The following is a 55,699-nucleotide window of genomic DNA, read 5'->3' as shown; positions in this document are numbered from 1 at the left end:
GTACATGTGCTATTTTGGGGGGATAACTGCTTTGGGGGTGGCCCAGATCGCAGTTAGCCCGCGAAACGCAGGTCCTACGGGGTCTTGCGGACCGGTGAGGTGGCCGGCCGGTTGCGGCGGACCGAGTGCACGACGAACAGCGTGACGAGCAGCGCCACCAGGCCCCCGCCGGTTCCGGCGAGCGCGACGATCATCGGGGCCGGGTCTCGGTCGTTCGCGGGTGGCAGGTTCGCTGGCAGCTGGACCGGCTTCGCCTTGTCCGCCTCCGACGGCACGATCGCCGTCAGCGCCGCGATCGGATCGATGACACCGAAGCCGACGAAGTTGTCCCGCCCGCCCGGAGCCGCTGGGTGCTGCGCCGTCGCCTTGATCCGCGTCATCACTTCACGGGCCGTCAGCTCCGGGAACTTCGCGCGCACAAGCGCGGCCACGCCGGCGACGTACGGGGCGGCGAAGCTGGTCCCCTGGATGGGACCTGGGTCCTTGCCGCCCTCGATGGTCAGGTTGGCCAGGCTGTTGGACCCCTCCGCCGGGTCCAGCGAGATGATCTTGGTGCCCGGAGCGGCGACGCTGACCCACGGCCCGTGGACGCTGAACTCCGCGACACCGCCGGTGTCGTCGATCGCCGCGACCGAGAGCACGTCATCGGCGAACCACGGCGGTGTGACGATCGTCTTGGGGGCCCTGGGGTCGGGCTGGTCGTTCTGCGGGCATTTGTCACCGACGTTGCCCGCCGCCGCCACGACGACCACGTTCCGCTCGACGGCGTAGTTCACCGCCGCTTGGAGTTCCTGCTCGCCCTTGGTGATGCTGCCGCTGGCCGCGCGGCAGTTGTCGACCGACATGTTGATGACATGGGAGCCCTGATCGACGGCGCGGACCACCGCTTGCGCGAGCGTGGTCAGCGTGCCCGCGGTCTTGCCCTGCTCCTGCGTACGTCCGCCCTTGTCCTGGCCCGGTACGGTCCCGCCGACGGCGCCGTTACCCTGCGACGACGGCGGAAGCTGCGAACCCGGATTGTTCGACGAAGGCGGCGGAGCCGAATTGGACGCGGGTGGCGGCTCGGACTTCTTTTCGGCTTCTTCGTAGTTCTGGCTCGACTGGCGGATCGACAGGATCGTGGCGTTCGGCGCGACCCCGCGGAAGCCGATGCTCGCGTCGGGCGGGTTGGCGGCGATGATGCCCGCCACCTCGGTGCCGTGGCCGTCACAGTCCTCGAGTCCAGGTGCCTTGCCGCCGCCGGGAGTCGCGACGTAGTCACCGCCCGATTCGACACGGCCTTCGAAGTACGGGTGCGCGGAGACGCCGGTGTCGATCACGGCGACCTTGATGCCCCCGCCGACCGATTTGGTGGCACCCCGCATGAGCTGGTGCACCTTCTCGATCTGCAGGTACTCCTGGCCCCAAGGCCGGTTCTTGATGTCGACCTGGTCGCCGCCGAGCTTGCTGCGCTGGACGCACTCGGTCTTCTTCTCGTAGGTCTTGTCCGGCTTCCCCGGGTCGTTCGGCTTCTTGGACTTGTCGACCGGGGGCGGGGTCGCGTAGTAGCCGCCGGCGTCCGGCGCGACGCTGCTTTGCTGCGCCCACGCGGGGAGAGCCACCGACGCCGGCGAGAGAACACCGATCCCGGCCGCCAGCAGCACCGTTCCGGTACGTCCGGCGAGGCCGAGGTGGCGGACGCGCGTCCCCCTGGACTTCCGCGCTACGGCCATCAGAACATCATCCGATCGGGTCGTCACTTGAAGTTGAGGTGGCGCAGCGTCGTGTAGAGATCCATGACGCCGAGCGCCAGCGGGAGCACCGTCGCGATGAAGACGGCCTCGAAGATCTCCACCGTCCGCCGCAGCGGCGGCGAGAAGCGCTGGTTCGGGAAGATCACGCCGACCACGAGCGCGGCGGCGCCGATCAGCAGCAGCGCGCCGAACACGAACAGGACGCGGTTCAGCGGGCTTGCCGACCACATCCAGCCGAGCAGGATGCCCGCGCCGGACACCATGCCGGTGGTCAGCAAGGCGATGGCCTGCGCGCCGTTCGCGTACGCCCGCGCCCTGAGGAGCAGGACCAGCGTGGCGATCACGCCGAGGATCGGGCCGAAGACCGTCGGCGAAGACGAGGCGATGATCGCGAACAGTGCCGTGGCCGCGCCGCAGCCGGTCAGCAGGCCGGTCATGTACTCGTGGGCGACCGCGGTGCGGCGTTCGATGGCGCGGTAGTCCGGGAATCCCGAGTCTTCCTTGAGCTCTTCGGCGCTGCCGGGAACGTGCGGCGTCGGCAGGGCCGCGAGCTTGATCGTCGCGCGCGGCAGGATCGAGATGCAGGCCAGCGAGAACGCGGTGGCACCGGCGGCGATCCCGGCGATCGGGGTGTCGATGAGCGTCGCGGCCAGGAACGTCAGCGCCGAGATCGTGGCCGTCGTCGCGGCCGCGATGAACGTGGTGATCCCGTGCCCGATGACGAGGATGCAGACCGCCGCCACGATGATCACGAGAGCGCTCGCGAGCAGCAGGTTCGCCCACACGGACAGCCCCGGCACGATGTAGAACCCGCTGACGAACGCCAGCGGAAGACCACCGGCGGCGGCGATCAGGACACCGGTCGCCTCCGCCTGGTAGGCCTTGGCCAGTGTCGCGCCGATCGCGACGCACGCGATCGCGCCGACACCGCCGGCGATCGCGGCGGCGAGCGCGTTGCCGCCGTACAAAGAGCCACTGGTGAAGAGCGCGAGGGCCGCGAAGAACAGTGCCAGGCCACCCGCGATGTGCCCGAAACGGCGTGCCGTCTCCTTGGTCCACGGACGGAAGCTGTCCGGGGACGACTCGGCGATCGCGTCGACGACGTCGTCGTACAGCGGGGGCGGTGGGTTCTCGTTGCGCTTGCGCAGCTGCAGCAGCTCGCCGTCGACCACGCCGAGGGACGCGAGGGTCCGGCTCGGGTCGAGCGGTGCGTCGCCGAGCTTCGCCAGCGCCCAGCCGCCGTGGCGGGCGCCGCCGTCCGGCGTCGCCTCCTTCGCCATCTCCAACAGCATGGGCAGCAGGTCCGCCACCGCGACGTCAGCCGGCAAAGCCACGTCGATCCGGGTGCGTGGTGCGACCACCGTCACCCTGCTGAATACCGTCGTGCCCGTTGCCACTGCCTTCCCCCTGCCCTGAGAGTCTGCTCCCGGGGGAACCTATACCGAACCCGGGTGCCCACATCATCGACTGTCGGAAAAAGACCGGCAAAAGTAGGAGAGGCGACCTCCGAGCCCCTCGGATCAGCTGCGGGCGCGTCGACTTTAGCGGGCTAATCGTGACGCGCCGGAGCCCTGGGCGCCTGAGTGAGCCCCGGCCGCCAGATCGCGATTAGGGGGCTAAACGCACGTCGGGCGTCTGGGCCGCCGGATCGCAGTTAGGCCGCTAAACGCACGTCGGCGGAGCCGGAGCCCTACACTCCCGACATGCGTACGGCCCCGGCCGGGGCCGTTCTCGGCGTTGTCCGGATTTCGTCGGTCACGTTCGATAGGTTGTCTCGCGCACCAGTACGCGCACCAACGGTGGCCGCCATCGTCGAGTTTGAAGAGGGGTCCTTCGATGAGCACGCTGCAGTTCAAGAAGTCACCGCGTCTGGCGGCGCCGCGGCCGCCGGGCGGCGAGGTGCATCTCGAACCGCCGCCTGAGGTGCCGCGCACCATCCCGGGCAACATCGTCATGAAGCTGCTTCCCGCGGTGATGATCGTCGCCTCCATCGGCATGATGATCTTCATGTTCACCACCGGTGGACGCAATCCCATGATGATGATGATGGGCGGCATGATGGTGCTCAGCACCGTCGGCATGATGGCAGGCGGCGCGGGCAAGGGCGGCGGCGCCAAAAAGGCCGAGATGGACGAGGACCGCAAGGACTACCTGCGCTACCTCGGCCAGATGCGCGACAGGGCCCGCGAGGCCATGGTCGACCAGCGCGCCGCTCTCGAATGGGTCCACCCCGACCCGCAGACCCTGTGGTCGTTGGCCGCGAGCCGCCGCATGTGGGAACGCCGTCAGAACGACCAGGACTTCCTCCACCTCCGCGTCGGCCGCAGCTCGCACCGCCTCGCGACGCGGCTGGTGCCGCCGCAGACCGGCCCGGTCGACGAGCTGGAGCCGATCGCCACGCTCGCCCTGCGCCGGTTCGTCCGCGCGCACTCGATCGTCCCGGACCTGCCGACCCAGATCACCCTCCGCGGGTTCGCCGCGGTGAGCATGCAGGGCGACCGCGGCCTCACCCGCGGCCTCACCCGGGCGATGCTCGCCCAGCTGGTCACCTTCCACAGCCCCGACGACGTCCTCATCGCGGTCGCCACGGCCGGCCGCGCCAAGGAGGAGTGGGAGTGGGCGAAATGGCTGCCGCACGCCCAGCATCCGGCGCTCGCCGACGGTATCGGCCAGCTGCGGATGATGGCGGGCTCCCTCGCGCAGATCGAGCAGTGGCTCGACGAGGAACTCCGTGACCGCCAGCGGTTCTCCCGTAACGCGACGCCCGCCCCGGACCAGCCGCACGTCGTCATCATCGTCGACGACGCCGAGGTCACCCGCGAGGAGCAGATCATCCTCGAAGAGGGTCTGGTCGGCGTCACCCTGATCGACCTTTCCGATTCCATCGGCAACCTCGCCGCCCGTCGTGGCCTGCGGCTGGTCGTCGAGGAAGATCGCCTCGGCGCGCGCAGCGCCGGCGGCGTCGAATGGTTCGGCCGTCCGGACACGCTCAGTGTGGTCGAGGCCGAAGCACTGGCCCGGCTTCTCGCCCCGTACCGCGTCGGCACCGCCGCGCAGGACGCCGCCGAGGAAGAGCCGCTGCTGTCCAACCCCGGTCTGCTGGAGCTGCTGGGCATCCCCGGCGACCCGATGACCTTCGACGTCCAGCAGGCCTGGCGGCCGCGTCCGGTGCGAGACCGCTACCGCGTCCCGTTCGGCGTCGGCGAGTACGGCCAGCCGGTCGAGCTGGACATCAAGGAAGCCGCGATGGAGGGCATGGGCCCGCACGGCCTGTGCATCGGGGCGACCGGTTCCGGTAAGTCGGAGTTCCTCCGCACCCTGGTGCTGGGCATGCTCGCCACGCACTCGTCGAGCACGCTGAACTTCGTCCTCGTCGACTTCAAGGGTGGTGCGACGTTCCTCGGTTTGGACGCCGCGCCGCACGTCTCCGCGGTCATCACCAACCTCGCGGACGAGGTCACCCTGGTCGACCGCATGAAGGACGCGCTGGCGGGCGAGATGAACAGGCGCCAGGAGGCGCTGAAGAACGGCGGTAACTTCAAGAACGTCTGGGAGTACGAGAAGGCCCGCGAGAACGGCGCCGACCTCGACCCGCTGCCCGCGCTCTTCATCGTCTGTGACGAGTTCTCCGAGCTGCTGGCCGCGAAGCCGGACTTCATCGATCTGTTCGTCGCCATCGGCCGTCTCGGCCGGTCGCTCCAGATGCACATGCTCCTCGCGTCGCAGCGGCTGGAAGAGGGCAAGCTGCGCGGTCTCGACTCGCACCTTTCCTACCGCATCGGTCTGAAGACCTTCTCCGCCGCGGAATCCCGCGCCGCGATCGGCGTGCCCGACGCGTTCGAGCTGCCGTCCGTGCCCGGTGGCGGTTACCTCAAGTACGACACCTCGACGCTGGTCCGCTTCAAGGCCTCCTATGTCTCGGGCCCGTACCGGCCCGCGGGCATCAAGGCCGCCGGCCCGGTCGCGACCGTGGTCCGCGCGGACAAGCGCCCGCAGCTGTTCGTCCCGGACTTCGTCGAACTGCCGAAGGAGCCGGAGCCGCAGCAGATCGAGGCCGCGCCGGTGGAAGAGGCCAAGTCGGAGGAGGCCGTCGAGCCCAGTGAGCTCGACGTGATCGTGTCCCGGCTGATTGGCCAAGGCCCGCCCGCGCACGAGGTCTGGCTGCCGCCGCTCAAGGAGCCGAACTCGCTCGACACCCTGCTGCCGAACCTGAACCCCACCGACGACCGCGGTCTTTCCCCGGTCGGGTTCTTCGGCAACGGACGGCTCCAGGTGCCGATGGGTATCGTCGACCGCCCGTACGAGCAGCGTCGTGACCTGCTGTGGGCCGACTTCTCCGGTGGCGCCGGGCACGGTGTGATCGTCGGCGGTCCGCAGTCGGGCAAGTCGACCATGCTCCGGACGCTGATCATGTCGATGGCGCTGACCCACACCCCCGAGGAAGCGCAGTTCTACGCGCTCGACCTCGGTGGCGGTACGTTGGCCGGTCTCCAGGGCCTGCCGCACGTCGGTGGCGTTGCCGTCGCCCGGCGCGAGCCGGACAAGGCCCGCCGGATCGTGGCCGAGCTGACCACCCTGCTCACCGAGCGGGAAGGCCGGTTCGGTGCGATGGGCATCGACTCGATGAACGAGTTCCGCAACCGCAAGCGGCGGGGCGAGATCAAGCCCGAGGAAGACGCCTTCGGTGACGCCTTCCTGATCGTCGACAACTGGAAGGCGCTGCGGGACGACTTCGACGAGCTGGAGACCTCGATCACCAAGCTCGCCACGCAGGGTCTTTCCTACGGTGTGCACGTCATCATCGCGGCGAACCGGTGGGCGGACATCCGGCCGGCGATCAAGGACATGATCGGTACCCGGTTCGAGCTCCGCCTCGGTGACCCGAGCGAGTCGGACATCGACCGCCGGGTCGCGGTGAACGTCCCGGCCGGACGCCCCGGCCGTGGTCTCACCAGGGACAAGCTCCACCTGCTGACCGGTCTTCCGCGGATCGACGGATCGAGCAACCCGGACGACGTCGCCGCCGGTGTCGCCGACGCGGTCGCGAAGATCAAGGCCGCGTGGAAGGGCCGCCCGGCGCCGCAGGTCCGCCTGCTGCCGGAGATGGTCACCTACGACGAGGTCCTGGCCATCGACACCAAGCGCAACACGAAGCTGGTGCCGATCGGCGTCAACGAGGAAGACCTTCAGCCGATCTACCTGGACTTCGCGGCCGATTCGCACTTCTACGCGTTCGCGGACGGCGAGTCGGGCAAGACGAACCTGCTGCGTCAGATCACCAGGGGCATCACCGAGCGGTACACGACGCAGGAAGCGGTCATCATCCTCGTCGACTACCGGCGCACGATGCTCGGCTTCATCGGCGGGGACCAGCTGCTCGGCTACGCGGTTTCCGCCGCGCAGCTGGAAAGCATGGTCAAGGACGTGCACGGGTCGATGACCCGGCGCCTCCCGGGCCCGGACGTCACGCAGGAACAGCTCAAGACCCGGTCCTGGTGGACCGGTCCGGAGCTGTTCGTCATCGTCGACGACTACGACCTGGTCGCCACACAGACGAGCAACCCGCTGAAGCCGCTCGCCGAGTTCCTCGCGCAGGCGAAGGACGTCGGTCTGCACATCGTCGTCGTGCGCCGCAGTGGTGGCGCGAGCCGGGCGATGTTCGACCCGATCCTCGGCAAGCTCAGGGAGATCGCGGCGCCCGGTATGGTCATGAACGGCTCGCGTGACGAAGGCAACCTCGTCGCCAACGTGAAGCCGAGCCAGATGCCGCCGGGCCGAGGAAACCTCGTGACCCGGAAGCACGGCAAGCAGCTCATGCAGGTCTCGTGGATCCAGCCGGACTGACCTCCCACGGAACCAGGTGAGGCAAGGGCCGGGCGTGGGGTGACGACGACGATCTGCGGGAGTGGCTTGTGACAGTGCGGGTAGCGGTGGACTTCGGGACATCGAGCACCTGCGTAGTCGCTTCGATCAACGGCCGCGAGCCGCAGGTCGTCGTGGTGGACGGGCAGCCCTTGATGTCGTCGGCGGTCTACGCCGCGCCGGACGGGACGTTGTTCGTCGGCCAGGAGGCGGAACGGCAGGCGGCGGTCGATCCGTCGCGCTACGAGCCGAATCCGAAGCGCCGGATCGACGAAGGCGACCTGCTGCTGGGCGACAACGTCCTGCGCGTGACCGACGTCGTCCGCGCCGTGCTGAAGCGCGCGGTGACCGAGGCGCGGCGGCTCGCCGGCGACGCCGAGGTCGAACTGCTCGTCCTGACCCACCCCGCCGATTGGGGCGCGACCCGCACCCGCCTGCTCCGGCAGGCGGCGGGCGGGCTCGCGCGCCAGGTCGCGCTCGTGCCGGAGCCGGTCGCCGCGGCGGTCTATCACGCGGCGACGTTCGCGCCGGCCGACCTCAATTCCGAGCGCACCGTCGAGTTCAGCGGCCGTCCGGGCGACGCGCTGGCGGTCCTCGACCTCGGCGGCGGCACCGTCGACGTCTCCGTGGTGCAGCGGATGCCCGGCAGCCCAGCGGATCGCAGTTCGCCCGCTAAACGCGCCGGGTTCCAGGTGCTGGCCACCCGGGGCGACCCGAGCTTCGGGGGAGCGGACGTCGATCAGGCGCTCCTGGAGCACGTGGGTTCGCTGGTGTCGTCGGCCGACCCGCCGGAGTGGCGGAAGCTCGTCGAGGGCCGCGAGCTCACGGATCGACGGCGGCGCCGGGTCCTGAGGCAGGACGTGCGCGGCGCGAAGGAGACGCTCTCGCGGCACGCGTACACCGACGTCCCGATGCCGCCGCCGTTCGCCGACGCGCATGTGACCCGGGAAGACCTGGAGCGGCTTATCGCGGGTCCGCTCGGCCGCGCGGTCGAGCTGACCGTGGCCGCGATCGGCGATTCCGGGCTGCGGCCGAAGCAGCTGACGGCGATCTTCCTCGTGGGCGGGTCGAGCCGGATCCCGATGGTGTCCCGGCTGGTGCACGAGCGGACCGGTGTCGTACCGACGACACTGGACCAGCCGGAGACCGTGGTCGCCCGAGGTGCCCTGCGTGCGGTGCTGATCGACCCGGACCGGACGGGTTCGCTCGCGGGCTCCGCGGTCTCCCGCGCCGGGGGCGGCCCCGCGCCCGCTCCGCCCGACCGGCGTCCCGAGGCCCCGCGCCCCCCGTTCCCGCCCGGCCCACCCCCGCAGAGCGCGTTTAGCCCGCTAAACGCGACGCGGCAGGGGCCGCCGTCGCCTCCGATGGGACAGCAGGGGATACCGGCACCGCCGCCGTGGCGGCCGGGTGAGCCCGCCAGGGAACCCAAGGCCGCCGAGAGCGGCGGGAAGAACAAGAAGCTGCCCTGGATCATCGCCGGGGCCGTGGTGGCCGTCGCGGCGGCCGTGGGAGGCATCCTCTTCGCGGTCAACAGCGGGGAGGCCGAGCCGGAGGGCCGCACCCTCGCCCAGTACGACTACCGCTTCATCGCGCCGCCGGACTGGACACAGACCGACGACCGCGTCGCCAAGCGTCAGGTGGTGATCCACCCCAGCGAATCCCTCACCGGCGACGATCTCGTGGTCGCCCAGGAGAACGTGATGGACTACGACGCGACGGCCGACAGACAGAAGCTCGTCGACGAACTCGCCGCGCTGGCGCGGCAGGAGCCGGACAAGTACAGCGGCTTCAACGGCTCCGCGCAGTACGCCGGGAAGACCGTCATCTACTACCGCGAGACCAAGCCGAGCGCACGCGTCGACTGGTACGTCGTCGTGCAGGGAAAGACTCGCGTCCACATCGGGTGCCAGTACGGCACCGGCTCGCCGCTCGAACAACGCGTGAGCGCGGCCTGCGAGCAGGTCGTCAAGACGATGGTGGTCATCAACTGAAGGGGGAGGCACATGCCACCGGAACCCGAGACCGCCGCCGAACACTTCGCGCGTACAGGGCGCGACGCGGTCACTTATGCGCGGCAGGTCGCCCGCACGGCCAAGGCGCGCTACGAACGCCGCCGGGGTGAGAACGCCGAACTGGCGAAGCAATTCGGCAAGGGACGGCTCGCGGGCGGCGAGACCGCGCCGACCCCCGCGGCCGTCCGGAACGCCGCGAAACGGTTCCGCGTGGGCGCCGGTCTTCCGGTCCCCGCATTGCCCTCGGCTGCGGAATTGGTTCCCCTTCGGCCGGAACCCGCGCCCAGACGGCCACGTGTGGGTGACGACGACGAGGACTTTTCGCAGTCGCGAATCATGAGCCGCGGCGATTGAACGGTCTGTGTGCATTAGCTAAATCGCGTGGTGAGAGCCATTTTCTCCGCGCGGAACGCGCCGCGCGCCCCATGTTTCCCCGTCCGGTTCCCGCCGGGAGCGTTAACGCAAGCAACTACTTGAAACCAACGAGCGACAAGAGGGAACCAGACGTGGCAGTGTCTCCGTCGTAGGTCCGTACCAAACGAACTTCACCAAGTACGGATAACCACGAACGAAGGGGGTAGCTCCCATGGCTGGCGGATTTACCGGGACAGTTGAGCAGTTCACCCAGGCTGAGAAGCGCGTGACCGAGGTTCGCGTTTCGATGGACCAGAACCTGAGCAAGCTTCGCGACAACATCGAGTCCACCCGCGCGGGCTGGACCGGTGACGCTTCGATCGCGTTCAACAACGTGATGAAGCGCTTCGATGAAGCGGGCCGTGGGCTCAACCAGGCCCTCCAGAACATCGGTGACCTGCTCGAGCAGGCCGGTTCGAAGTACAACGCGACCGAGCAGCAGCAGCAGGAGCTCATCAAGTCGGTCAACCAGGGCTTCGGCGTCCTCGGCTGATTCGGCTACACCACACCAAAATCAAGACCTTTTCTGATAACTGGAGGAACCCATGGGCGAGATGAAGGTCGATTACGCCACGATCCACGCGGCGGCCGACGACTGCAAGAACACCGGTGGCGAGCTGGAGGCCCTCTTCGGGCAGCTGAAGAGCGACCTGTCCCCGCTGGTCAACACCTGGGACGGTGACGCGAAGACCGCGTACATGGCCGCTCAGCAGGAGTGGGACAACAAGTTCGAGGAGCTCAAGCAGCTGCTCGCGCAGGTCGCCGGCGTGCTGCCGCAGCTGGCCGACGGTTACCAGGCCACGGAACAGGGCGTCACCGGCCTGTTCTGAGTCTTCCGGCTCCGAACGAGCAACGGCGGGCAGGCATCTTCGGATGCCGAGCCCGCCGTTTCGTTTGTGTCAAAGGAAAAGCCGCGACGGTGATCGTCGCGGCTTTTCTTGTCCTGTCCGCGGTCAGTGCGGTGCGCCGACCTCGAATTCCGGGCTGGTGTTCAGCACCCGGACGGTGACCTTCTTCTGCTGCCCCGAAAGATCGATCGAGCAGTCGAACGTGGTGCCGTTCTCCACCGGCTGGCCGGAAGGACAGGACACGTTCTTCACGTCCGGCTCCCCGTAGTGCTCGTTGAGCACGCGGACGACACCGTCCTGGACCGACTTCTGGTCGAGTGTGTCGCCCGAGAACGCGCCGAGCAGCCAAGCGCCGACGCCGCCCGCGATCACGACGGCCGCCGCGATCCCGCCGATCAGCAAGGTCTTCTTGGAAGCCTTGGGTTTCTGCGTCTCCGTCCCGAAAGCGCCGAGACCGCCGTATTGCGAAGACTGCGCGGGCTGGAACCCTCCGCCGTACTGTCCCTGCGGGGGAGTGCCCGGAACCTGTTGCTGTGCCTGCCAATCCTGCTGCTGCGGTGCGGGCTGCTGTTGCTGTTGTTGCTGCTGCCACGCCGTCCCTGGCGCGGGAGTGCCGGTTTGCTGCCAGGGCCCGGAAAAAGAGCCGGTGACGCCGGGCTGCTGCTGCCACTGTCCCGTGTAGGAACCAGTGGTCGCCGCGTTCGGGTCGTTCTGCTGCCACTGCCCGGCATGCGGTCCGGTGGCCTGGCCTTCCTGCTGCCAGCCCTGCTGCTGGTTCGCGGGATTCGCGGGCGGCTGCCACCACTGCTGCGGCTGCTGTTCGGGGGGCTGGCTCATCGGTGGTCACCTCGGGACTTCGGGAACTTCACGGCGTCGGGACGAAAGCGGGCCATGCCTCAGACGCCCTTCAACTCGCTGAAGCGGCGGTTGAAGTCGTCCTTGGCCGCCTTGTCCGGCAGCACGGTGATCTGCGAGGCGTCGGGCAGCTTGGGCAGGTCCTGCGCGCTCGCCTTGCCGGTGAAGCGGAAGTCGTAACGCAGCTCGATCTTGTGCCCGCCGCCCTCGATCTTGGCGTCCATCACGATCTGGTTCAGCGTCCCGTCCGAGTTGAGGGAGACGGTGGTGTGCACCGGGGCCTTCTTCATCTCGGCCGTGACCGCACCGCTGATCGACGCCGGCAGGATCTCCACCCGCCGCTCCATGAACTTCCCGAACGGGACGTCGGCGGTCAGCTCGATCCGGTTCTCCGGAAGGCTTTTGGCGCCCTTCACAATCTTCTTGTCCGCGTTGTACGACACGGCGATCGCGTCGGCCATCTTGCAGGCGGTGATGATCCCGACCCAGGCGCACGGGATCGCCAGCCCGGCCTCCGACTTCGGCATCGAGACCCACGGCGTCGGGGCGAGGCTCTTGTAGACGGGGCCGAGGTACACGTACTCGACGGTCCCCTCGGCCGGCGTGTACCAGTCGATGCTGTCGTCCGGGTTCTTCTGCGAGCGCTGACGGCTGACCCTGCCTTCCGGCGAACCGGTGCGGGCCGAGGAGATCGTGCTGCGGATGTACTTCTCGTCGAACCGGAAGTAGGCACCCGACTCGCTGGTGACGTCGCGCTGCTGGCCGATGGTGTCCTGGAGCTTGTTCATCGCCGTCTCGAACTTCGTGCCGACGTAGGTCGCCGCGTCGTCGCCCTTCGGCACGGCGGTGCCCGCCCGCCCCTGGCCGCAGGCGGTGGTGAGCGCCAGCACGGCGCTCAGCACGCACAAGATGGTCGTTGGACGTTTGTTCATCGCCGTTCCCCTGATCGAGTCCCCCGCGCGCGGTGCGCGTCCGGATCGTCTCATCCTCTCCCGCGAAGGACGATGCCGTGGGCGGTTCCGCCACACCGGCGGGGTACAGTTGCGGGGCGCCCGCCGGGCGCCGGTCCTAGTATGGGACCCCGGACCGACCCCCGCTTCGCAGTAGGGTCGGGCGTGGGGGTATCTTCATATGTCGTTGTGCGCTGCGGCGCGTAAGCGCTAGGCCCGCACAGAACCCACACGCAATGTTGACGACGAGGTAGACCCTTGCCCACGTACAGCCCCAAGCCCGGCGACGTCACTCGTGCCTGGCACGTGATCGACGCCGAGGATGTCGTGCTCGGCCGGCTCGCGACCGAGGTCGCCACGCTGCTGCGCGGCAAGCACAAGCCGACCTACGCCCCGCACGTGGACACCGGTGACTTCGTCATCATCGTCAACGCCGAGAAGGTGGCGCTCACCGGTAACAAGCGCGAGCAGAAGTTCGCGTACCGGCACAGCGGTTACCCCGGTGGTCTGCGTAAGCGCTCCTTCGGCGAACTGCTCGACACCAAGCCCGAGCACCTGCTCGAGAAGGTCGTCAAGGGCATGCTCCCGAAGAACAAGCTCGGCCGCGCCCAGGCGAAGAAGCTCAAGGTCTACGCCGGTGCCGAGCACCCGCACGCCGCGCAGCAGCCGCAGGCGCGCGAGATCACCAAGATCGCGCAGGTCGCGCAGTGAGTGAGGAACAGTCTGTGACCAGCACCGAGACCGAGGCCGTCGAGGCTGTCGCGACCACGGAGACCGCTCCGGTCGGCGACGCCGTCGCGACCAGCGAGACCCCCGCCGCCCCGCGCCCGTCGCGTGCCGCCGGTGGCAACGCCCAGACCGTCGGCCGTCGTAAGGAAGCCGTCGTCCGGGTGCGCGTCGTTCCCGGTACCGGTGAGTTCAAGCTCAACGGCCGCACGCTCGAAGAGTACTTCCCGAACAAGGTGCACCAGCAGCTCATCCGTGAGCCGCTGGTGACGGTCGACAAGCCCGACTCGTTCGACATCTTCGCCAACCTGCACGGTGGCGGGATCTCGGGCCAGGCCGGCGCGCTCCGCCTCGCGATCGCCCGTGCGCTCGTCGAGGTCGACGCCGACGACCGCCCGGCCCTGAAGAAGGCCGGCTTCCTGACCCGTGACGCCCGCGCCACGGAGCGGAAGAAGTACGGCCTCAAGAAGGCCCGTAAGGCTCCGCAGTACAGCAAGCGCTGATCGCGCCTCTGGCGCAACCCGCGGAAGCGCCCATCCGTCTCTCGGATGGGCGCTTCCGTGTTTCCGGGGTCCCTCGGTCCCCGCTCGCCCCCAGCCCCACCCGTCACACCCGCCCCATACGCCCCACCCGTGTCACGTTTAGCCCGCTAAAGTCGCGCGCGTCGCGATTAGCCCGCTAAAGGCGAGACGGGGGCGCGGGCGGGCGGGCAGGGGGACTGGCTAGGTTGTCGTGGTGGTTTTTCAAGGAGGTCGACAGATGGCACGTCTATTCGGTACCGACGGCGTACGTGGCCTCGCCAACGAGGAGCTGACCCCGGAGCTGGCGCTCTCGCTCGCCGCCAGCGCCGCCCGCGTCCTCGCCGCCCACGACCGTTCGCACCGCCCGGTCGCGGTCGTCGGCCGTGACCCGCGCGCCAGCGGCGAGATGCTCGAGGCCGCCGTCGTGGCGGGCCTCACGTCTGCGGGCGCCGACGTGCTCCGCCTCGGCGTCCTCCCGACGCCCGCCGTCGCCTACCTGGTGGGCGCGCTCGAAGCGGATCTCGGCGTGATGATCTCCGCCTCCCACAACCCCATGCCCGACAACGGCATCAAGCTCTTCGCGGCGGGTGGCCACAAGCTGCCCGACGGGATCGAGGACGAGATCGAAGCCGGTCTCGCCGCTCCCGTCACCCGCCCGACCGGTATCGGCGTCGGCAGGGTGAAGGACGTCCCCGACGCGGGTGACCGCTACGTCGAGCACTTGCTGTCGGCCACCCCGCACCCCCTCGCGGGCCTGCGCGTCGTCGTCGACTGCGCGAACGGCGCCTCCTCCTTCGCCGCTCCCGAGGTTTACCGCAAGGCCGGCGCCGAGGTCATCGCCATCCACGCCGACCCGGACGGCGTGAACATCAACGAGCACTGTGGGTCGAATCACCCGGAAGCGTTGCGCGCCGCCGTCGTCGAGCACGGCGCCGACCTCGGGATCGCGCACGACGGTGACGCCGACCGCTGTGTCGCCGTCGACGCCGCCGGTGAGCTCGTCGACGGCGACCAGATCATGGCCGTCCTCGCGCTCGCCCTCGCCGAGACCGGCGAGCTGACCAAGAACACCCTGGTCGCGACCGTGATGAGCAACCTCGGGCTCCACCTGGCGATGCGCGCGCACGACATCAACCTCGTCACCACCGCCGTCGGCGACCGCTACGTCCTCGAGGAGCTCCGCGCGAGCGGGTTCGCGCTCGGCGGCGAGCAGTCGGGCCACGTCGTCCTTCCCGCCTACGCGACCACCGGCGACGGCCTCCTCACCGCGCTGCGTGTGATGAGCCGCATGGCGTCGACCGGCAAGTCGCTCGCCGAGCTCGCCGCGGTCATGAACCGCCTGCCGCAGGTGCTGGTGAACGTGCCGGTGGCGGACAAGGCGGCGGTCGCCGTCTCGGCCGCGGTCCGCGACGCCGTCGGCGCCGTCGAGGCCGAACTCGGCGAGGAAGGCCGTGTCCTGCTGCGCCCGTCGGGCACCGAGCAGCTGGTCCGGGTCATGGTCGAGGCTCCCGCGCACGACACCGCACAGGCGGCCGCCGACCGGCTCGCGGGAGTCGTCTCCTCCGCCTCGTAACCCCTCTCACGATCTCTCCAAGTCGCTGCGCCGGTGTTACCGGCCCGGTACATTCCGTGTGCGGATACCTAGGGGAGGGTGACGGTGGCCGGTAAAGGGCACAAGGTCGATCCAGCGCAGCTGAACGAGGCAGCCAAGGTCCTGCAGGACCTGCCCAAGCAGGCCTGCGAAGGGCCGATCGGAGCGGTCGAGCAGATCAACCTGAGCGCGGCGAGTTTCGGCCCGGCGCACGGGGACTGCTTCAGCGGGTACTCCGCGAGCATCCAGCGCCTGGCGAAGTGCGCGCGCAGTTATCTCGCGGCTTCGGACGAGTTCGGCCGCAAGCTCGCGGCGTCCAAGGACCTCTACCAGTCCAATGAGGACTCCAACGCCGCCGAGATGAGGAAGCACTGATGCCTCTCGCGGACGTCGGTGGCGACACCGGGCACGACATTCCCAGCCGGGCCGAAGTCGAGAAGATCCTCAACGACCCGAACATCGATCGCGACACCAAACGCGAGCTCGCCCTCAACTACATCGACTACATCGAGGACGAGACGCCGGAAAGCTGCGGGTTCGCCAGCGAAGCCGAGCGGAACGGCTTCCGGGACCACATCAAGTCGATGAACGGTGACTGGATCACCGAGGGCGACCTCAACGTCAATGACGGTTCCCTGGTAGAGGTCCAGGCGGCTTACAAGACCGCGCACGAGAAGTACGACGCGAACCAGGCCGCGGGGCGGCAGGGTGATCGCGACGCGCTGAACCGGGACGCGGCGAAGACCCAGGAGATCGCCGGGCGCGCCACTGAGACCGACCCGGGCTGCGCGAATTCGAACGACATCATGGTCCCAGGCCTGTCGGGGTTCAAGGTCTACGAGATCTTCCACCCGCTCTACGTCCGCGCGCTGGGCCTGGCGGGCGGCGGAGCGGCGGTTTCCCTCAGCGAGCTTCAGCGGCTGTACCACGAGCAGGACAACATCCCGTTCAACCTCTTCAAGACGAGCGCGGAGGAGCTGACCGCGGTCGGCACGGCCGTCACCGGGTCCGCGCAGGACGTCTCCGGAAAGCTGGGGAATTCGCTCGGCACCTGGGAAGGCGCCGCGGCCGAGCAGGCAAGGGCCTACCAGAAAGCTTATTCGGACAAGACCGGCCAGGTCGCCGAAGCCTTCAAGGCCGCGGGTGACGGACTGCTGCGGACCACCGCCTCGGTGGGCAAGTTCTGCCGCGAGAAGGTCGAGTGGCTGCAGAAGTGGTACACCGACAACATCGACGGTGCGACGGCGCAGGACATCGAGCGGATCATCCGCATCGCCGACGGCTCGTGTAGCCAGAACGACATCATCCACTGCATCAAATTCCTGAGTATCGAAGCCAAGGACGCGTTCAACGACGACGCCGGCGACATCGACCAGAGCACCATCGACGAGGTCCTCAAACCTCAGGCGGTGGCCTGGTTGAAGAACGTCTTCCTCGGCTGGTTCGGCAAGCACATCGAGAACTTCCAGCTGGTGTGCAAGAACACGCGCGACGCGATCAACGGCGCGTGGAAGGCGTACTTCGATTCGCTCGGTCAGGTGGTCGAGAATCCGTTCGCGGATCTGGGCAAGACCCCGGAAACCGGCGGCGAGAAGCCCGTCGAAAAGCCGGTCGAGAAGGGCGGTGGCGGCCCGCCCGCCAGTGGTGGCGGCGGCCCGTCGCCCGGTGCTGGTGGCGGCCCCGGGCGCATGACGCCGAGCAACACCGTGCTCCCGGAGCCGGAAAAGCCCGAAGTTCCGGGCCAGGAGAAGAACCCGGTCACGGACAAGCCGCTCGACGTCGACCCGGCCACCGGCCAGCCGTATCCGATCGATCCCCGCACGGGTGAGGCGATCAAGGACACCGTGCGACCGGAGCCGGTGACGGTCGAGCAGGGCGACCGCAAGATCTCCATGGCCGAGCCCGGCGCCGACGGGAAGATGGGCATCTCCGTCCAGGACGGCACCGGCCAGGCCAAGGACTACGACCTCGACTTCGGCGATGGCAAGGCCACCCCGGACGCGGCGGGCGGACCCGCGCCCCGGGACGGCGCCGAACAGCTTCCACCGGCGACTCCGGGCCCCGACGGCAAGATCCACATCGAGGACGGCGGCCTCAAGATCACCGCGGAACGGCCGAATGGTCCCGACGGGCCGACGCTGGTGACCGTCGACGACGGTTCGGGACAGCCGTCGAAGTACACCTTGGGCGACGACGAATCCGCGGGTGGCCGTCACACGAGCCCGGACGCCACGCCGCAGTCGGGCGGAAGGCACGCCGCGGCGCAGCCTGTGGAAGAGCAGGCTGTTCGCTCGCATGACGGCACGTCCGGTGGGGTCGGCGGCGGAGCACCCGCGCCCGGTCAGCAGGCCGAGCCGGTGACGGCGGCAGGAGACGGTGATTCCGAATCGACGACGGCCCAGTCGCTGAGCGACCCGTTCGAGGGTGAGGACAACGGTCTCGGTGCCACGTCGGATCCGGCCGGAACCGGTGGCGGCGGGTCCGCTCCCTCGACGTCGTCCGGGCTCGGTTCCGCTCCGGGAGGGGGCGCCCAGGATCCGGCCGCGGCCGGTGCGGGGATGATGGGCGGCATGGGCATGATGGGCGGTGGCGCGGCCGGAGGCGGGCAAGGGGCCGGTGAGGACCAGCAGCGCACGTCCAGCGGATACCGGGTCGACGGCGGCCTGTTCGACACCGCGACGGCGACGGGCAGCCGGATCAGCGGCTCGCTCGACGACGACGGCGTCATCGGCTTCCGCTAGGGGGAGGGGTCAGTGAATCCTGAGGAGGATCTCGCCAGACTCCGGCACAAGCTGGCCGGGCTGGAGCGCGAGAACGGCGACCGGATGTACCTGGTCGACAATCGGGCGGCCAAGGCGATCGAGGAGAGCCGGACCGCGGGCGACAAGCTCAAGCAGGAGACGGGCGCGGCGCTCGCGGCCCGAAGCGAGCAGAAGCGGCGCGCGGAGGCCGCGGGCGGCTGGGAGACCGAGGCGACGCTCAGCGAGAAGGTCGAGGACGACGGCGACTTCGGGTTCGAGGAGGACGAAGCCGAGAACGAGCGCCGAGCCGGGTATCGGACGGCCGAGGAGCCGCCGATCGCGTACCGGCCGCCTGCTCCGTCCGCTCCTGCGCCGCCACAGCCCCCGCCGCCTCCGCCGCCTGTGCCGGAGGAGCGTCCGGCCGGGCGGCACCGGCGGGCGGCCGCCGCGCGGGGTGACGACGACGATTTCGCCGACACCGACTGGCTGGCGACCTGAGCGGTCAGGTCCGCAGCGCGACGATGGCCCGCTCGACGCCGTGGAAGACGGCGTGCGGCTTGTACCGGACCTCCTCGGCGACGTGGTCGGGAGTCAGGATCTCGGCGAGGGCGCGAAGCGCGGCTTCGCCCTCGGCGATTGCGACTCGCGAGCCGGGGCAGGTGTGCTTGCCGAGGCCGAAGGCGAGTTCGGCGTCGGGGCCCAGCGGGATGGCCAGTTTGTCTCCGGTCGTGAAGTCCTTGCCCGCCAAGGAGAACGGCGCGGTCACGCGGCGGGCGGCGAAGCGGGTGGGGGCGATTTCGTGGATCAGCCCGCGTACGTCGTCGAGGACGTCTGGACGGCGTAGGAGTTCGAGACCGGCGAGGGCGAGGAAGTTCATGGAGTTCTCGTACGCCGCGTGGGCGAGCATCACCGGCGTGATCATCAGCTCGTCTTCGGTGATCCGGCCCGCTTCGTGTGCTTCGCGGAGCAGCGCCAGCCCGCCGCCTTCGACGGCCGTCGCCTTGAGGAAGAACATCGCGACCCTGAGCGCGGCGGTGTCGGCCCCGGCGGGCCCGCCCGACCAGACGTCCAGATTCGCGGCGGTCTCCGAAAGGTTCGTCAGCAGTTTCCCGCCGAGCGGCTCGACCGTGCCCAGCACCGCCTCCGTCACCCTGGCCGCCACCGGCCTGGCGAAGTCGGCGACCAGGTCGAAGCGCGCACTCGACTTTAGCGGGCTAATCGCGACGCGGAGGTCTGTGAGCAGGGCGTTCGGCAGGGGCTCGACCAGGGCGATGACCTCCTTGACGACCGCGCGGAGCCGCCGGTGGTCTGCGCCGTCCATCAGCAGGAGGTTCGGCGTCTCGGCCGCGGCGCCGCCCGGGTTCGAGCTGAGCTCGCGGTCGCGCAGGGCCTTGACACGATCCGCCGGATCGTCCAGCACGAAGAAGTCGTCCACGTTCGTATGATGCCCATGCGCGGCCGGAGGATGTGCCAGTGTCACCAGAAGTGCCCGAGGAAGTGTTGCGGACGCCGCTCGTGCTCCGCCTGCTCGAACGCGCCGACGTCGATCGGCCGGCGTACACGCACCTCGACTGCTCGAACCGGCACGAGCCCGTCGAAGACACGCTGACCTGGGCCGAACTGCTCGTACACGTCCGAGCTGTCGCGGCGAAGCTGCGTGAGGTGATCCAGCCGGGAGACCGCGTCGCGATCACGGCGCGGCAAGACCTCTCCTACGTCGTCGCCTTCTTCGGCGCGCTGTACGCAGGGGCTGTCGCGGTGCCACTGTCCGCGCCGGACGTCCGCGCCCACCGCGAGCGGCTCGTCGGGGTCCTGAACGACTGCGACGCCGACATCTGGCTCACGTCGGATTCCTTGGTCGAGCGGTTGACCGAGTTCGCCGGGGCCGAGCCGGTGCCGGCGCCCCGCGAGATCATCGCCGTCGACACCCTGCCGCTGGACCCGGCCGACCAGTCGCCGCCGTCGCCGGTCGCGCCCGAAGACCCCGCCTACCTGCAGTACACCTCCGGCACGACGCGATCACCAGCGGGCGTGATCATCACGCATCGGGCGTTGTCGGCCGCCTGCTGGCAGATCTGCGACGCCTACGACGTCGACGAGCGCACCACGTGCGTCGGCTGGATCCCGTTCTTCCACGACATGGGGCTGGCGCAGTTGCTCGCCGGGACGATGCACTCCGGCGGCCGGACGGTGTTCATCGCGCCGCTGGAGTTCATCCGGCGCCCGGAGCGCTGGCTGCTGCTGATGTCGTCGTATCCGAACACGCTCACCGCGGCCCCGAACTTCGCATACGACCTGGTGACCGAGGCCGTGCCCGAGTCGAAGCGCGCCGAGTACGACCTGTCGACGGTGTCGATCGCGCTCAGCGGCAGTGAACCGGTCCGGGCGGCGACCGTCCGGGAGTTCCTCGCCGCTTATGAACCCCACGGCTTCCCGAGGGGTGCGTTCCGGCCGTCCTACGGTCTGGCCGAGGCCACGGTCTACGTCGCCAGCGGCGATTCCGGCGGCCCGGTGGTGACCGAAGTGGACGGCCGGGAAATCGTCGAGATCGGCCGGCCCAGGGGGCAGCGGGTCCGCGTCGTGCCCCCGCCGGATCGCGTTTTGCCCGCTAAAGTCGACATGGGCGAGATCTGGGTCAAGGGGCCCAACGTGGCCGCCGGGTACTGGCGCCGTCCGGAGTCGACCGCCGAGGTGTTCGGCGCCGAACTCGACGGCGAAGGCGGCTGGCTCCGCACCGGCGACCTCGGCATGATCCGCGACGGCAGGCTGTCGGTGACCGGCCGGATCAAGGATCTGATCATCATCGACGGCCGCAATCACAGCCCCCACGACATCGAGGAGACGGTCGCCGCCGCGCACCCACTCCTCGGGCCCGAACGAGTCGCCGCGTTCTCGGTCGACGGCGATGAGGGCGAGGGTGTCGTCGTGGTCGCCGAGCGCGCTCGGAAGGCCCCGGACTTCGACGAAGCCGAGATCGCGCGGGCCGCCACCCGCGCCGTCGCCGAGCGGCACGACGTGCGGCTTCGCGCCTTCTTCCTGGTCAAACCCGGCGGACTGCCGAGGACCTCCAGCGGCAAGGTCGCGCGTTCCGCGGCCAGAACGCGGTACTGGACCGCGGATGGGACAGAATTCCCCCATGGCAGCTGACGCGAGCGAGTACGTCGACGAGATCAAGGCCCTCGTCTGCGAGACCTTCGACGTCGATCCGGACACCATCGACGAGAACACGCCCTTCGCCGAGATGGGTGTCGACTCCCGGCGCAGGGTCCGGCTCCTGGCGACGGTCGAGGTGGAGTTCGGCATCGACATCGATCTCGACGAGCTGGATCGCCTGGTCGACATCCGCGGCGCGGCCACCGTGCTCGCCGAAGCCATCGAAGCGGGCGCGAAACCGCGAAAACGCGGTCTACCAGGCTTCTTGCGCCGAAATCGTTTGAGTTAGCAAAGGTGTGAATGTCCCTGCGGTCCGGATGACCGGTGGGTACATTCTGTGTGCATATGCGATGGCACCTGATGCCGCCGGCGTGCGTCGTAGGTAGGACAACGAGGCGGATACAGCGGGACGAAGGGGGCACCGGTCATGCCGGACGGGGGCTACAAAGCCGATTCAGAGGCGATGCTCACGGCGTCGACGTCGTTGGAGCGCGCAGCTGAGAACACGACGTCCGAGGCGGGGAAGGTGGGGCCGACGCAGGTCCAGCCCGCCGACTTCGGCCGGGTCCACAAGGACTACCAAAAGGGCTACGCCACCGGGATTCTCGCCATTTCCGACGCGATGAAGGGGTACGCGGGCCAGCTCACCCAGCTCGCCGGCGGGGTCAGCACCGCGTCGACCCGCTACACCTCATCCGACCAGGCGAACGCCGCGGCTGCCAACAAGGCGGGGACGCAATGAGCAAGTACACGTGGGAGCAGAAGAAAGCCCTCCTCGACGACCCGTACATCACACAGGGCACGAAGGACAAGCTGCTCTTCGGCGGGGACGAGGCCTACGAGAAGGCCATCGCCGAGCGTGACGCCAACGCGGCGGCGGACAAGAAGCAGGCGGCCGCCACGAAACAGGCCGACAAGGATCTCGACTCCATGTCCCGGCCCGCCGCGGGTGGTTCCACCACCAAATCCGACCAGGTGCTCGACCTCGGGAAGCCGGCGCTGGACTTCTTCTCCGACTGGGCCGAGCAGGTCTGGAACAAGATGCCGGACAAGCCTTACGAGATCAGCTACAAGACCGACATCTGGGACCGGTTCCACGAGAACCGGGAGATCAACTTCCAGAAGATGTTCGACGAGGTCGAAGATCTCGGCGACGCGAAGAAAGCCGTCGAGCAGACCCAGAAGGACGCGTCGGCGGCGCTGACCACGCTCTTCCACGACTGGAAGGGCAAGGGCGCGACGGCCGCGAAGGTCAAGTACGAGCAGCGGATCCAGCCCGACGCGAAAGAACTCATCGCGCAGATGGACGGCGCCATCAAGCTGGTGCCCTCGACCATCGACAAGATCTACAGCGCGCTCAAGCTGAAGGTCGACGAAACACTGAAGCTGCGTGTCGACAAGGTCGCCACCGCGCCGCTGTTCACGGCGAAACAGGTCGTCGAGATCGCGAACGGCAAGGTCGACTCCAAAGAAAAGCTCATGGACGTCGCGTACTGGCTCGACTCCGCGTGTCCGGGCAACAACCTCGCCGAACGGCTGCGTGACGACGACTGCAAGCTGAACGACGAGAACAAGGACTACGCGATCGGGGCCGCGAAGCAGTGGCTGAAGGGCTCGTTCGCCACCGAGTTCGGTGAGCGTTTCGAGAACTTCAAGAAGCTCTGCAAGAACGCGACCGAGACCATCAACACGCAGTATCACGAGCTGTCGCGGTTCATGGAGGACTACACGAACCCGTTCCCCGCGCCCGGGTCGGGGAAGTCGACGCCGCCGGACGACGGTAAGGGCAACGGCAACGACGGTGGGAACAACGGTGGCGGGAACACCGGCGGCGGTACGGGCGGCGGAACCGGTGGTGGAAGCGGGAGCGGCGGTGGCGCCAGCACGCCGCCCGCCGCGTCGGTCCCCGAGACGCCGAAGCCGGAGGACAAGCCCGCCGAGGGCATGAACCCGGTCACCGGCAAGCCGCTCGAGCTGGACCCCGAGACCGGCAAGCCGTACCCGATCGACCCGGCGACGGGCGAGGCGATCAAGGACGGCATCGACGGTCAGGACACCATGACCGTCCAAAAGGGCGACAACAAGATCGAGATGACCGAGCCGGATAAAGACGGCAAAATGGACATCAAGGTCGACGACGGCAAGGGTAACGAGAAGGACTACAAGCTCGACTTCGACGACCCGAAGAGCGAAGAGGGCAAGGACGGCAAGCCCGGCGAAGAGGGCAAGGACGGCGAGTTCGGGCCGAAGGGCACGGTCAAGGAGGGCGAGCCCGGTCCCGACGGCGTCTACCGGCCCGGCCCGGACGGCAAGATCCACATCCAGGACGGCAACCTCAAGATCACCGCCGAGCAGCCGCAGGGACCGAACGGCCCGACCGTGGTGACCGTCGACGACGGCAAGGGCGAGCCGACCACCTACACCCTCGACGAAAAGGGTGAGAAGAAGGAACTCAAGCCCGGCGACACCCTCGAGACCGACGACATCAAGAACGGCCTCGACGACCGGAACCCCGGCAACCCGCAGCCCGGCAAGATCGAAGAAGTTCGTCCCATGCCCGCCCCGGCTGACGGCCTCGCCCCTCCCGGTGGCGGTGGTGGTGGCTTCAGCGCGCCTGGCGGAGTCGAGGTCGGTGTCGGCGCCGAAGGGACCGCTTCGGTGTCCGCGGGGGCCGAAGCCGGCGCGGGCGGCGCATCGGGTTCCAGCGGCGATGGCACCGTGCCGACCGCGGGCGGCGGCGGCAGCTTCGAAGGCGCGATCGGCAACCCTCTCGAAGGTGGTTCGTCGGGGTCGCTGAACGAAGCCGGTTCACTCGAAGCGGGCATGCAGTCCGGAGGCGGCGCGCAGCCGGCCGGGACCGAGGGCGGTCTCGGGATGGCTCCCGGCGGGATGGACCCGGCGCCCGCGAACGCCGGTGCCGCGAGCTCGTCCGCCGGAATGGGCGGCATGATGGGTGGAATGGGTGCCATGGGCGGCGCGGCCGGTGGTGGCGGGGGTGACACGCAGCGCGGGTCGAGCCAGTACCGCGTCGAGGGTGGCATTTTCGAGACCAGTGGCGCGGGCGGCCGGATCAGCGGCTCGCTCGACGACGAGGGTGGCGACCGTTCGATCAGTTACGAGCGATGATCGGTAGCCGGGGAACGAGGGAGGACCGATGAGCGCTGTTGACCGGCTGGCGGCCGCCATGTCCAGGCAGGACGCCGCCATCACGGAGCAGTTGGAGCAGCGCGGGCTGCGGGAGCGGCATCTCGCCGACGCCAAGGCCCAGGCGGCGGAGACCATGCAGAAGGACGCCGCCATCCACGACAAGTACGCCGCGCACATGCAGGAGCTGGGGAAGCGGAGCAAGGAGGCGGGCGGCTGGCTGACCGGCAAGACGACCGCCGACCGCAGCCACACGATCGGCTTCGACATCGAGGACGACGACAAGCCGGACGCCCGGTTCGCCGAGTTCGGTGCCCGTGCCGACGTGTCGCGGCCGGTGCCGCCTCCGCCGCCGCTCCCGGTCGCGCCGGGGGTGCCCGGAATGCCGGCGACGGTGGACGTCCCACCCGCGGCGCCCACGCCCGCTCCCAGTGCCGCGGCGCCCGAAGAGCCTGGCACACCCGCGCGTCGCCGCGGTCGTCACGCCCGTGACGACAAGGGATTCGACGACGACGATTTCTCGAACAACTCGTGGATGGTCGACTGACCGGCTTCACCCCGGATCGCGTTTAGCGGGCTAAACGCGATCCGGGCGTCAGGCGGCGGGTTCGTCCTGGAGCTCGATGGGGGCGCGTTTGACGTCGGCGTCCAGCAGAGGCTGGTACTTCGTCGTCCCCGTCAGGTGAGTGAGAAAGAACGCGGTGAACAGCGCCCGCGTGAGCTGTTGGGTCCCGCGGTGCGGCTTCCCGTGCAGCAACAGCTGGCTCCAGTGCCTGCCCTCGGTGACGCCGAGGTGCGACGACTTCCCGAGCTTCCGAAGCTGCACTGGTCCGCCCCACGCGTCCGCGATCGCCTCGGCATGTCCGACGGGTGGCGCGACCAGGTCTTCGCCCGCCGCGAGGTGCAGGCCGGGCGCGGTCACCGACCGGGCCGACACGGTCGCCGGCGGCAGCGTCTGCGCGGGGGTGATGGTCGCGACCGCGCGGATCTCGGGCCGCTCGTCGTTGTCGGCGGCCTGCGCGGCGGCCAGTACCGCCGAACCGCCGCCGGTCGAATGCCCGGCGAGGCCGAGTTTCGACGGGTCGACGCTGATGCCGTCCGGTCCGAGGCGGACCGTCGTGATCAAGTCGAGTGTCGTGAGCAGGTCACCTGCCAGCAGCCGGTGCGAAGGCAGCGGACCGCGCTGGGTGGCCGGGGCCGCCGCGACGATGCCCCAGCTCGCGAGGTGCCGGAGCAGATGCCGATAGCTCCCGGTCGGCTGCAACCAGCCGTGCCCGAATGCGATCGCGGGCAGACCGAGGCCCGAACGGGGGGTGAACACGACGCCGGGCAGTCCGACCAGGGCGAGGTTGCCGCGCAGAACCTCGTGCGGACCTGGGTGAGACAGCTCCGCGAGCAGCTGCTTGGGCTTGCTGGCCATGCTCGTGACCTTACTGCCCGCGCCCCCGTCCGGCCCGCGCGCCGCCCCGGCGTTCGCCTTTAGCGGGCTAACCGCGCTGCTTAGCGTGCCTAAGCGTCACGTTTAGCCCGCTAAACGCAGGTGCGGGCGCCCGGGCGAAGGGGCCGAATTTCCGTCGTTAGGCTGGTGGCCGTGTGTGGAATCGTGGGATACGTCGGACACCGCCCGGCTCTGGACGTCGTCATCGGCGGGCTTCGCCGGATGGAGTACCGCGGCTATGACTCGGCGGGCGTCGCCGTCCTCGACGGCGTCGGCGCGCTGAACGTCGAGCGCAAAGCGGGCCGCCTGGCCAACCTGGAGACCCAGCTCGACACCGTCGGCAGGGACGCCTTCACCGGCACCGCCGGGATGGGCCACACCCGCTGGGCCACCCACGGCGCCCCGGTCGACCGCAACTCGCACCCGCACCGCGACGCCTCCCAGCGCGTCGCCGTCGTGCACAACGGCATCATCGAGAACTTCGCCGCCCTGCGCGCCGAGCTCGAGGCCGAAGGCGTCGAGATGGCGAGCGACACCGACTCCGAGACCGCCGCCCACCTGATCGCCCGCGCCTACACCGAGGGCGACACGAAGGGCGACTTCCCGGCCAGCGTCGCCGCGGTCTGCCGTCGTCTCGAAGGCGCGTTCACCTTGGTCGTGAGCATCGCCGACCAGCCGGACACCATCGTCGCCGCCCGTCGTTCGTCACCGCTGGTCGTCGGTGTCGGTGAGGGCGAGCACTTCGTCGCTTCCGACGTCGCCGCGTTCATCGAGCACACCCGCGAGGCGGTCGAGCTCGGTCAGGACCAGCTCGTCGTGATCACCCGTGACGGCTACGCGGTCACCGACTTCCACGGTGACGCCGCGCAGGCCAAGCCGTTCACGGTCGACTGGGACCTCTCGGCCGCGGAAAAGGGCGGCCACGAGTACTTCATGCTCAAGGAGATCGAGGAGCAGCCGGAGGCGCTGGCGAACACGCTGCGCGGCCACTTCGACGGCGGCCGGATCATCCTCGACGAGCAGCGCATCTCCGACCAGGACCTGCGTGACGTCGACAAGGTCTTCGTCGTCGCCTGTGGTTCCGCCTACCACTCCGGCCTCGTCGCCAAGTACGCCATCGAGCACTGGTGCCGCCTGCCGGTCGAGGTCGAACTGGCCAGCGAGTTCCGCTACCGCGACCCGGTGCTGGACCGCGCGACGCTGGTCGTCGCCGTCTCCCAGTCGGGCGAGACCGCGGACACCCTCGAAGCCGTCCGCCACGCCCGCGAGCAGAAGGCCCGCGTCCTGGCGGTCTGCAACACCAACGGCGCGCAGATCCCGCGCGAGTCCGACGCCGTCCTCTACACGCACGCCGGTCCGGAGATCGGCGTCGCCTCGACCAAGGCCTTCCTCGCGCAGATCGCGGCCAACTACCTGGTCGGCCTGGCGCTCGCGCAGGCCCGTGGCACCAAGTACCCGGACGAGGTCGCCCGCGAGTTCGCCGAACTCGAGGCCATGCCCGCCGCGGTGCAGAAGGTCCTGTCCACTGTGGACCAGGTCCGCGACCTCGGCCGCCGGATCGCCGACTCGAAGGCCGTGCTGTTCCTCGGCCGTCACGTCGGTTTCCCGGTCGCCCTCGAAGGCGCGCTGAAGCTCAAGGAACTGGCGTACATGCACGCCGAGGGCTTCGCCGCGGGCGAGCTCAAGCACGGCCCGATCGCGCTGATCGAAGGAGGCCTGCCCGTCGTCGTGGTGATGCCGTCGCCTAAGGGACGCGCGGTGCTGCACTCGAAGCTGGTGTCGAACATCAGCGAGATCCAGGCGCGCGGCGCCCGCACGATCGTGATCGCGGAGGAGGGCGACGAGACCGTCCGCCCGTTCGCCGACGAACTGATCGAGATCCCGGCCGTGCCGACGCTGCTGCAGCCGCTGGTCTCCACGGTGCCGCTGCAGGTGCTGGCCGCCGAGATCGCCCGCACGCGCGGGTACGACGTCGACAAGCCGCGTAACCTGGCGAAGTCGGTCACCGTCGAGTAAAGACCGGAGGCGTCGTGCAGGGAATCTGGACCACGGAACGGATTCGCGCGGCGGAGGACCGGTTGCTCGCCGTCACTCCCGACGGCGAGCTCATGCGGCGCGCGGCGTTCGGCCTCGCGGTACACGCCGCCGACATGCTCGGCGAGCACACGGGTTCGGTGTCCGGGCGACGGGTGACGCTGCTCGTCGGCTCGGGTAACAACGGCGGTGACGCCCTGTGGGCGGGCGCCTTCCTGCGTCGCCGCAATGTGGCCGTCTCGGCGATCCTGCTGAAGCCTGAACGTGCGCACGGCCCCGGCTTGGCCGCCTTGAAGCGATCCGGCGGCAAGATCGTGTCCCTTGAGGACGGTCCACAGTGGATCCGGCGAGCCGACCTCGTCGTCGACGGGATCGTCGGTATCTCGGCGCGCGGGCCGCTGCGGCCGGATGCCGCGGCGTTGCTGGAGCACGTGAGTTCGCCGGTGCTCGCGGTCGATCTGCCGAGCGGGGTGGATCCGGACACCGGCGCCGTCGACGGCCCGGCGGTCGTGGCGGATCGGACCGTCACCTTCGGCGCGCTCAAGCCGGTGCACGCCCTCGCGCCCGCGTCGTGCGGTGAGGTGTCCCTGGTGGACATCGGGCTGCGGCTCAGCGACCCCGATCTGCGGCGACTCGACACGGCGGACGTCGCAGCCGCGTGGCCGATGCCCGGCCCGGACGACGACAAGTACAGCCAGGGCGTGGTCGGAGTGGCCGCCGGATCGGCGACCTATCCGGGGGCGGCCGTGCTCGCGGCCGGTGCGGCGGTGCGGGCGACGTCCGGGCTGGTGCGTTACGCCGGTCATGCGGCGGACGTCGTGCGCGGGCAGTGGCCCGAGATCATCGCGACGGGTTCGGTGACCGACGCGGGCCGGGTGCAGGCCTGGGTCGTCGGGCCGGGGATCGGCACCGGGAATGAGGGGCGGGACGTGCTGCGGTTCGTGCTCGGCCGCGGCGTGCCGGTGTGCGCGGACGCCGACGCGACGACGATCATCGCGCGTTCGCCCGACGTGCTCGACGCGCGCGATCCGGACACGCCGCTCGTGCTGACGCCGCACGCGGGGGAGTTCGAGCGGCTCATGGGCGCGCCGCCGGGTGCGGACCGGGTCGCGGCGGCGCGGTCGGCCGCGCGGAAGTACGACGCCGTCGTGCTGTTGAAGGGGCACTGCACGGTGGTCGCGGCGCCGGACGGGCGGGCACTGGTGAACACGCCGCGAGGGTCGTGGCTCGCGACGGCGGGTTCGGGGGACGTGCTGTCCGGTCTGGTCGGCGCGTTGCTCGCTTCGGGGCTGGATCCGTGGCTGGCGGCCGGCGCGGCCGCGCACGTCCATTCCCTAGCCGGCTCCCTCGCCGCCGACGGCGCCCCGACCTCGGCTTCCGGCATCCTCGGCGCCGTCCCGGATGCCATCCGGTCCGTGCGCTCCCTGACCTCCTGACCAGAGCCCCGACCTGCGTTTAGCCCCCTAACCGCGCTCTGCTGGCGGGTGCCCTCAGAGCGCGATTAGGGGGCTAAACGCAGGTCCGGGCGTCGGAGGGGAAGGTGGCAAGAAATGCGAGAGTTATCGAGTTACGTGTTAACTCCGGGCGAATAATCTGGTAAGAAGCAGGTGTGAGCGCCGACACCCACCCCGCCGAGACCGCGATGGTCCGTGTCGTGAACGGTGTCGCCCATGTCTAAGACCAGGCCATCGGACGCCGCCGTCGAGCACCGGCGCCAGGAGATCCTCGACCACGTCATCGCCACCGGCGAGGTCCGCATCGACGACCTCACCGCCCGCTTCGGGGTCAGCCTGATGACGATGCACCGCGACCTCGACGATCTCGCCGACCGTCGCCTCCTCCGCAAACTCCGCGGCAAGGTCGAGGCCTACCCCGCGACGACCATGGAGTCCGCCGCCCGCTTCCGCGACACCTTCAACCAGGCCACGAAGGACGCCCTTGGCGAGGCCGCCGCGGCGCACGTCCACTCCGGCCAGACGGTCTTCGTCGACGACTCGACGACGCTCTTCCCGCTCGTCCGCCGCCTCGGCCAGGTCGAAGACCTCACCGTCATCACCAACTCGCTCGAAGCCGCTCGCATCCTCGGCCCGGCCAAGAGCGTCGAGGTCGTCCTGGCGGGCGGCCGCTACCACCACGAGTTCGACTCGTGCGCCGGCCCGGACGTCGTCGGGTTCCTCGACCGCACACACGCCGACATCGCGTTCGTCTCGGTCGCCGCGGTCGCGGTCGGCCGCCTGTTCCACCCGGTCCAGGACTACGCCGAACTCAAGAAGGCCGCGCTGCGCACCGCGGACCGCAACGTCCTGGTCGTCGACAACTCCAAGTTCGGCCGCACCGCGACTTACGCGTACGGCGACATCGGCGACTACGACCTCCTGATCACCGACGAAGAGGCGCCGACCGAGGAGATCGAGGCGGCGCTGACCGCGGGAACCGCCATCGAGCAGGTCGAGTGCGCACCGGAGGGCCCGGAATATGAGTTCTGACCTCGTCGCCGGAATCGACTCGTCGACCCAGTCGACGAAGGTCGTCGTCTGTGACGCGAACACCGGCGAGATCGTCCGCACCGGCCGCGCCTCGCACCCCGACGGCACGGAGGTCGCCCCCGCCGCGTGGTGGGAGGCGTTCCGCGAAGCCACCGACGGCCTGCTCGACGGCGTCGGCGCCATCGGCATCGGTGGTCAGCAGCACGGCATGGTCGCCCTCGACGAGGCGGGCGAAGTCGTCCGGCCCGCCTTGCTGTGGAACGACACCCGGTCCGCGAAGGCGGCAGAAGACCTCAGCGGCGAGCTCGGTCCGGAAAGCTGGGCGAAGTCCGTCGGCTCGGTGCCGGTCGCCAGCTTCACCATCACGAAGCTGCGCTGGATGGCCGAGAACGAGCCAGAGCTGGCCGATCGCGTCGCCAGTGTCCTGCTCCCGCACGACTGGCTGACCTGGCGGTTGCTGGGCGGCGGCGCCGAGCCGGTCACCGATCGCGGTGACGCTTCCGGCACCGGCTACTTCTCGCCCGCCACCGGCGAGTACCGCCAAGACCTCCTGGCGCACGCGTTCGGCGGCCGCACACCCGAACTGCCCAAGGTCATCGGCCCCGCCGAAGCCGCGGGCCGCACCCCGGACGGGATCCTGGTCTCGGCCGGAACCGGCGACAACATGGCCGCCGCGTTCGGTCTCGAACTCGCCCCCGGCGACGTCGTCGTCTCGCTGGGCACCAGCGGTACCGTCTTCGGCGTCTCCGAAACCGCGAGCGCCGACCCCTCCGGCATCGTCGCGGGATTCGCCGACGCCACCGGCCGCTTCCTCCCGCTGGCCTGCACCCTCAACGCGGCCCGCGTGCTCACGGCCACGTCCGCGATGCTCGGCGTCGAACTCGCGGAGTTCGACAAGCTGGCGCTCGCGGCCGGGCCCGGCTCCGGCGGCCTCACCTTCCTGCCATACCTCGACGGTGAGCGGACGCCGAACCTGCCGGACGCCAACGGCACGCTCTTCGGCCTGACCCGCGCGAACATGATCCCCGAGAATCTCGCCCGCGCGGCTGTCGAAGGCATGCTGTGCGGTCTCGCCGCCGGACTCGACGCGCTGCGCGAGCAGGGACTCGAAGTGCGCCGCGTGCTCCTGATCGGAGGCGGCGCGCAATCGGCTGCCGTCCGCGCGGTCGCGCCGATCGTGTTCGGCGTGCCCGTCGTCATCCCCGAAGTCGCCGAGTACGTCGCGGTCGGTGCCGCGCGGCAGGCGGCCTGGGCCCTCGCTTCCAGCACGGAACCTCCCCGCTGGCAGGAACAGCACGGCTACACCCCACTCGAGCCGACCGAGGCGGACCGCGCCGAGGGGCACCGAATCCAGCAACGGCATCTCGAAGCCCGCGAACTCGGGCACGGCATTTCCGCGAAACCGAAAGAGGACTGAACCGATGGCCACGATCACCTACGACAAGGCGACCCGGCGCTACGCGGGCTCCGAGCGGCCCGCCGTGGACGCACTCGACCTCGAGATCGCCGACGGCGAATTCCTCGTGCTGGTCGGGCCTTCCGGCTGTGGCAAGTCCACCAGCCTCCGGATGCTCGCCGGCCTCGAAGACATCGACGAAGGCGCCGTGTGGATCGGCGATCGCGACGTCACACAGCTGCCGCCGCGTGCCCGCGACATCGCGATGGTGTTCCAGAACTACGCGCTGTACCCGCATATGACCGTGGGCCAGAACATGGGGTTCGCGCTGAAGATCGCGGGCCGCCCGGCGTCGGAGATCAAGCAGAAGGTGCTCGACGCGGCCAAGCTGCTCGACATCGAGCAGTACCTCGACCGCAAGCCGAAAGCGCTCTCCGGTGGTCAGCGCCAGCGTGTCGCGATGGGCCGTGCCATCGTGCGCGAGCCGCAGGTCTTCCTCATGGACGAGCCGCTGTCGAACCTCGACGCGAAGCTGCGTGTCTCCACCCGTACGCAGATCGCCGCGCTGCAGCGCCGCCTCGGCGTCACCACCGTGTACGTCACGCACGACCAGGTCGAGGCCATGACGATGGGTGACCGGGTCGCGGTCCTCTCGGACGGTCTCCTGCAGCAGTGCGACACCCCGCGCGCCCTGTACGACCGGCCCGCAAACGCTTTCGTCGCCGGCTTCATCGGCTCGCCCGCGATGAACCTCGTCACCGCGAAGCTCACCGAAGACGGCGCCGAGCTGGGCGGTGCGCGCGTGCCGCTGACCCGCGAGATCCTCGCCAAGGCCGACGGCGACACGGTCACCCTCGGCTTCCGTCCGGAGTCGCTCGAGGTGACCACCAGCGAGGACGGCACCGTGCCGGTCAAGGTCGACCTCGTCGAGGAGCTCGGCTCGGACGCGTACGTGTACGGCAAGCTGGCCGAGACCGACGCCGAAGGCACGAAGTCGAACGTCGTCACCCGCGTCGACCCGCGCAAGCCGCCGGCCATGGGTGACACGCTGCACCTGCGGATCCGTCCCGACGAGCTGCACGTGTTCTCCGCCACCGACGGGGCGCGCCTGTCCTGAGCCGGTTCGTGGGAAACTGGTGGTCGTTATGACCGCCAGTTTCCCGCGTGCCGAGGTCGTCATCGACCTGTCCGCCATCCGGCACAACGTCGCCCTGCTCGCATCCCGCGCCCCCTCGGCCCAGACCATGGCCGTGGTCAAGGCGGACGGCTACGGGCACGGAGCCATCGAGGTCGCCCGTGCCGCCGTCGAGGGTGGGGCCACCTGGCTGGGCACCTGCTCCCTCGGCGAGGCGCTCGCGCTGCGCCGGGCGGGAATCGGAGTCCGTCTCTTCAGCTGGCTCGACACTCCCGAAGCCGACTTCGCGCCCGCGGTCGCCGAAGACATCGACGTCGCCGTCAGCTCCCTTGACGAGCTGGCCCGCGTGGCCGACGGCGCTCGCCGGGCACGCGACTTTAGCGGGCTAAACGCGATCTGCCGGGTGCACCTCAAGATCGACACCGGGCTGTCCCGAAACGGCTGCCCACCTGCGGAATGGCCGGCGTTGGTCAAGGCCGCGGCGGCCGCGAAGCCGCTCATCGAGGTCGTCGCCATCTGGTCGCACCTCGCCTGCGCCGACGAGCCCGGCCACCCCTCCATCGACGCCCAGGCGAAGCGGTTCGAGGAGGCCTACGACATCGCCCGCGCCGCCGGCCTGGACCCGATGCGGCATATCGCGAACTCCGCCGCCGTGCTGACCAGGCCCGACCTGCACTTCGACCTCGTCCGCCCCGGGATCGCGATCTACGGGCTGAACCCGGTGCCGACCGGCGACGACCTGCGCCCGGCGATGACCTTCAAGTCCTCCGTCGTGCTCACGAAACGGATCCCGGCCGGCGAGTCGGTCTCGTACGGCCACAGCTGGACGGCCGAACGCGACACCACCCTCGCGCTGGTCCCCGTCGGATACGCCGACGGCGTGCCGCGTTCGCTGTCCGGGCGGATGGACGTCCTGCTCGCCGGGAAGCGACGGCCGGTCGTCGGCCGTGTCTGTATGGACCAGCTCATCGTCGACTGCGGAGACGACGAGCCGCCCATCGGCAGCGAAGTGATCCTCTTCGGCGTAGGCGCTTCGGGCGAGCCGACGGCCCGGGAATGGGCCGACAAGCTGGGGACGATCGACTACGAGATCGTGACTTCGATGTACCGCCCGCGGATCCACCGGACGTATCTGGAGGCAGGTTCGTGACACCTTCACGAAGACTGCTGGCCATAGTCGGCGGAGTCGGGGCGGTGGCCACCGGCACCGCCGCGGCGATCGCCGTCGCCGCACAGCAGCGGCGGCAGAGTGAGGATCCGTTCGTGGACGAGCCGTTGGGGGATCTCGCGCCGGATCGGACCTCGACAGTGGCGGCGGAGGACGGCACGCCGCTCGCGGTCGAGGAGATCGATCCGGCCGATGGAGGAGAACCGGAGCTGACCGTCGTCGGCGTGCACGGTTTCGCGCTGTCGAAGCGCTGCTGGCATTTTCAGCGGCGAGACCTCGCGTCGCTGAAGCTGCCGCGGGTGCGTCAGGTGTACTTCGACCATCGCGGGCACGGGCAATCCGGCGCCGCGACCGCCGAGACCAGCACCATCGAGCAGCTGGCGCGCGACCTCGACATGGTCCTGCGTTCGGTGGTGCCGGAGGGGCCCATCGTGCTCATGGGGCACTCGATGGGCGGCATGGTGATCATGGAACTCGCCTCGGAACATCCCGAGCTGTTCGACGACCGTGTCTGCGGCGTCGCGTTCATCGCGACCGCGGCGGGCGAAGTGGGCGCTCGGGGACTGCCGAGATCACTGCTCTCGAAGTACAACCCGCTCACGCGAGGCGTCGGCGGACTGGCCGGCTGGCAGCCGGGACTCGTCGAATTCGTGCGCGCGGCGGGCGGGCAGCTGACCCGGCAGGCCGTGCGCAGGCTCGCCTTCGGCAGCCGTGACGTGTCGCCGCGACTTGTCGACTTCATGCTGGAAATGCTCGAGGTCACGCCGGTGCGCGGGCTCGTGAACTTCGTCGACACGCTCGGCAGCCACAATCGGTACGCCGCGCTCGCCGGCCTGAAGCACGCGCACGTGCTGGTCGTCGGCGGGGATTCCGACCGGTTCACGCCGATCGCGCACGCCGAGCGGATCGCGGCGGAGCTGCCGGACGCGGAGCTGGTGCGCGTCCGCGGCGCGGGGCACATGGTGCAGCTGGAACAACCCGAACTGGTGAACAGTCACCTGATCGACTTGGTGCAACGGTGCACGGGCACCGATGGTGAGACTTCCGAACGGCGGACCTGGTGGTGGCAACGCTGATGAATTTCGCTTTCCCAACTCCCGAAGCGACGATGGAATTCGGGCGAGAGCTGGGACGTTCGTTGCGCGCGGGCGACCTCGTGCTGCTCGCCGGGCCGCTCGGGGCGGGCAAGACGACGCTGACCCGCGGTATCGCGGACGGTCTCGGGGTCGGCGGGCGGGTCAGCTCGCCGACGTTCGTGCTCGCCAGGGTGCATCCGGCCGGGGCTTCCGGGGTCGCGCTGGTGCACGTGGACGCGTACCGGCTCGGCGGGGATCTCTCGCAGCTGGACGACCTGGACCTCGACACCGAATTGGAGCGGTCCGCGCTGGTCGTCGAATGGGGCGAGGGGTCCGCCGAACGGCTGTCGGACGACTACCTCGTCGTCCGCCTTGAACGCCGCGAAGACGATGTCCGCTTGGTCACCCTGGAACCTCACGGCACCTGGACGTCCCGCACGCCCGACCTGCGTTTAGCGGGCTAATCGCGATCTGGCGCCGACCTGCGTTTAGCCCCCTAATCGCGATTCGGGCCGACCACCGGGCGCGCGATCCCCAGGTCGACGAGGTCTTGGGGGCGTAGCCGCAGTCGGTCCGCGAGGGCGGGGACTTCGTCGGCGGGCAGCTTGAGGATCGCCGCGGCCGCCTCCGGTGAGGTCACCGAGAAGTACGCGCCGGGCGTCACCCACGTCGACCCGGGCGCCGCGAACGCGAGCGCGCCCCCGGACCCACCTTCCCCGATCACCAGCGTCGTGATCGGCACGGCCGCGCTCGCGACCGCCTCGAACAACTCCGCGATCGCCGCGCCGGCCCCGGCCCGCTCGGCCGCCTCGTCGTTCGCCGCGCCCGGGGTGTCGACGAGGGTGAGGACCGGGATTTCGAGCCTCGACGCGAGCCGCACCAGACGCGCCGCCGTTCGAAAGCCCGCGGGCGACGTCGGCGTTCCGCACTGCGCCGCGTACGCGATCGCGCGGCCGCTTCGCCATCCGAAGCCGCACAAGACACCGGAGTCGACTCCGCCGCACCTGTCGCCCGAGATCTCCTCACGCCAGTCGAAGTACGCGTCGAGGTACTCCGCCGCCCTCGGCCGCTCGGCGGAGCGCGCGGCTTGGACCGCGTCCCATCCGCTGTCGGGCAAGTCCATCGCTCCGAGCGCGCCAGGCGGCTCCGCGGCTTCCGGCGTCGGCGAAGTCAGGAGGCGCAGCCACCGTTCCAGTGCCGCGGGGAGTTCGGAAGGCAGCACGATCTGGTCGACCTGGCCCCACGCGAGCTTCGCTTCGGCCGTGTACGCCTCCGCGGGCGCGCCGGCGGGCCGCACACGGGAACCGGCGAAACCGACCTGTGCCCCGGGCAGCGCGAGAACGACGTCGGCGCTCGCACCGAGGGTCGCCCAGCCACCGCCCGTGGTCGGATCGCGCAGCACTGAGATCTGCGGCACCGACCGAGCTCCGGCCGCCGCCCGCGCGATGCGCTGCAACTGCGAAAGCGCCCGCATCCCGTGCTGCATGCGGCTGCCGCCGGTCGCGATCAGCGACACCACCGGCAACCGGGATTCGACCGCCCGCGCGAACGCCGCTTCGACGCGATCACCGGTCCGCTGACCGATCGACCCGCCCAGAAAGCCGAACTCGAACGCGATCACGACCGCCTCAACGTCACCGATCGTGGCGGTCCCGCAGACCACGGACTCGTCTTCTCCGGTCCGCTCTTCGGCGGCCACACGTGCCGAGCCGTAGCCCGGCCAGCCGATCGGCCCGTCGTCCGGTTCCTCGGAACGCGGAGCATCCAGCTCCTCGAAACCGGTCGCGATCTCCTTGATGACGGACCGCGCCGAGGACCTGCTCATCCGAGCGCCCGCTTCATGACCTTGCCCATGTCGTTGCGCGGCAACGCTTCCAGGTAACGGACCACCCGAGGCCGTTTGTGCGGCGACAACAGGCGCGAGACGTGGTCGGCGAGTTCCGACTCCGCCGGGCGTTCTCCTTCGGGCACCACCCAGGCCACGATGCGCTCGCCGAGGTCGTCGTCGGGTTCGCCGGTCACCGCCACCTCCGCGACGCCGGGATGCTCCATGAGCGCGTTCTCGATCTCACCCGCGCCGATCTTGTAACCGCCGCTCTTGATCAGATCCGTCGCCTTCCGGCCGACGATCTTCACGTAGCCGGCCGCGTCGCGTGTCGCCATGTCACCGGTCCGGAACCAGCCGTCGTCGAAGGCGGCTTCGGTGGCGTCGGGGCGGTTGAGGTACTCGGTGAACAGGTTCGGACCGCGGACCTGGATCTCGCCGACGGTCTCGACCTCCTCGACAGGCTCGCCCGCTTCGTCGACCAGCCGGAGATCGACACCGCGCAGTGGGACACCGACCGTGCCGGGCACGTGCTCGCCGTCGGCGCGGATGCTGGTGTTCATGAGGGTCTCGGTCATCCCGTAGCGCTCGATCACGCGCCTGCCGGTCGCCGCGGTGATGCGCTGGTGGTCGTGAACGGGCAGTGCGGCCGATCCGGAGACGAGCAGCCGGGCGCTGCTGAGCGCTTCGGCGAGCGACGGGTTTTCGCCGACTTCGCCCGCGATGCGGTGGTACATGGTCGGGACGCCGAACATCATCGTCGCTCCGGAGGCGAGTTCGCGTGCGACGCCTTCGGTGGAGAAGCGACCGAGATGCCGGACCGAGCCGCCGCGCCGGAGCGGCCCGAGGATGCCGAGGATCAGGCCGTGCACGTGGAACAGCGGGAGGCCGTGGACCAGGACGTCGTCAGCGGTCCATTCCCAGGCGTCCTCGAGCGCGTCGAGAGTGGTCGAGATGGCGCGCCGGGGGAGGACGACGCCCTTGGGCGGGCCCGTGGTGCCGGAGGTGTAGACGATCAGGGCCGGGGCTTCGGCGTCCGGTTCCGCGGAGAGATCGACAGGCGCGCCTTCCAGGAGGACGTCGCGGCGCGGCAGGCCGCTGAGTCCCGCAGGCAGGTCGACGCCCGGTTCGGTGAGTACGAGGACGGGCTCGCTGTCGGTGAGGATGTGCGCGAGTTCGCGCTCGCCGATCTTCGGGTTGAGCGGGATGGCGGGGACGCCTGCGAGCAGGGCGGCGACGACGGCGACGCTGGTGTGCACCGACGGCGTCGCCCAGACGGCGACCCGGCCGCGCGGCAGGTCGCGGGCGAGGGTGCCGGCGACGGCCGCGACGTCGTCGTAAGTGAGGGAGATGTCGCCGAAGCGCAGCGCCTCCTTGGCCGAGCCGCTCGCCAGCGTGGGGAACAACCGATCGGGCACCGTGTGACCTCCTGCTCGACTCCGCCGGCCGGGGCGCGTGGCCCTCGCAGGACCGTACCGCGCTGCCCACCCGCACCCCTGCGACCTGCTTCACACGGTGGGCCGACCTGCGTTTAGCCCCCTAATCGCGATCCGCAGGTCTGGAGCGCCAAGGTCCACCGGACCGCGTTTAGCGGGCTAAACGCGGTCTGCGGGCGGAGAGCCGGAGCGACTTTAGCCCCCTAATCGCGATCCGGCGGCGGGCTCGGGGCCCGGAGGGCAGACCCCAGGCGGATCGCGTTTAGCCCCCTAAACGCGATCCGGGGCGCTGGTCGTAGGCTGGGTAACCGTGCTGGTACTGGCCATCGACACCTCGACCCCGGCGGTCACCGCGGGCCTCGTCGCCCTGGACGGCGACGTCCTCGAGTCACGCGGCGACCGCGTCACGGTCGACCCGCGCGCGCACGGCGAGCTGATCACGCCCCACGCCCTCGAAGCCGTCAAGGCCGCGGGCGTCACCCTTCGCGACCTCGACGCCATCGTCTGCGGCGTCGGCCCCGGCCCCTTCACCGGCCTTCGCGCCGGCATGGCCACCGCCGCGTCGCTCGCCCACGCCCTCGGCATCCCCGCGTACCCGGTGTGCAGCCTCGACGCGATCGCCGCCGACGTCGCCCCCGGCGAAGCGCCCTTCCTCGTCCTCACCGACGCGAGGCGCCGCGAGGTCTACTGGGCCGCGTACGCCGCCGACGGCTCCCGTACCGACGGCCCCCACGTCGAGCGGCCTGCCGACCTCGAGACCACCATCAAGGTCGCGGCGGGCGACGGCGCCCTCCTCTACGCGGACGCCCTCGGAGTCCAGCCGATCGAGCCGCGCTTTCCGTCACCCATCGGACTGGTCAAGGCGGCCGACTTCAACCACGAACCCGCCCCGCTCACCCCGCTGTACCTCCGCCGCCCGGACGCCGTCGAACCGGCCGTGCGCAAGAAGGTGACCACGCCGTGAGGCTGGAACCCTTACGCCGCAAGGATATTCCCCGCTGTGTCGAGATAGAGAAGATCCTCTTCCCCGGCGATTCGCCGTGGAGCGCGTACGCCTTCCACGCCGAACTCGACGGTGGCGGCTACTACCTGGTCGCCCGTCCGGATGAAAGTGACGAGGTCATCGGTTACGCCGGGCTTGCCATCGTCGGCCGCCGCGGCGACTACGAGGCGAGCATTCACACGATCGGCGTCGACCCGGCCTACCAGCGCAAGGGCATCGGCACCACGTTGTTGAAGGCGCTCCTCGACCGCGCGGACGAACTCGCCGCGCCCGTCTTCCTCGAAGTCCGCACCGACAACGACGCGGCGATCACGCTCTACGAGCGGCACGGTTTCGAACGCGTCGGCCTCCGGAAGCGCTACTACCAGCCCTCCGGCGCCGACGCCTACACGATGGCCCGCCCACGGGCCCAGGTCCGAGACGAGGTGGCGGGCTGATGCCGCGCATCATCATGGGCATCGAGAGTTCGTGCGACGAGACCGGTGTCGGCCTCGTCCGCCTGCACGACGACAACACGGTCGAACTCCTCGCCGACGAGGTCGCCTCCAGCGTCGACCAGCACGCCCGGTTCGGCGGCGTCGTGCCCGAGGTCGCCAGCCGCGCGCACCTGGAGGCGATGGTCCCGACGGTCGAGCGGGCCTTCGAGAAGGCCGGGCTCAAACTGTCCGATGTGGACGCGATCGCGGTCACCGCTGGTCCCGGCCTCGCCGGAGCGCTCCTGGTCGGCGTCGCCGCTGCCAAGGCGTACGCCGCCGCGCTCGACATCCCGCTCTACGGCGTCAACCACCTGGCCGGGCACATCGCCGTCGACACGCTCCAGCACGGCCCGCTGCCCGACCGCTGTCTCGCCCTGCTCGTTTCGGGCGGGCACACGCAATTGCTGCTGGTGGACGACATCGCGTCCGAGATCACCGAACTCGGGTCCACTGTGGACGACGCAGCGGGTGAGGCCTACGACAAGGTCGCCCGCGTGCTCGGCCTGCCGTACCCCGGCGGACCGCCCATCGACAAGGCCGCCAAGAACGGCGACGGCGCGGCCATCGCGTTCCCCCGCGGGATGACCGGGCCGCGCGACGCCAAGTTCGATTTCTCCTTCTCCGGCCTGAAAACCGCCGTCGCGCGTTGGGTCGAAGGCGCAGAACGCCGCGGTGAGGACATTCCCGTCGACGACGTCGCCGCGTCGTTCCAGGAGGCCGTCGCCGACGTGCTCACCATGAAGGCGATCCGCGCCGCCAAGGAACACGGCGTGGACACGTTGGTGATTTCCGGTGGTGTGGCAGCGAATTCGCGATTGTCCGAACTGGCCGCCGAGCGCTGCGCCGAAGCCGGGATCACCCTGCGGGTTCCGCGACCGCGGCTGTGCACGGACAACGGCGCGATGATCGCCGCGCTCGGCGCGCACGTGGTCGCCGCCGGACGGCCGCGGGCCTCGCTCGACTTCTCCGCGAATCCGGCACTGCCGGTGCAGATCGTCTCGATCTAACGCGATTCGGCGGTGGTGCGCGGCGCTGGGGCGAGGTTGAGCAGCTCCTCCAGCGCGGCTACCGACAACGCGGCGGCATTGCCGTCACCGTAAGGGTTTCCGGCGTGCGTCGGATGGAGGTCGCCACGCAGGACCTTCGCCGCGGTGTCCGCGATGAGGCCGGTGTCCGTCCCGACCAGCCAGGCGCAGCCCGCCTCGACGGCTTCGCGCCGTTCGGTGACGTCGCGGAGCACGAGGACGGGCGTACCGAACGTCGGCGCTTCCTCTTGGATACCACCGGAATCGGTCAGGACAAGCTCGGCGAGCCGCAGCGCGCGTACGAGGTCGGGATATTCGAGCGGCTCGGTGATCGTCACCCTCGGGGTCCCGCCGAGCGCGGCCGTCACCTGGTCCCGCACGGCCGGATTGGGATGCACCGGGAACAGGACCTGGACGTCGCTGTGCTCCGCGACGATCAGTTCGATGGCCGCGAGCGTGCGGCTCAGCGGCTCGCCCCAGGACTCGCGCCGATGCGACGTGACGAGAACGAGACGTTCGCCGGCTTCGGCGATTTCCATTTCCAGTAAGGCGAGCGCGGTGTCCCGCGCCGGGAGATCCCGCTCGGCGATCGCGATCACGGCGTCGACGACGGTGTTGCCGGTGACGGCGATCCGTTGGCGGGGAACACCTTCCGTGCGCAGCGCTGCCGCGGCGGCGGGTGTCGGCGCGAGATGCAGTGCGGCGATCCGCGATATCATCTGCCGCGTCCCCTCTTCGGGGAACGGTGCGGCGAGGTCGTGCGTGCGCAGGCCCGCTTCCAGATGTACGACCGGGATGCCCTGCCAGAACGCGGCGAGCGCGCCGGCCAGCCCCGTCGTGGTGTCACCCTGGACGACGACCGCGGCCGGGGCGATGCGTCGCAGCAGCTCGTCGAGCGCGGGAAGTACCCCGGAAACGAGTTCCGCCTGGGTGCCGGTGGTCCGGGGCGGGGTGTCGAGCCAGGCGTCGACCGGCAGCCCGAACGGGATCAGCGCCTGTTCGACCATGCCCTGATGCTGTCCGCTGTGGACGACGAAGGGCCGTAGGTGCGGGTGCTCCGCCAGTGCCAACGCCAGCGGCGCGAGCTTGACCGCCTCCGGCCGCGTTCCGGCCAGCAACATCACATCCACGCGTTCGCGCTCCTCATCCACGTTTCGAGTGTCCCGCAAAACGCGGGTGATGGCCGCCGGCGCGCGAGGGGCCCACGCCGGCGGCCGTTTCCGTCCGGGAAGCGTCAGCTCCCCATCTCACCGAGCCGTTTCGTGCGGCGGTAGCCCGCGATGACCGCGATGGTTCCGAGAACCAGCAGGATCACCCCGACGGCCAGCCACCAGCCGACGTCGGCCCCGGTGGCGGCGAGGGCACCCACCCCGCCACCGGCGACGCCGACTCCGGCGCCAGGCAACTTGTACATTTCGACCTCACTTCACCCAGGTCAGGCGGTGGTCGCCGGACGCCGGTTGCGGACGACGCGGATACCGACCGGGATGGCGACGGCACCGAGCAGGCCGAGACCGATCCACAGTCCCGCGCCCGAAGCGAGCGGCACGGGCAGGCCGGCCGGACCGCAGGTGGCCGACGAGACGATCACGTCGCCGGAACCGAGCGGGGTGAGAGCGTCGCCGAGCAGCTTCACGTGGATGGCGTTGACCGTGAGGCTGCCGTCGGGGTTCTTGATCTGTTCGTTCAGGATGATCGTCGCGACGTTGACGGTGCCGAGGCCGACCTTGATCTGCGTGTTCGGGGCGGGCGTCGAGTCGACCGTCCCCGCGCTGCCGAGGTTCGCGCCGACCAGGTTCGTCGCACCCTGCACCCCCTTCTGGGTCGCGGTGCAGGTGGCTTCGACGACCTTGACGCCGACATCGCCGAGCGCGCTCTTCAGCAGCGGCAAGCCGACATCGGCCGTGCTGGCCTTGGCGGTCACGGCACCGGAGTTCTCGTCGCGCTTGGCTTCGGTGTTGATCGCGCCCGCGGTGAGCACGCCGGTGAGGTCGACCTTCGCGAGGCTGTTGGTGGTCGGCCCGGAGGTCTTCGCCTCGGCGAGCGGCCCGGCTTTCACCGCGTCGAGGCCGAGGAGCTTCACATCGACCTTGACGCCGTACGCGGAGCCGTCGCCGGGGGCCGCCGAGGCGGGCGCCGCGCCGGCGATGGCCACACTCGCCACCACAGCGGCGAGCAATCCACCTCGTCGCAAGAGGTGCGTGTTCTTCAACTGGTCCTCCGAATTGATTCGTGGGGAGTTTCTCTTGATCTGCGGTAGGCACGAGGGCACAACCGTCACGGACGAATCCTCGGCTGGCCTGACTCGGCTCGCGGATCGTCTATCGCCGAGTGTTTCTTAAATTGAACAGAAAACTGCGAGGATCACCGGATCAGGTGGTCTTGCGGACATTCTCCGCAGGTCGCCGAAGGGTTCACTCTTTCGGCCTAGTCAGTTTCTTCACGATCGTGCCGAAAGGGCACTTGATCACGTGGGAAATGTGAACCCCGGTCGAAAGGGCCGGTTCTCGCTGACTTACGCTCGTCGGCGAGGTCTCTGTCCGCTTCGGCGGGCCCCGTCGTCTGCTGCGTCTTTCCTGAGAGGGTCATCGTGGCCGTTGCGAGCGCTCCTTTACCGAGTTCCAGCCGGTTTCCCCTGCGTATGGCCGTGCTGGCGGTACTCGCCGTCGCGGTCGGCCTGGTGCTGGCCGAACGCCTGTACCGGGTTTTCGAAGTTCAGCTCTCCGGCCTGATACTGAGGGTCATCACCACATCGGGTGTCTTCGTCGCCGGTGAACGCGAGACTGTCTACTTTGGGTTGTCGGGCGATACTCCACTCGGGTTAAGAATGACTCCGGAATGCTCGTCGGCATTCATGTTGCTGCCACTGTTGCTGGTGACCGCCGTCATGTTGTATTTCCGTCCGGGAAATGCGAAGAGGCTCTTCACTTCGTTGGTTATTTCCGCGGTGGTCGTCATTCTTGTCAATCAGATGAGGGTTTTGGCCATCGTCGGGCTCGTGAACGTGATGGGTATCGACGAAGGCTATTACTGGGGGCACACCCTGCTCGGTTCGATGGTCAGCGTCCTCGGCGGCGCGGTCGCCCTCGTGCTGTTCGTCTGGCTGAGCACTCGCAAGCCGCGCGCCGAACGCGGGGCCGCCTGATGGGCGGCGGCTCGATCAAGATCCTTCTCGCGATCACGCAGGCCTTCGCGCTCACCATGAGCGTGGCGTTCATCGTGTACGTGGTCGTGATCGTCGTGCCGTACCTGCGGCGCAAACCCGCGCCCGTCGGTGACGCCGCCGACTTCACCTGGCACTTCTTCGTCCCGTGCCGGGACGAACAAACCGTCATCCGCGAAACCGTGCGGTACCTGCGGTCGACGTTCCGGCACGCGCATGTCTGGGTCGTCGACGACGACTCCGAGGACCGCACGGCGCGGGTGGTGAGGTCGATCTGGCGCCGCAACGGCGGCTATGACCCGTATCTGCACCTCGTTCCCCGGCGCCGTCCGGAGGCGAGGACGGGCAAGGGGGACGCGCTCAACGCGGCGTATCAGGCGCTCAACGACTGGATGGGCCCGGACGCGAGCCGTGACGATGTGGTGGTCGTGGTCGTCGACGCGGACGGGCGGCCGGCGGCGAACTGCCTCGAAGTGTGCGCCGCGGACCATCTCTTCGGCGACGAAACGATCGGCGCCGTCCAGCTCGACGTCTGGATGGGCAACGCCGACACCCGCCCGCCGGGGAAGAACTGGTTTACCCGTGCTTTCGGGCTGAAGCTGGCCCAGATGCAGGATCTGGAGTTCCGCACGGCCATCGCGGCCATCCAGACCTCGCGCGGTTTCACGGGCACGATCTCCATGGGCGGCAACGGTCAGTTCACGCGACTGTCCGCATTGGACTCGATCGCCGGGCCGGACGAACAGCCGTGGCGCGGTTCGCTGCTGGAGGATTTCGAACTCGGCGTACACCTGCTGACCGCGGGCTGGCGGACCGGCTACACCCCGGATTCCCATGTGAAACAGGAGGGCCTGTACAGCCTGCGGCGGTTCCTGGTGCAGCGCACACGCTGGGGCCAGGGCACGATGCAGTGTTCGCGGTATCTCCGGCGGATCTGGGATTCGCCGCACGTGAGCACACTGGGCGCGGCGGAGATGATGTATTACCTCGCGCAGCCGTGGATGCAGCTGCTCGGCTCGCTGCTGTACCCGATCCCGTTCATCCTGCTGCTCTTCAGCACCGCGGGTGATCCGGCGCAGGTGTGGACCTGGTTCGCCGACGACGGCGCGTGGATCCTGTTCGCCATCTACGGCTCGTTCGGGTTGCTGCCGTTCATCGTCTGGGGCCCGATCTACCAGTTCAAATGCCTGAAGAGCCGCAATGTCCTACGTGGACTGGGGATGGGCTTCGCCTACGCGCTGTACATCTACACGTTCTACATCACGTCGTGGCGGGCGCTGTTCCGGCTGGTGCGCGGCCGCAACGGCTGGTCGAAGACGCGGCGGAACACCGAGCACGCCCCCGGGGTCAAGGTCGCGCTGGACTCCTGACCCCGGGGACGGTTTTCAGAGCGCGGGCAGGATCCGGACGTCGTCCGCCTTCACGAAGGCGATCCGGTGTCCGAACTGGATCTGCACGTATTTCGTCTTGCCCTTGACGACCACGTGGTTCGCGGGGTCGAACGTCGTCGCCGAGTAGTACTCGGAGCCGAGCAGGTTGCCGACGGAGTACCGCTGCCCGGCCGAGAACGTGTACGGCAGCGGGATGACCTGCTGCACCGGCACGTTCGCCGGGTACGCCTCGGCTTCGGGATACGCGCGCCCGAACACCGGCACGGTCGCCAGGCCGGGTTTCGGCGTGACGACCAGGCCGAACGCAGGGCTCGTCGTGCGCTGGTCGCGGAACCAGCCCTTCTGGCCGAGGTACCAGATCGCCGTCCAGCCGTCACGCCGCTCGGCGACCACGTACCGCTGGCCGGTCTCCGCCCGGCTGCCGATGTCGGAAACGGCCATCGTGCTCGCCGAACCGTCCGGGCGCAGGCCGATGTCCTTGAGCAGCGGCGCTGAGTCGCTCGGCTCGCTGCGCAGGACAACCGAACCGGAACCCCTTGCCGGGCAAGGCTTTCCGGCGGCCTCGCAGCCGGTGAACGCGGGCTGGTTCGTGGCGAAGTCCGGGGTGATGGTCACCAGCGGTGAGCCGGGACGGCCGAAACCGGAAAGCGGCGCGCCCATCAGCTCGAAGTAGTGCGCCCAGTCCCAGTACGGGCCCGGATCCCAGTGCATGCCCCGGATGGTCGAGGGGATCGTGCCGGGAACGTTGTCGTGGCCGAGGATGTGCGCGCGGTCGAGCGGGATGTCGTACTTCCGCGCGAGGTAGGCGACGAGCTTCGCGGAGGTGCGGTACATCGCCTCCGTGTACCAAGTGCCCTTCGCGGCGAAGCCCTCGTGCTCGATGCCGACCGACTTCGCGTTGACGTACCAGTTGCCCGCGTGCCAGGCGACGTCCTTGGTCGGCACGTGCTGCGCGATCTGGCCGTCGGACGAGCGGATCGTGTAGTGCCAGCTCACGTACGTCGGGTCGGTGACAAGGTCCATCGCCGTGTCCCAGTAGCCCTCGGTGTCGTGGATGATGATGTATTCGACCTTCTGGCTCTTCGGCCGGTCCGCCTTGTCGTGGTTGCCGTAGTCGTCGTCCGGCAACTCCTGGTACGGCGCCGGCACCGAAAGGCACGAGATCTTCTTCGGACACTCGATCTTCGGGTCTTCGGCCTGGGCGCGCGCCGGGCTCATCGGTGACGCGGCGAGGGTGACGTTCTGGCCGTCGTCTGTCCTGCGGCTGACGCCCTTGGAGATGGTGTCGAAGACTTCGTCGGCGAAGGACTGTGCACCCTTCGCGTCCTTCGCGCCGCTATAGCGCGCGACGGCGGCCCTCCAGTCGCCGGTCTCGCGTTGGTACTTCGCCAGCAGAGCGGCGCCGCCGCGGATGTTCTGGGTGGTGTTCGTGCGCAGCGTCGCGACGTCCTGGCCGATGAGCGCGGCCGCCTCGTCGATGGTCTGGAGACCGGGTGGGGGAGGCTTCGGCGCCGGAGTCGCCGGGAGTTTCGCCGGGCGGGCGTCGTCGCCGCGCGGATCCTCCTCGCCTTCGTCGTGATGCGTGCCCGTGCCAGCCTCGCGGAGGTCGGTCAGGTGCATCGGGCCGTATCCGGCGGACGTGCTCGGGGTGGCGGCGTTGAAATCCCAGCGTGATTCCAGGAAGGAGACGCCGAGCAGGACGTTCTCCGGGACGCCGAACTCCTGCGCGGCGGCCGCGAAGTCCCGCTGACGCTGCTGGTCCGCAGGCGCGGCTTCGGCGGGGACAGCGGCGAGAAGGCCTGCTGCGAGGGCGAGGACCGCGAGCCCGGCGGTCCGTTTGGACCGGCGCCGGAGCGGCTCGAGGGTTACGGGACGGAAGGGACGCGGCATGGGCGTATACCCCCAGTGACTAGGTCTGCTGAACAGGACCGACCCCAATGGTCGGAACCTAACCAGAAACCGGCTTCGTCCGTAAGGTCCCTCCAGATCGCGATTAGGGGGCTAAACGCAGGTCGGTGGCAAGGTGGGGGCATGGAGCTTCTGCGGGAGAAGGACCATGTCTTCCTCGACTTCGACGGGCCCGTGTGCGACGTGTTCGCCAGGCTTCCGGCGAGCGAGGTGGCGGACAGGCTCAACCGCCTCATCGAACCCGAGGTGATCGCCTCGGCCGATCCGTTCGACGTGCTCAGGTACGCGGCCTCGTGCGGGCCCAACACCGGGTACGTCGTCGAGCGGCAGCTCAGCCGCTTCGAAGGGGAGGCCGTCGCCCTGATCTCACCGGCTCCGGGTGTCGCGGAAGTGCTCCGCGACTGGCGCGCGCAGGGGTTCACGGTGACGATCGTCAGCAACAACTCCGTCGACGCGATCAGGTCCTTCCTGGGATTGCACGAACTCGCCGGGCACATCCGCGGGATCAGCGCCCGGACGACGAGCGATCCCGCGCTGCTGAAGCCAGGGCCTGCGCTTATCGACGCCGCGGTGAAGGCCCTCGGCACGTCGCCGGGTCAGTGCGTCATGGTCGGCGACTCTGCCGCGGACATCCTGGCCGCCCGCGTCGCCGGCGTCGCTTCGATCGCGCTGGCGAAGACACCCGCCAAGCGCAGGGCCCTCGCGGCCCTCGACCCGGATGCCCTGGTGACCGACCTCGCGGACCTGCGTTTAGCGGGCTAATCGCGATCCGGTGGTGGCGGGTGGGACAAAAGGGCCGGTCAGGGGCTCGCGGACAAGGTGAGCGGACCCTCCTTGCGAAGCTGGCACTCACATGGCTAGAGTGCTAATTGCACGGCCCGAACACGCCCCGGCACCCGCGACGGCGGGGGTGGTAGGAGCCGTAACTCATCCTGCCAACGCTTTCGACGACCGTGGAGGTCAACCCGGTGAGCGTGAACATCAAGCCGCTCGAGGACAAGATCGTTGTCCAGACGAGTGAGGCCGAGGAGACGACCGCTTCCGGCCTCGTCATCCCCGACACCGCCAAGGAGAAGCCCCAGGAGGGCAAGGTTCTGGCCGTGGGCCCGGGCCGCATCGACGACAAGGGCAACCGCGTCCCGCTCGACGTTTCCGTCGGCGACGTCGTCATCTACTCCAAGTACGGCGGCACCGAAGTGAAGTACAACGGTGAGGACTACTTGATCCTTTCCGCTCGCGACGTGCTGGCCGTCATCAACTGACGTCCGCTCTCAGCGCATGACGCCCCGGGCCCCGCATTGCCGGGGAACGGGGCGTTCGTGTTTTCCGAGCTTTAGAACTGGAAGGTAAGCGGAACAGGCCATGCCCAAGCAGATCAGTTTCGACGAGGACGCTCGTCGCGCGCTCGAGCGCGGGGTGAACAAGCTCGCCGACGCGGTCAAGGTCACCCTCGGCCCGCGCGGTCGCCACGTCGTGCTCGACAAGAAGTTCGGCGGCCCGACCATCACCCTCGACGGTGTCACCGTCGCTCGTGAGATCGAGCTCGACGACCCGTTCGAGAACCTCGGCGCCCAGCTCGCCAAGAGCGTCGCCACCAAGACCAACGACGTCGCCGGTGACGGCACCACCACCGCGACCGTGCTCGCGCAGTCGCTGGTGAAGGTCGGCCTGCGCAACGTCGCCGCCGGTGCCAACCCGACCGCCGTCGGCCGTGGCATCGAGGCCGCCGCGGAGAAGGTCATCGCGGTCCTCAAGGAGAAGGCGACCCCGGTCAAGGGTCGCGACAACATCGCCCAGGTCGGCACCGTCACCTCCCGTGACGCGGCCATCGGCGCCCTGCTCGGCGAGGCCGTCGAGCGGGTCGGCGAAGACGGTGTCATCACGATCGAGGAGTCGTCCACGCTGGCGACCGAGCTCGTGATCACCGAGGGTGTGCAGTTCGACAAGGGTTTCCTGTCGGCGCACTTCGCGACCAACCCGGAGGAGCAGAAGGCGATCCTCGAGGACGCCTACATCCTGCTGGTCCGCGAGAAGATCTCGGCGCTGGCCGACCTGCTCCCGGTGCTGGAGAAGGTCGTCGAGGCCAAGAAGCCGCTGCTGATCATCGCCGAGGACGTCGACGGTGAAGCGCTGTCGACCCTCGTCGTGAACTCGCTGCGCAAGACGATCACCGCCGTCGCGGTCAAGGCGCCGTTCTTCGGCGACCGCCGCAAGGCGTTCCTGGACGACCTCGCGGTCGTCACCGGCGGCGAGGTCATCTCGGCCGAGATCGGGCACAAGCTGTCCGAGACCACGCTGGCCCAGCTGGGCAACGCCCGCCGGATCGTCGTCACCAAGGACGACACCACGCTCGTCGACGGTGCCGGCACCAAGGACGACATCGCGGCCCGCGTCGCGCAGATCCGCAAGGAGATCGAGAACACCGACTCCGACTGGGACCGCGAGAAGCTGCAGGAGCGGCTGGCGAAGCTCGGCGGCGGTGTCGCGGTGATCAAGGTCGGCGCGGCCACCGAGACCGAGCTGAACGAGCGCAAGCACCGCATCGAGGACGCCGTGGCTTCGACCAAGGCGGCCGTCGAAGAGGGCATCCTGCCCGGCGGTGGCTCGGCGCTGGTGCACGCGGTCAAGGAGCTCGACGGAGGCCTCGGCCTCGAGGGCGACGAAGCGACCGGTGTGCGCATCGTCCGCGACGCGCTGTCCGCCCCGCTGTTCTGGATCGCGACCAACGCGGGCCACGAGGGTGCGGTCATCGTGAACAAGGTCCAGGAGCAGGGCTGGGGGCACGGCTTCAACGCCGCCACCGGTGAGCTCACCGACCTGCTGGCCGCCGGCATCGTCGACCCGGTCAAGGTGACCCGGTCCGCGGTGGCGAACGCCGCTTCCATCGCCCGGCTCGTGCTCACGACGGAGAGCTCCATCGTCGAGAAGCCGGTCGAGGAGGAGCCCGCCGCGGCCGGTCACGGCCACGCGCACTAGTTCCACCCCAGAAACGGGGCGGTACTCCATCCGGAGTGCCGCCCCGTTTTCGTACCCGGTGCCGACCTGCGTTTAGCCCCCTAATCGCGATCCGGCGCCGGAGACGCGGAAGGGCGGCACCCCACCCGGATGCCGCCCTTCCGCGTCGTCGACTCGGCCGGTTCAGCCGTTCGACATGCTCAATGTGCGCTTGTCCGCCTTGATGATGTGCTCGCGTTCCGATTCCGACAGTCCGCCCCAGATGCCGTACGGCTCGTGCACGGCGAGCGCGTGGTTCCGGCACATGGCCAGTACCGGGCAGGCCAGGCACACGGCTTTGGCCCTCGCCTCGCGGCGGGCTCTGGCCGGCCCGCGCTCGCCGTCAGGGTGAAAGAAGGACGCGCTGTCCATGCCTCGGCACGACCCTTCGAGCTGCCAGTCCCACACATCCGCGTTGGGTCCTGGGAGCCTGCGTGTGTCCGCCATCCTGACCGCCTCCGTCATCCGGTCGAAGCGTTTACGTGCTCTGCTGCGCTGCGGATACTCCATTCGGTGCAACGGCGGTAACGTTAGAAGCGCGCCAATACTTGTTCAAGAGATTCAAGACGATTCAGCCGTTAGGCATCCCCCGGATGTGTGAGCGGTACTTTCCGTTCCGGTTGCCCCGGTCCCTGCCTGCCTGGATATTGGGTCGAGTGGGATCTCGGATCAGCAGTGAAGAACCCACCCTGCCGGTGGCCTCGGTCGCTCGCCGGCTCGGGGTCGCGCCGTCCACCCTGCGCACCTGGGACCGCAGATACGGCGTAGGGCCGAGCCGCCACACCAACGGCCGTCACCGTCGCTACGGCAGCTCCGACATCGGCCGCCTCGAACTGATGCAGCGCGCGTTGCTTCGCGGCGCCTCGACGGCTGAAGCGGCGAAGTACGCCCTGGAGCAGATGCCCCGGACGGCGACGGAGCCACCGGAAGCCGTCGTGGTCCAAGTGGAGGAGCGGGCCGCCGCGCCGCCGGCCGACGACCATGACGTTCCGTCCCGCCTTGCCAGGCGCTTGAGCACCGCCGCGCTCGCGATGGACTTCGGCGCGGTCCAGCGCATGCTCGCCGACACGATCCGCGAACTCGGCGTCCTGCCGGCCTGGACCGGTGTCGTGTCGCCGGTCCTGACGGCGCTCGGCGCGCGCTGGCGCGGTGTCAGCGCCGGCGCGGAGGTCGAGTACCTGCTCGCCGAATGCGTGTACGCCGCCCTCGTCCGCGCGACGCCCGTGCTGCGCGAACCGCGCAATCAGCGTCCGGTCCTGCTGACCTGCGTCCCGGACGAGCGCGACAATCTGCCCATGTACGCGCTCGCCGCGGCGCTGGCGGGACGCCGGGTCGGCGCCCAGCTGTTCGGGGCGTCCCTGCCCGCCGAAGTGCTCGCCGTGACCGTTCGCCGCAGCGTCCCGGCGGCGGTCGTCCTCTGGTCGGGACGCCGCGCGACCGCGGATCCTCGACTGTTCGCCAGGATCTCCCGCGGTCGTCAGCGCAGCAGGCTCTTCGCGTGCGGGCCCGGCTGGGATCCCGCCACCCTCCCGGACAAGATCGAACTGCTCGGCGAACTGACGACCGCGGCCGACCGGATAGAGCACGTTCTTGTCGGTGCGAGGCGATAGAAAGGACGCATGGAATCGTCCTTGCGGTCCGCCGCGTTCGGTGACGGCGTGCCGTCGCCGAGTTCCTTCGCGGTGCCCGTGTCTCCTCGCGGACGGTTGCTCGCCGCGATCGGGCTCGGCGCCCGCGGCCGGTACGCGGCGGCGGCCACGCTGCTGAACGGTTTGCGCACCGGCAAGGATCCGGTGGTCGCTTCGTTGGCCGCGAGCACGCTGGCGTCGCACCGGCGGCAGTTGGGCGGGCACGCGGCGGCTCTCGTCCTCGACGGCGAGGCGCTCGCGCGGGTCATCACCGAGCCGCGAGGTGCATCCGACCCCGACGGTCTGGACACCGAGGGGGCTCGGGCGGACGCCCTTCTCGGCCTCGCGGCGGACAACCTGGGGCGCGGCAGGCTGGCCGCCGCCCGGAAGTTGCTCGCCCGTGCGGACGTGCACACCGGCAACTGGCGGACCCGGACCAGGGCCGGTTGGGTGGGCGCGGAAATCGAACTGGCGAGTAACATTTCCGCCGCGGCGATCGCACCTGCGGAAATGGCGTGGGAAACCGCGCGCGCCAGGGGTTCGTGCCGGCATGTCGTCAAATCACAGCTCGTACTCGCCGTGACGATCGCGAATGCCGGTTCCGCTGAGCGGGACCGCGCGAAAGCGCTGGTCGAGAGCGCGCGCGAAACCGCCGAGAAATACGAATTCAATTCACTTCTGTGGGTGGCGTGCCTGGTCGGGGCGGACTTCGGGGCAGGACACGCCGATGAGTATCGATTCAGAGGGGCAGAAGTGTTGCACGCAGTGTTACGGCATGCGGATCCTTGCGGGAGGTGGCTCGCCCGGGAATCTCCGTGGGTGCCCCTCTGATGGCGTCTAGCCTGTTGGAGGGCCCATTCCGGCAACCGGGCTAAGAACTTTCAAAAAAAGCCACCGGATCGTGTCAAGGTTCGGGCTAAAGCGTCCGATAGGGGAAGTGGAATGTCACCCGGCTGCAGGAAGGAAACCCCGTGACGACGGTCTTGATCTGCGACGACCGACGCAGTGTCCGCGAAGGGCTCACTCGAGTGATGTCCGCGGTCCCAGGGGTCAGTCGCATCGACTGCGTAGCGCACGGTGACGAGCTGCTGGCCCGGTACTCCCGTCAGCCAGTCGACGTCGTGCTGGTCGGTACCCAGCGCGCCGTCCCGACCGGCGTCGAAGCCACCCGGCGGCTCGTCTCGGCGAACCCCCAAGCGAACGTGATCGTGTTCGGCGCCCCGGACGACGCGGGCAGTATCGCCGCCGCCATCGCCGGCGGCGCCCGCGGCTACCTGCGCTGGGACGCCTCGCGTCCCGAGCTGGTCGCCGCACTGGCGCACACGCTCGCCAGCACCTCGGTGCCGGCGCCGCGTCAGCCGTCCGATCCCGGCGTCCAGCTCACCGAGCGAGAGCTTCAGGTGCTTCGCGGGATGAGCCAGGGCAAGAGCAACGGGCAGATCGGACGCGAGCTGTATCTGTCCGAAGACACCGTGAAGACCCACGCGCGCCGCTTGTTCCGCAAGCTCGGCGTACGAGACCGCGCTCAGGCGGTCGCCCACGGATTCCGCCGTGGACTTGTTTCCTGACAACGCTTTCTTGATTTCAACGGCGAGATCGCACAACGGGTGACGAACGGGCCGGGGGTGTACCCCTGGCCCGTACCTGTGTTCCCTGTCACGCTTCGCGCATTTATGTTCACCGCTCGGGCACCCTGGCCCGAGCGAGTCCGCCTCCGGGTGGACCGTCGTACCCCACTGTGTTCCGGCTCGTTGAAAGTTCGACCACGAGCGAAAGGGACCAGGAAGATCCGGGTTCAGCGCGCACGCCAGCAGGTCGGCGCGCCGATGACGGCCGTCAACGAAGGCGGCGAACCCGAGCGGTACGGTAGCTGTCACCGGGTAGTGGATTCCGAAGTCACACGCCGGACTCTTTGCACGCCTATACGTAACACTGGGACTGTTGTCTGCGATGGCCAATGTGGGGGACGGACTGGATGAGCCGGTCGCCGCTGCTGTTGAGGGTGACCCTCAAGCGGTCGAGCGGTTGCTGGCGGCCATCCGTCCTTTGGTAGTGCGGTACTGCCGCGCTCGGGTTGGCAGGCAGGAGCGTTCGTTCGCTTCCGCAGACGACGTTGCTCAGGAGGTGTGTCTCGCGGTGCTCACGGCATTGCCTTCGTACCGTGATCAGGGCCGCCCGTTCCTGGCCTTCGTCTACGGGATCGCCCAGCACAAGGTGGCCGACGCGCATCGCGCCGCGGCCCGTAACCGCGCCGAGCCGGTCGCCGAAGTCCCCGATGAGATCGAGGGCGGCGTCGGTCCCGAGCAGCGTGCCCTCCAAGGCGAGTTGAACGAGCGCATGTCGCAGCTGCTGCGAGTCCTTCCTGACAAACAGCGTGAGATCGTGGTCCTGCGGGTGGTCGTGGGATTGTCCGCCGAAGAGACGGCCGAGGCCGTGGGGTCCACCCCCGGCGCCGTCCGGGTGGCCCAGCATCGCGCCCTCGCGCGCCTACGTAAGGTTCTGGCCGCTGAGGAGGTGATCTGAGTGACCGATCGCGACCATCGGTTCTCCCCTGAGACCGATCGTGAACTGACGGCCTTCGAAAGAGGGCTGACGCCCTCGGAGGCCGAGTTCGCCGCGGATCTGTCGGCCGTCCAGGCCGATGACGCGCTGCTCGACGCACTCGGTGGCTCGGACCCGAAGATGGCCGACGACCTCGGCGATCAAGACCTCAACGCGCTGCTGCTGGCCTGGCGGCGTGACATCGACAGCGAGCCGCTCGCGGAACTCGTCGACGTCGACACCGCCGTCGTCACCGTGAAGACCGCCGCGCTCGCCCGCAAACACGGGGGAAGACGCCGGCTGCTGGTCCCGGTGGCCGCCGCCGCGGCCGTCCTGGCCATCGCCTTCGCCGGTACCGGTCTCGCCGCGAAGGACGCGCAGCCTGGTGACACGCTCTGGGGCCTGACCAAGGTGCTTTACGCCGACCACGCCCGGTCGGTCGAGGCCGCCGCGGCGGCCAAACTCGATCTCGAAAAGGCCAACCTCGCGCTCGCCGGCGGGCGCCTCGACGACGCCCGTAAGGCGCTCGACGAGGCCCAGGCCGCGCTGACCCAGGTGACCGACGAAGAGAACCGCGATCAACTGCTCGAACAGCACCGCCAGTTGAGTGCTCAGCTGCAGAACCCCGGCCAGCAGCCCTTGCCGCCGGATCAGCAGCAGCCGTCGCAGACCCCGGTCGCGACCACGCCTCCGCCCAGCCCGCAGCCGACCGCTCCGCCGACGTCGCTGCCCGGAGGCGGCAACCCCGGCACGAGTCTGCCGGGCACCACGACTCCCTCGCCGACTCCGCCGACCACGAGCAGCGAGCCGCCACCGCCCACGACGTCCACGACGCCGCCGGCCTCGGGCAACGATCCCGGTGGCTCGCGGAACGAGCCGACGCCGGGCGCCGGAGCGCAGGCTCCCGCCGCGGGCGAGACGACGTAGCACCCCTAAAACGCCGAAGGGCCTGGTGAGATCTCTCACCAGGCCCTTTCGTTATGTCTCAGATCGCGTTTAGCCCGCTAAAGGCGATCGCCTTTAGCG

General features: G+C 69.3%; 50 protein-coding genes. 37 read left to right on the top strand and 13 right to left on the bottom strand.

All coding sequences use genetic code 11. From position 1 onward, the window contains the following. Positions 1-74 precede the first annotated feature (74 nt). Positions 75-1,712: a type VII secretion-associated serine protease mycosin gene (gene mycP, locus ACFVM3_RS24335; protein ID WP_378441987.1), complete on the bottom strand. Its 1,638-nt coding sequence runs from the start codon at positions 1,710-1,712 to the stop codon at positions 75-77. A gap of 23 nt (positions 1,713-1,735) precedes the next feature. Then, the gene (gene eccD / locus ACFVM3_RS24330; RefSeq protein ID WP_378441985.1) at positions 1,736-3,100 is read right to left on the bottom strand and encodes a type VII secretion integral membrane protein EccD; all 1,365 of its coding nucleotides are present in this window, start codon (positions 3,098-3,100) and stop codon (positions 1,736-1,738) included. 469 nt (positions 3,101-3,569) lie between these two features. Here eccD and eccCa point away from each other — a divergent pair, with 469 nt between their 5' ends. From eccCa to ACFVM3_RS24305, 5 genes are all read left to right on the top strand, one after another. Continuing rightward, positions 3,570-7,577 carry a type VII secretion protein EccCa gene (eccCa, locus tag ACFVM3_RS24325; RefSeq protein WP_378441983.1) on the top strand — a complete coding sequence of 1,336 codons (4,008 nt, stop codon included), beginning with the start codon at positions 3,570-3,572 and terminating at the stop codon, positions 7,575-7,577. Positions 7,578-7,645: 68 nt separating this feature from the next. Beyond that, a complete protein-coding gene (locus tag ACFVM3_RS24320) occupies positions 7,646-9,586 on the top strand; it encodes a type VII secretion-associated protein (RefSeq protein WP_378441981.1) in 1,941 nt (646 codons plus the stop codon). 12 nt (positions 9,587-9,598) lie between these two features. Next, the gene (locus ACFVM3_RS24315; RefSeq protein ID WP_378441979.1) at positions 9,599-9,961 is read left to right on the top strand and encodes a hypothetical protein; all 363 of its coding nucleotides are present in this window, start codon (positions 9,599-9,601) and stop codon (positions 9,959-9,961) included. A gap of 232 nt (positions 9,962-10,193) precedes the next feature. Continuing rightward, positions 10,194-10,514, top strand: coding sequence for a WXG100 family type VII secretion target (locus ACFVM3_RS24310; protein ID WP_378441978.1), 321 nt, complete (start codon positions 10,194-10,196; stop codon positions 10,512-10,514). Positions 10,515-10,566: 52 nt separating this feature from the next. Continuing rightward, on the top strand, positions 10,567-10,851 hold the full coding sequence (locus ACFVM3_RS24305) for a WXG100 family type VII secretion target (protein WP_063275124.1): 285 nt from the start codon (positions 10,567-10,569) through the stop codon (positions 10,849-10,851). 123 nt (positions 10,852-10,974) lie between these two features. On the opposite strand, the gene ACFVM3_RS24300 is transcribed toward ACFVM3_RS24305, so the two are convergent. Both ACFVM3_RS24300 and ACFVM3_RS24295 read right to left on the bottom strand, forming a co-directional pair. Beyond that, complete coding sequence (locus tag ACFVM3_RS24300) at positions 10,975-11,706, bottom strand: DUF4333 domain-containing protein (RefSeq protein WP_378441976.1); 732 nt, start codon at positions 11,704-11,706, stop codon at positions 10,975-10,977. Between the two features lie 59 nt (positions 11,707-11,765). Then, positions 11,766-12,656, bottom strand: coding sequence for a hypothetical protein (locus tag ACFVM3_RS24295; RefSeq protein WP_378441974.1), 891 nt, complete (start codon positions 12,654-12,656; stop codon positions 11,766-11,768). A gap of 276 nt (positions 12,657-12,932) precedes the next feature. On the opposite strand from ACFVM3_RS24295, the gene rplM reads away from it, so the two are divergent. From rplM to ACFVM3_RS24265, 6 genes are all read left to right on the top strand, one after another. Then, a complete protein-coding gene (gene rplM, locus ACFVM3_RS24290) occupies positions 12,933-13,385 on the top strand; it encodes a 50S ribosomal protein L13 (protein WP_005166833.1) in 453 nt (150 codons plus the stop codon). A gap of 14 nt (positions 13,386-13,399) precedes the next feature. Then, positions 13,400-13,903: a 30S ribosomal protein S9 gene (gene rpsI, locus ACFVM3_RS24285; RefSeq protein WP_034304312.1), complete on the top strand. Its 504-nt coding sequence runs from the start codon at positions 13,400-13,402 to the stop codon at positions 13,901-13,903. A gap of 256 nt (positions 13,904-14,159) precedes the next feature. Beyond that, positions 14,160-15,494 (top strand): phosphoglucosamine mutase, encoded by a 1,335-nt coding sequence (gene glmM, locus ACFVM3_RS24280; protein WP_378441972.1) that lies wholly within the window; start codon positions 14,160-14,162, stop codon positions 15,492-15,494. 84 nt (positions 15,495-15,578) lie between these two features. Then, positions 15,579-15,887 (top strand): type VII secretion target, encoded by a 309-nt coding sequence (locus ACFVM3_RS24275; RefSeq protein WP_126736594.1) that lies wholly within the window; start codon positions 15,579-15,581, stop codon positions 15,885-15,887. Further along, entirely contained in the window at positions 15,887-18,253 is a 2,367-nt protein-coding gene (locus ACFVM3_RS24270) for a WXG100 family type VII secretion target (protein WP_378441970.1), read from the top strand. The genes ACFVM3_RS24275 and ACFVM3_RS24270 overlap by 1 nt, the downstream gene beginning before the upstream one ends. A gap of 12 nt (positions 18,254-18,265) precedes the next feature. Then, positions 18,266-18,751 carry a hypothetical protein gene (locus ACFVM3_RS24265; RefSeq protein ID WP_378441968.1) on the top strand — a complete coding sequence of 162 codons (486 nt, stop codon included), beginning with the start codon at positions 18,266-18,268 and terminating at the stop codon, positions 18,749-18,751. Between the two features lie 4 nt (positions 18,752-18,755). Here ACFVM3_RS24265 and ACFVM3_RS24260 read toward each other — a convergent pair whose 3' ends face one another. Then, entirely contained in the window at positions 18,756-19,688 is a 933-nt protein-coding gene (locus ACFVM3_RS24260) for a cytochrome P450 (RefSeq protein WP_378441966.1), read from the bottom strand. A 50-nt stretch (positions 19,689-19,738) separates the two neighbouring features. Here ACFVM3_RS24260 and ACFVM3_RS24255 point away from each other — a divergent pair, with 50 nt between their 5' ends. From ACFVM3_RS24255 to ACFVM3_RS24235, 5 genes are all read left to right on the top strand, one after another. Further along, a complete protein-coding gene (locus ACFVM3_RS24255; protein ID WP_378441965.1) occupies positions 19,739-21,400 on the top strand; it encodes a fatty acyl-AMP ligase in 1,662 nt (553 codons plus the stop codon). Next, complete coding sequence (locus ACFVM3_RS24250) at positions 21,390-21,695, top strand: acyl carrier protein (protein ID WP_233611199.1); 306 nt, start codon at positions 21,390-21,392, stop codon at positions 21,693-21,695. The genes ACFVM3_RS24255 and ACFVM3_RS24250 overlap by 11 nt, the downstream gene beginning before the upstream one ends. A gap of 138 nt (positions 21,696-21,833) precedes the next feature. After that, entirely contained in the window at positions 21,834-22,148 is a 315-nt protein-coding gene (locus ACFVM3_RS24245; RefSeq protein WP_007031081.1) for a hypothetical protein, read from the top strand. Continuing rightward, positions 22,145-24,532, top strand: a complete 2,388-nt coding sequence (locus ACFVM3_RS24240; protein WP_378441962.1) for a hypothetical protein — start codon at positions 22,145-22,147, stop codon at positions 24,530-24,532. The genes ACFVM3_RS24245 and ACFVM3_RS24240 overlap by 4 nt, the downstream gene beginning before the upstream one ends. 28 nt (positions 24,533-24,560) lie before the next feature. Beyond that, positions 24,561-25,097 carry a hypothetical protein gene (locus ACFVM3_RS24235; protein WP_378441961.1) on the top strand — a complete coding sequence of 179 codons (537 nt, stop codon included), beginning with the start codon at positions 24,561-24,563 and terminating at the stop codon, positions 25,095-25,097. 48 nt (positions 25,098-25,145) lie between these two features. Here the strand turns inward: ACFVM3_RS24235 and ACFVM3_RS24230 are convergent, their stop codons facing one another. Continuing rightward, positions 25,146-25,970 carry a dienelactone hydrolase family protein gene (locus ACFVM3_RS24230; protein WP_378441959.1) on the bottom strand — a complete coding sequence of 275 codons (825 nt, stop codon included), beginning with the start codon at positions 25,968-25,970 and terminating at the stop codon, positions 25,146-25,148. Positions 25,971-26,141: 171 nt separating this feature from the next. Between ACFVM3_RS24230 and glmS the strand changes: the two genes are divergently transcribed. From glmS to tsaE, 8 genes are all read left to right on the top strand, one after another. Continuing rightward, a complete protein-coding gene (gene glmS / locus ACFVM3_RS24225; protein WP_378441958.1) occupies positions 26,142-28,004 on the top strand; it encodes a glutamine--fructose-6-phosphate transaminase (isomerizing) in 1,863 nt (620 codons plus the stop codon). A 14-nt stretch (positions 28,005-28,018) separates the two neighbouring features. Continuing rightward, positions 28,019-29,458: an NAD(P)H-hydrate dehydratase gene (locus ACFVM3_RS24220; protein ID WP_378441956.1), complete on the top strand. Its 1,440-nt coding sequence runs from the start codon at positions 28,019-28,021 to the stop codon at positions 29,456-29,458. Positions 29,459-29,692: 234 nt separating this feature from the next. Next, entirely contained in the window at positions 29,693-30,508 is an 816-nt protein-coding gene (locus tag ACFVM3_RS24215; protein ID WP_378441954.1) for a DeoR/GlpR family DNA-binding transcription regulator, read from the top strand. Beyond that, complete coding sequence (gene xylB, locus ACFVM3_RS24210; RefSeq protein ID WP_378441952.1) at positions 30,498-31,925, top strand: xylulokinase; 1,428 nt, start codon at positions 30,498-30,500, stop codon at positions 31,923-31,925. Before ACFVM3_RS24215 ends, xylB begins: the two co-directional genes overlap by 11 nt. Before the next feature lie 4 nt (positions 31,926-31,929). Further along, the gene (locus tag ACFVM3_RS24205; protein WP_034304347.1) at positions 31,930-33,021 is read left to right on the top strand and encodes an ABC transporter ATP-binding protein; all 1,092 of its coding nucleotides are present in this window, start codon (positions 31,930-31,932) and stop codon (positions 33,019-33,021) included. 28 nt (positions 33,022-33,049) lie between these two features. Continuing rightward, on the top strand, positions 33,050-34,189 hold the full coding sequence (gene alr, locus ACFVM3_RS24200; RefSeq protein WP_378441950.1) for an alanine racemase: 1,140 nt from the start codon (positions 33,050-33,052) through the stop codon (positions 34,187-34,189). Then, complete coding sequence (locus ACFVM3_RS24195; RefSeq protein WP_199745637.1) at positions 34,186-35,283, top strand: alpha/beta fold hydrolase; 1,098 nt, start codon at positions 34,186-34,188, stop codon at positions 35,281-35,283. Before alr ends, ACFVM3_RS24195 begins: the two co-directional genes overlap by 4 nt. After that, entirely contained in the window at positions 35,283-35,747 is a 465-nt protein-coding gene (gene tsaE / locus ACFVM3_RS24190) for a tRNA (adenosine(37)-N6)-threonylcarbamoyltransferase complex ATPase subunit type 1 TsaE (protein ID WP_378441947.1), read from the top strand. The genes ACFVM3_RS24195 and tsaE overlap by 1 nt, the downstream gene beginning before the upstream one ends. Before the next feature lie 32 nt (positions 35,748-35,779). Here tsaE and ACFVM3_RS24185 read toward each other — a convergent pair whose 3' ends face one another. After that, positions 35,780-37,108 carry a carboxyl transferase domain-containing protein gene (locus tag ACFVM3_RS24185; protein ID WP_378441946.1) on the bottom strand — a complete coding sequence of 443 codons (1,329 nt, stop codon included), beginning with the start codon at positions 37,106-37,108 and terminating at the stop codon, positions 35,780-35,782. Further along, on the bottom strand, positions 37,105-38,526 hold the full coding sequence (locus ACFVM3_RS24180; protein WP_378441944.1) for an acyl-CoA synthetase: 1,422 nt from the start codon (positions 38,524-38,526) through the stop codon (positions 37,105-37,107). Before ACFVM3_RS24180 ends, ACFVM3_RS24185 begins: the two co-directional genes overlap by 4 nt. A 328-nt stretch (positions 38,527-38,854) precedes the next feature. Between ACFVM3_RS24180 and tsaB the strand changes: the two genes are divergently transcribed. From tsaB to tsaD, 3 genes are read left to right on the top strand one after another with little or no spacing between them, the layout of a single operon-like run. Next, on the top strand, positions 38,855-39,508 hold the full coding sequence (tsaB, locus tag ACFVM3_RS24175; protein WP_378441942.1) for a tRNA (adenosine(37)-N6)-threonylcarbamoyltransferase complex dimerization subunit type 1 TsaB: 654 nt from the start codon (positions 38,855-38,857) through the stop codon (positions 39,506-39,508). Further along, entirely contained in the window at positions 39,505-39,984 is a 480-nt protein-coding gene (gene rimI / locus ACFVM3_RS24170) for a ribosomal protein S18-alanine N-acetyltransferase (RefSeq protein ID WP_378441940.1), read from the top strand. Before tsaB ends, rimI begins: the two co-directional genes overlap by 4 nt. Continuing rightward, entirely contained in the window at positions 39,984-41,030 is a 1,047-nt protein-coding gene (tsaD, locus tag ACFVM3_RS24165) for a tRNA (adenosine(37)-N6)-threonylcarbamoyltransferase complex transferase subunit TsaD (protein ID WP_126736612.1), read from the top strand. The genes rimI and tsaD overlap by 1 nt, the downstream gene beginning before the upstream one ends. On the opposite strand, the gene wecB is transcribed toward tsaD, so the two are convergent. From wecB to ACFVM3_RS24150, 3 genes are all read right to left on the bottom strand, one after another. Then, complete coding sequence (gene wecB, locus ACFVM3_RS24160; protein ID WP_378441990.1) at positions 41,027-42,178, bottom strand: non-hydrolyzing UDP-N-acetylglucosamine 2-epimerase; 1,152 nt, start codon at positions 42,176-42,178, stop codon at positions 41,027-41,029. The two genes, tsaD and wecB, sit on opposite strands and share 4 nt — an antisense overlap. Positions 42,179-42,282: 104 nt before the next feature. Further along, positions 42,283-42,462, bottom strand: coding sequence for an LPXTG cell wall anchor domain-containing protein (locus tag ACFVM3_RS24155; RefSeq protein WP_007031099.1), 180 nt, complete (start codon positions 42,460-42,462; stop codon positions 42,283-42,285). A 21-nt stretch (positions 42,463-42,483) separates the two neighbouring features. Continuing rightward, on the bottom strand, positions 42,484-43,260 hold the full coding sequence (locus ACFVM3_RS24150) for a choice-of-anchor P family protein (protein ID WP_378441938.1): 777 nt from the start codon (positions 43,258-43,260) through the stop codon (positions 42,484-42,486). Between the two features lie 429 nt (positions 43,261-43,689). Here ACFVM3_RS24150 and xrtP point away from each other — a divergent pair, with 429 nt between their 5' ends. Next, positions 43,690-44,193 (top strand): exosortase P, encoded by a 504-nt coding sequence (xrtP, locus tag ACFVM3_RS24145; RefSeq protein ID WP_378441936.1) that lies wholly within the window; start codon positions 43,690-43,692, stop codon positions 44,191-44,193. Further along, positions 44,193-45,581 carry a glycosyltransferase gene (locus ACFVM3_RS24140; RefSeq protein WP_378441934.1) on the top strand — a complete coding sequence of 463 codons (1,389 nt, stop codon included), beginning with the start codon at positions 44,193-44,195 and terminating at the stop codon, positions 45,579-45,581. The genes xrtP and ACFVM3_RS24140 overlap by 1 nt, the downstream gene beginning before the upstream one ends. 15 nt (positions 45,582-45,596) lie before the next feature. Here ACFVM3_RS24140 and ACFVM3_RS24135 read toward each other — a convergent pair whose 3' ends face one another. Continuing rightward, positions 45,597-47,492 carry an N-acetylmuramoyl-L-alanine amidase gene (locus ACFVM3_RS24135; RefSeq protein WP_378441932.1) on the bottom strand — a complete coding sequence of 632 codons (1,896 nt, stop codon included), beginning with the start codon at positions 47,490-47,492 and terminating at the stop codon, positions 45,597-45,599. A 141-nt stretch (positions 47,493-47,633) separates the two neighbouring features. On the opposite strand from ACFVM3_RS24135, the gene ACFVM3_RS24130 reads away from it, so the two are divergent. From ACFVM3_RS24130 to groL, 3 genes are all read left to right on the top strand, one after another. Continuing rightward, positions 47,634-48,272, top strand: a complete 639-nt coding sequence (locus ACFVM3_RS24130; RefSeq protein WP_378441930.1) for an HAD family hydrolase — start codon at positions 47,634-47,636, stop codon at positions 48,270-48,272. A 206-nt stretch (positions 48,273-48,478) separates the two neighbouring features. Next, complete coding sequence (gene groES / locus ACFVM3_RS24125) at positions 48,479-48,772, top strand: co-chaperone GroES (protein ID WP_007031106.1); 294 nt, start codon at positions 48,479-48,481, stop codon at positions 48,770-48,772. 100 nt (positions 48,773-48,872) lie between these two features. After that, positions 48,873-50,486, top strand: a complete 1,614-nt coding sequence (gene groL / locus ACFVM3_RS24120; protein WP_378441929.1) for a chaperonin GroEL — start codon at positions 48,873-48,875, stop codon at positions 50,484-50,486. A gap of 162 nt (positions 50,487-50,648) precedes the next feature. Here the strand turns inward: groL and ACFVM3_RS24115 are convergent, their stop codons facing one another. Continuing rightward, on the bottom strand, positions 50,649-50,969 hold the full coding sequence (locus tag ACFVM3_RS24115) for a WhiB family transcriptional regulator (protein WP_007031108.1): 321 nt from the start codon (positions 50,967-50,969) through the stop codon (positions 50,649-50,651). Between the two features lie 230 nt (positions 50,970-51,199). Between ACFVM3_RS24115 and ACFVM3_RS24110 the strand changes: the two genes are divergently transcribed. From ACFVM3_RS24110 to ACFVM3_RS24090, 5 genes are all read left to right on the top strand, one after another. Then, a complete protein-coding gene (locus ACFVM3_RS24110; protein ID WP_378441988.1) occupies positions 51,200-52,114 on the top strand; it encodes a MerR family transcriptional regulator in 915 nt (304 codons plus the stop codon). Between the two features lie 9 nt (positions 52,115-52,123). Beyond that, a complete protein-coding gene (locus ACFVM3_RS24105) occupies positions 52,124-52,963 on the top strand; it encodes a hypothetical protein (RefSeq protein WP_378441927.1) in 840 nt (279 codons plus the stop codon). Positions 52,964-53,103: 140 nt separating this feature from the next. Continuing rightward, positions 53,104-53,700 (top strand): response regulator transcription factor, encoded by a 597-nt coding sequence (locus ACFVM3_RS24100; protein ID WP_003073605.1) that lies wholly within the window; start codon positions 53,104-53,106, stop codon positions 53,698-53,700. Positions 53,701-54,082: 382 nt separating this feature from the next. Then, positions 54,083-54,655, top strand: a complete 573-nt coding sequence (locus tag ACFVM3_RS24095; protein WP_037314832.1) for a sigma-70 family RNA polymerase sigma factor — start codon at positions 54,083-54,085, stop codon at positions 54,653-54,655. Next, positions 54,656-55,600, top strand: coding sequence for an anti-sigma-D factor RsdA (locus tag ACFVM3_RS24090; RefSeq protein ID WP_378441925.1), 945 nt, complete (start codon positions 54,656-54,658; stop codon positions 55,598-55,600). The last annotated feature ends 99 nt before the right edge of the window (positions 55,601-55,699 follow it).

This window comes from Amycolatopsis sp. NPDC057786 (genome assembly GCF_042797905.1).
Lineage (GTDB): Bacteria > Actinomycetota > Actinomycetes > Mycobacteriales > Pseudonocardiaceae > Amycolatopsis.
The sequence above is the reverse complement of the archived record's forward strand: the minus strand, read 5'-3'. Positions and strand labels throughout refer to the sequence as shown.

Excerpts from the sequence above, each read along its gene's own strand:
- xrtP (WP_378441936.1), top strand. The coding sequence starts at position 43,690 with ATGGCCGTGCTGGCGGTACTCGCCGTCGCGGTCGGCCTGGTGCTGGCC.
- ACFVM3_RS24135 (WP_378441932.1), bottom strand. The coding sequence starts at position 47,492 with ATGCCGCGTCCCTTCCGTCCCGTAACCCTCGAGCCGCTCCGGCGCCGG.
- tsaE (WP_378441947.1), top strand. The coding sequence starts at position 35,283 with ATGAATTTCGCTTTCCCAACTCCCGAAGCGACGATGGAATTCGGGCGA.
- xylB (WP_378441952.1), top strand. The coding sequence starts at position 30,498 with ATGAGTTCTGACCTCGTCGCCGGAATCGACTCGTCGACCCAGTCGACG.
- ACFVM3_RS24215 (WP_378441954.1), top strand. The coding sequence starts at position 29,693 with ATGTCTAAGACCAGGCCATCGGACGCCGCCGTCGAGCACCGGCGCCAG.
- ACFVM3_RS24205 (WP_034304347.1), top strand. The coding sequence starts at position 31,930 with ATGGCCACGATCACCTACGACAAGGCGACCCGGCGCTACGCGGGCTCC.
- ACFVM3_RS24310 (WP_378441978.1), top strand. The coding sequence starts at position 10,194 with ATGGCTGGCGGATTTACCGGGACAGTTGAGCAGTTCACCCAGGCTGAG.
- ACFVM3_RS24185 (WP_378441946.1), bottom strand. The coding sequence starts at position 37,108 with ATGAGCAGGTCCTCGGCGCGGTCCGTCATCAAGGAGATCGCGACCGGT.
- ACFVM3_RS24115 (WP_007031108.1), bottom strand. The coding sequence starts at position 50,969 with ATGACGGAGGCGGTCAGGATGGCGGACACACGCAGGCTCCCAGGACCC.
- ACFVM3_RS24240 (WP_378441962.1), top strand. The coding sequence starts at position 22,145 with ATGAGCAAGTACACGTGGGAGCAGAAGAAAGCCCTCCTCGACGACCCG.
- eccCa (WP_378441983.1), top strand. The coding sequence starts at position 3,570 with ATGAGCACGCTGCAGTTCAAGAAGTCACCGCGTCTGGCGGCGCCGCGG.
- ACFVM3_RS24295 (WP_378441974.1), bottom strand. The coding sequence starts at position 12,656 with ATGAACAAACGTCCAACGACCATCTTGTGCGTGCTGAGCGCCGTGCTG.
- ACFVM3_RS24230 (WP_378441959.1), bottom strand. The coding sequence starts at position 25,970 with ATGGCCAGCAAGCCCAAGCAGCTGCTCGCGGAGCTGTCTCACCCAGGT.
- ACFVM3_RS24245 (WP_007031081.1), top strand. The coding sequence starts at position 21,834 with ATGCCGGACGGGGGCTACAAAGCCGATTCAGAGGCGATGCTCACGGCG.
- ACFVM3_RS24250 (WP_233611199.1), top strand. The coding sequence starts at position 21,390 with ATGGCAGCTGACGCGAGCGAGTACGTCGACGAGATCAAGGCCCTCGTC.
- ACFVM3_RS24300 (WP_378441976.1), bottom strand. The coding sequence starts at position 11,706 with ATGAGCCAGCCCCCCGAACAGCAGCCGCAGCAGTGGTGGCAGCCGCCC.
- ACFVM3_RS24315 (WP_378441979.1), top strand. The coding sequence starts at position 9,599 with ATGCCACCGGAACCCGAGACCGCCGCCGAACACTTCGCGCGTACAGGG.
- ACFVM3_RS24140 (WP_378441934.1), top strand. The coding sequence starts at position 44,193 with ATGGGCGGCGGCTCGATCAAGATCCTTCTCGCGATCACGCAGGCCTTC.
- tsaD (WP_126736612.1), top strand. The coding sequence starts at position 39,984 with ATGCCGCGCATCATCATGGGCATCGAGAGTTCGTGCGACGAGACCGGT.
- ACFVM3_RS24095 (WP_037314832.1), top strand. The coding sequence starts at position 54,083 with ATGGCCAATGTGGGGGACGGACTGGATGAGCCGGTCGCCGCTGCTGTT.
- groL (WP_378441929.1), top strand. The coding sequence starts at position 48,873 with ATGCCCAAGCAGATCAGTTTCGACGAGGACGCTCGTCGCGCGCTCGAG.
- ACFVM3_RS24270 (WP_378441970.1), top strand. The coding sequence starts at position 15,887 with ATGCCTCTCGCGGACGTCGGTGGCGACACCGGGCACGACATTCCCAGC.
- ACFVM3_RS24155 (WP_007031099.1), bottom strand. The coding sequence starts at position 42,462 with ATGTACAAGTTGCCTGGCGCCGGAGTCGGCGTCGCCGGTGGCGGGGTG.
- ACFVM3_RS24130 (WP_378441930.1), top strand. The coding sequence starts at position 47,634 with ATGGAGCTTCTGCGGGAGAAGGACCATGTCTTCCTCGACTTCGACGGG.
- alr (WP_378441950.1), top strand. The coding sequence starts at position 33,050 with ATGACCGCCAGTTTCCCGCGTGCCGAGGTCGTCATCGACCTGTCCGCC.
- glmM (WP_378441972.1), top strand. The coding sequence starts at position 14,160 with ATGGCACGTCTATTCGGTACCGACGGCGTACGTGGCCTCGCCAACGAG.
- mycP (WP_378441987.1), bottom strand. The coding sequence starts at position 1,712 with ATGGCCGTAGCGCGGAAGTCCAGGGGGACGCGCGTCCGCCACCTCGGC.
- ACFVM3_RS24235 (WP_378441961.1), top strand. The coding sequence starts at position 24,561 with ATGAGCGCTGTTGACCGGCTGGCGGCCGCCATGTCCAGGCAGGACGCC.
- ACFVM3_RS24105 (WP_378441927.1), top strand. The coding sequence starts at position 52,124 with ATGGAATCGTCCTTGCGGTCCGCCGCGTTCGGTGACGGCGTGCCGTCG.
- ACFVM3_RS24305 (WP_063275124.1), top strand. The coding sequence starts at position 10,567 with ATGGGCGAGATGAAGGTCGATTACGCCACGATCCACGCGGCGGCCGAC.